Below are 54311 nucleotides of genomic sequence, written 5' to 3' on the forward strand. Positions count from 1 at the left end.
CGTTCGTCGAATAGTCTCAGACCTAACCGTCGAAACAAAAAAGCCCGCCCCAAACGGGGGCGGGCTTTTTCTGTTTGAATTTGGTAATTCAAGACGGGGAATTCCTAAAGAAGCAGCATGCTTTAGTCGTATGCGGCGTCCACTATGAATTCCACCTTCAGTTCGGGCCGCGCTAGTTTTGCTTCGCCACACGCCCTCGCAGGTGCGTATCCTGCAGGAACCCAAGCATTCCAGACCTCGTTCAAACCAGCAAAGTCCTTCATATCGGCCAGCCAGATGGTCACACGCAGCATTTTTTCCCGTGATGAACCTGCGCGCTCTAGAAGGTCGTCAATTTTCCCAAGGCAAATACGCACCTGTTCCTGAATGGTATCACCTTCGGCGACTTGCCCGGTCAAATAGGCCACACCATTATGTTTAACGATTTTGGACGATCTCTCGCCGGTTTCGATGCGTTCTATCATTGGAGTGATCTCGCTGTTTCCTGTTTGATGCACGCGTTCATGGTCATAAGATGCCCCGCATGGCAAACGGAAACCGCTTGAGTAACTTTCAGAAAAGTTGAACTGGTCGGAGACGCCGCGGGTCGATTGCATTTCGCCGCGCCTAGGCTAGCTTGCCAGCGACACAGTATACCAGATTGCGCTTTTGCCGTTGAAGTGCTCTCTAGTTGGTTTCAGTGGATTGCATCGGGCGAAACCGCAAGAAGGATACTTCGACATGGACGAAACCGTAGAACGACTGTCCAAACGCCTGAAGCGGCGAGGATATCAGGTTTCGCCAATGAAGGAGACGGGTGCCTATATCGGTAATCTGGGTTTTGAGGTCGAGACAGTATTCGATGTCGGGGTGGCCTCGGGAACCGAGCATTTGTACGAGGCTTTCCCCGCAGCCAAGTTTGTGCTGGTCGAGCCCATTTCGGATTACGAAACCAAAGTACGGAAAAACTGGGGCGACAAGATCGATTTTGATTTCCATGCTTGCGGAGTTGGTGCCGAAAGCGGACAGACGACTCTTCGAATTCCAACAGTTGGCGATCGTTGGCTCGGCACACGGGCAACGATGCAGGAGTTTGACGAAGCGGCAATCCAGCACACCTCGCAAGTTGAAGAGCGACAAGTCCCGGTAAAAACACTGGATGAGATTGCGTCTTCCTACAAGGAACCTTTCGGATTGAAAATCGACACGGAAGGTTTTGAAATCGAGGTTATTAAAGGTGCATCGGAGATGCTAAAAAAATGCACCTTTGTATTGGCTGAAGTCTCTGTACGGCGTCGGTATCACGGCGGTTATAGGTTCAGCGATTTTGTCGCCGCGATGGCAGATCACGGGTTTGAGCTACACGAATTCGTCAGGCCACCGTCTGCAGAAGCGACCGATTGCGATGCCATTTTTGCCCCATTCGAAAGCTCAGTGTTCGACTATCAGGATACCAGACTGTCTCGTATGGCGGCACGGGTAGCCAAGACATAGTCTAAGGGCATCTTTCCGCATGCAACGCGAGTTGTGTTGTCCGCGAAGGCGTTGAGTCTATCGCGCTGGGAGACGCCCCGCTTTTCGCTATCCGTGAAAGTGGCCGCTCCTCAAAGGACGGCCTTTCCAGAGGTTCGGATCGAGATGAGGTTACTCTGCGCCCACAAATCTGAAAGAGGTCGTGCAAGCCTCAACCAATTTGAAGTTAGAAACATGTATCGCCTCAGTTGCACTGATGACATATCGAACGTTACGAACAAGGGCAGAGTGAAGACACACGATGGAAGCAATATTCATCCTCTTGTTTCTGGCCTTTTTGCTCTGGGCGATCTGGCAACTGTTTGCGCTAGTGGGGGATATGGCAGAGCGGCGCGGACAAGATCAATTACTTTGGCAGGTGGCAGCACTGTTTATCAACCCGTTTGGGGCAATTATCTTGCTTTGGCTTTTTGTGTCTGTCCAAGAAAATCCCTAAGCATTCAGTACAGGAATCTGGTGGACCATTTTAGATTGAGTTGATCTTGTCACGACACCCAAATTCAGAAAATCTACGCATAGGGTATGAGCCAGGTGAGCGCATTCGACTTGTTTGAACTTCCCCCCTTGCCAAACCCCTCACACCCCTGTAGATCGCGCGAGTTCTCTATAAGAACATCAAGGCGGGGTGATTCCCGCCTTTTGGGTTCGATGAGGGTTGGCGATGCGCGCTTGTCCTCCTCTCAACCTCAACGCCTGATAAAAGGCTGTTATTATGCAAAGCCAAAATATCCGTATTCGGCTGAAGGCATTTGACTATCGCGTTCTGGATGCCAGCACGCAAGAGATCGTCAACACTGCCAAGCGGACCGGCGCGAACGTGCGCGGCCCGATCCCGCTGCCGAACAAGATCGAGAAGTTCACGGTTCTCCGTGGTCCTCACGTTGACAAGAAATCCCGCGACCAGTTCGAGATCCGTACGCACAAGCGTCTGCTCGACATCGTTGATCCGACCCCCCAGACCGTTGACGCGCTGATGAAGCTCGACCTCGCTGCTGGTGTGGACGTCGAGATCAAGCTGCAGTCGTAAGATCGGAGGGTATAGATTATGCGCTCTGGTATTATCGCAAAAAAAGTCGGCATGACCCGCCTGTTCATGGAAGACGGCAAGCAGATCCCTGTGACCGTTCTTCACCTGGACAACCTGCAGGTTGTTGCACAGCGCACGGACGAGAAGGACGGCTATACTGCTGTTCAGCTGGGTGCCGGTGCTGCCAAGGCAAAACGCACCTCGAAAGCCATGCGCGGTCACTATGCCGCTGCCAAGGTTGAACCCAAGCGTAAGCTGGTCGAGTTCCGTGTCTCTGAAGATGGCCTGATCGAAGTGGGTGCCGAGATTTCGGCAGAACATTTCCTGGAAGGTCAGAAAGTTGACGTTTCGGGTACTTCGATCGGTAAAGGCTTTGCCGGTGCAATGAAGCGCTGGAACTTCGGTGGTCTTCGCGCCTCACACGGTGTTTCGATCAGCCACCGTTCGCACGGTTCAACTGGCCAGTGTCAGGATCCGGGCAAGGTTTTCAAAGGCAAAAAGATGGCCGGTCACATGGGTGCTGCCCGTGTAACCACCCAGAACCTGGAAGTCGTCAAAACCGACGCCGACCGTGGTCTGGTCTTCATCAAAGGCGCCGTTCCCGGACCGAAATCCGGTTGGGTTACCGTCAAGGACGCCGTCAAGAAGAAAGCACCGGAAGGCCTGCCTTTCCCGGCTGCTGTGAAATCGGCTGCAACCGAAGCACCTGCGGAAGAAGCTCCCGCGGAAGGTGGTGAAGCATGAAACTTGATGTAATCAAACTGGACGGCGGCAAAGCCGGCAACATCGAGCTGGATGCGGACCTGTTCGGCCTGGAGCCGCGCGCGGACATCCTGCACCGTGTGGTCCGTTGGCAGCGTAACAACGCGCAGGCTGGCACCCACAAGGTCAAGACCCGCTCGGAAGTGTCCTACTCGACCAAGAAGATCTATCGCCAAAAAGGCACCGGTGGCGCACGCCACGGCGCCCGTTCGGCACCGATCTTCCGGGGTGGTGGCGTTTACAAAGGTCCGGTCGTGCGTTCGCATGGTCATGACCTGCCGAAAAAGTTCCGTAAACTTGGTCTGCGCCACGCGCTGTCTGCCAAAATGGCAGCTGGTGAACTGGTCGTGATCGAGAACGCCGAAGCCGAAGGCAAGACCGCCGCTCTGGCCAAGCAGGTTGCAAACCTGGGTTGGAAACGCGCTCTGGTCATCGACGGGGCGACCGTGAACGAAGGGTTCCTGAAGGCGTCGCGCAACATCGAAGGTCTGGATATCCTGCCGTCGATGGGTGCAAACGTTTATGACATCCTCAAGCGTGACACTCTGGTGCTCACCAAAGCGGCTGTCGAAGCACTGGAGGCTCGACTGAAATGAGCGCGAAGGCAGAACACTACGACGTGATCCGCAAGCCGATCATCACCGAAAAGTCGACCATGGCGTCCGAAAACGGCGCGGTTGTCTTTGAGGTTGCGATTGACAGCAACAAGCCACAGATCAAAGAGGCCGTTGAGGCACTGTTTGGTGTGAAGGTCAAAGCGGTGAACACCTCTGTGACCAAAGGCAAGGTCAAGCGGTTCCGCGGCCAGTTGGGCAAGCGGAAAGACGTCAAAAAAGCATATGTGACCCTTGAAGAGGGTAACACCATCGACATTTCCACCGGTCTTTGATCGGGCCTGTCTTTGGACAAACCATTAAGACCCCCGCGAAAGCGGGGGTTTTTCTTTAGGTAGTGACACCAAAAGTTGAGCGCCATTCCCAGCGTCTCGAACAGAAAATGATTGCTATGCCGGTGGGGTCGTCTATCCGGTATGCAACAAACAAACGATATGGCAGGCGCATGACCCAATCCACTCTCTCGACCCGGGACAACCCGGATGTGACTGTCGCGCGGGACTGGGTGTCGACGCTGGCCAAATATCGGGAGCCAAGCCAACCGCGTAGCTGGTTCGAGCTGGGGGTTACCTGTGTTCCCTTCATAGCGCTTTGGGCCTTGGCCTGGATGTCTTTGTCGGTGAGCTATTGGCTGGCGCTTGCGATCTCGGTTCTGAACGCGGCCTTTCTGCTGCGCCTGTTTGCCATTCAGCATGATTGCGGTCACGGGGCATTTTTTACGAACCGGACGGTCAGTGACTGGGTCGGTCGGGGGCTCGGGGTGCTGACGTTGACGCCTTACGATGTTTGGCGGCGCACACATTCCTCCCATCACAACTCATCTGGCAATCTGGATAAGCGCGGGATGGGGGACATCCATACGCTGACGGTGGCCGAATACCGGGCGCTGACGCCCTTGAACCGGTTATTTTACCGGCTCTATCGCCACCCGATCACCCTGTTTGGCTTTGGGCCCGGCTATCTGTTCCTGTTTCAAAACCGCCTCCCGCTTGGCTTGACCGGTATTCCGAAATTCTGGGTCAGCGCGATGGCGACGAACCTGGCCATTCTGGCCGCACTGGGGGCCATCTACTATTTTGGTGGCCTGATGCCGGTGCTGCTGATTTTCCTGCCCTCGACGCTTATCGCCGCGACCGCTGGCGTCTGGTTGTTCTATGTCCAACACCAATTCGAAGAGACGCAATGGGACCCTGATCAGGACTGGCAACTGCACGAGGCCGCCCTGCACGGCAGCTCGCATTACATCCTGCCATCCGTATTGCAGTGGTTCACGGCCAATATCGGCATCCACCACGTACACCATCTGTACAGCCGCATCCCGTTCTATCGCCTGACCGAAGTGCTGCGGGATCATGACGAATTGGCCAACAGCAACCGGATGACCATCCGCGAGAGCCTCGCCAACGCGCGGCTGCACCTGTGGGATGAAAAGAACCGCCGCCTGCTGTCCTTTGCCGAAGCGCGCGCGCTGTATGGGTGACGGGATCGGTCAGATGGTGTGAACGATTGCCGGAAATCCGGTCGTTGCCCCCGGCGTGTGATGCGGATACGGTCGCTGTTATGAAACATGTCCCCAAAGAAACAACAGATGAAGCCCTTATTCAGGAGTTCCTGGATAAAGGAGGCAAAGTCAGCATCGGCAAAACCAAACCCGCGCCCGCTGAGCTGGGTTTGAGCAAGAATGTTTGGAACGCCAAGCTGACCAAAGAAGAGAAGGCCGCGCGCGACAAGAAGTGATCGTGCGAGGCTATGGGTAAGCGGAAAGACGTCAAGAAAGCATGTGTGACCTTGGAGGAGGGCAGCTCGATTTACGTGTCTACCGGTCTCTGATCGGGCCTGTCTTTGAAATGAGATGAAGGTCCCGCGAAAGCGGATTTCTTCTACTCATTTACTTTTTCCTACTGCGATTTCAATTCGTTCTTTTACTTGGTCGCCGTCGTGGACATCATACCAGGCTCCATCGACATCAGTTGCGTTCACCAAGACGACTTGGTTGGATTGTCTGATGATGAAGCCATTAATTCGGAGGGTGTCTTCGAGCGATAGTTGTCCGACAAAATCACGTTCGGCATCAGGAAATACACCGATCAATATTCTGGGATGAACAACCATCCCAAATCGCATGTCGTGCTCCAAAGCGTGTGGGTTCAATATGAAAGGCTGAGAGCCGAGAGCGAGGTTCTTTCCATCTTCTGAAACAACGAGTATGCCAATAGAATGTCGACTAAGTTGTTCCAAGATCTTCTTTAGGTTAGCTGTGGCAGCTAAATGCCGCATTTCGCCTGCCAGCACTTTATCGCGACCATGCTTTTTGTAGGCTTCATCTTGATCGCCCTTTTTCCCAAACCATCTGCTGAGGCGTAAAAGCACAAACACGATTCTTGCTCGGAGCGAGTGGCTTAGCGTTCCCAATACGCTCGGGTGCCTCAACACAGAGCGCGCCAAGTGTCTGAGCAGTAGGCTGCGGTCGACACTGTTCAAGGGAAGAGGGTTCGGAAAGGTGGCAATTAGCCTTTCAATCAACTGTGGTACATGGTCATCGATTTCGAGCTTCAATGCAATCTCGGCCGTCATGTCTCGTTTCCCGTCCGTGTCCCATCGTGCGTAAAGGAATTCGCGATAGTGAACCGATTTCGGATTTCTCAGTTCGACTTCAGAACCTTTGTCCTTGTCCCAAAGTACAACTTTTCCACTATTTTGAGCCCAAAACCGTATTGTCCCTTGCCCAATGAAATGGTTGCGCTTTTGCTTCGGCATATCAGTAGTTATCTTTCGTTCGACGCTGCTGGCAAAATTTCTGAACAAAAGAAAAAAAGCTATTGCGAGCTAGATGCTTTGATTTCACTTTCTTGCCCTGAATAATGGCCCCATTCAAATCAACTAGAAGAAGGCACGAAAACAAGTCTAAAGATTCACTACAGCGTTCATAGAGTGTTCTTGCGAAGAAGCGGAAAGAAAGCGCTCCACCCTATAGACACCCACCCCCAACACGGCTATATGCACCCAATCTCGCGGCCTCGGATTCGTTCCGGGGCTTCTGATATTTGTAACCGGGGACCTTCGGGGCCCTATACCCTTGGCACCTACGGGGGCCTATCACATAGCGGGGAAACTCCCTGCACTTGCTAAACGGAAGACAGAAAGCATGGCACTCAAGTCGTACAAGCCGACGACGCCGGGCCAGCGCGGGCTGGTGCTGATCGACCGTTCGGAGCTTTGGAAAGGACGTCCGGTCAAGTCTCTCACTGAGGGATTGACCAAATCGGGCGGCCGGAACAACACCGGACGGATCACTTCACGCCGCCGCGGCGGTGGCGCAAAGCGTCTCTACCGGATCGTTGACTTCAAACGGAATAAATTTGATGTCGCGGCAACCGTTGAACGGATCGAATATGACCCGAACCGGACCGCATTCATCGCACTGGTAAAATACGAAGACGGCGAGCAGGCATATATCCTGGCTCCGCAGCGTCTGGCTGTTGGTGACAAAGTCGTGGCATCCGCCAAGGCTGACATCAAGCCGGGCAACGCAATGCCGTTCTCGGGCATGCCCATTGGTACCATCGTCCACAACATCGAGATGAAGCCTGGTAAGGGCGGTCAGATCGCACGTGCGGCCGGTACTTACGCTCAGTTCGTTGGTCGCGATGGCGGCTACGCTCAGATCCGTCTGAGCTCGGGCGAGCTGCGCATGGTCCGTCAGGAATGCATGGCCACCGTCGGTGCCGTGTCCAACCCCGACAACAGCAACCAAAACCTCGGTAAAGCCGGTCGTATGCGCCACAAAGGCGTGCGTCCGTCGGTTCGTGGTGTTGCAATGAACCCGATCGATCACCCGCACGGTGGTGGTGAAGGTCGTACCTCGGGTGGCCGTACACCGGTTACACCGTGGGGTAAGGACACCAAGGGTAAGCGTACCCGCAACAAGAACAAAGCGTCCCAGAAGCTGATCATCCGCTCGCGGCACGCCAAGAAGAAGGGACGTTAATCTATGTCTCGCTCTGTTTGGAAGGGTCCTTTCGTCGATGCTTACGTGCTGAAAAAAGCCGAAGCAGCGCGCGAGTCGGGCCGCAACGAAGTTATCAAAATCTGGTCGCGTCGTTCCACCATTCTGCCCCAGTTCGTGGGTCTGACCTTTGGTGTGTACAACGGCCAGAAGCATATCCCCGTCAACGTCTCGGAAGACATGATCGGTCAGAAGTTCGGTGAGTATTCGCCGACTCGCACCTATTACGGTCACGCCGCTGACAAAAAAGCGAAGCGGAAGTAAGTCATGGGCAAGGAAAAGAACCCCCGCCGCGTGGCTGAAAACGAAGCAATGGCAAAAACGCGCATGCTCCGTACCAGCCCGCAGAAACTGAACCTGGTTGCGCAGATGATCCGCGGCAAGAAAGTTGAGAAGGCTCTGACCGACCTGACTTTCTCGAACAAGCGTGTCGCGCAGGACGTCAAAAAGTGCCTGCAGTCCGCAATCGCCAACGCTGAGAACAACCACAACCTGGACGTCGACGAGCTGATCGTTGCCGAAGCATGGGTTGGTAAGAACCTGGTCATGAAACGCGGTCGCCCTCGGGCCCGTGGCCGTTTCGGCAAGATCATGAAGCCGTTCTCGGAGATCACCATCAAGGTGCGTCAAGTTGAGGAGCAAGCCTAATGGGTCATAAAGTAAATCCGATCGGCATGCGCCTGCAGGTGAACCGCACCTGGGACAGCCGCTGGTACGCCGATACCAAGGACTACGGTGATCTTCTGCTGGAAGATCTGAAGATCCGTGAGTTCATCAACAAAGAGTGCAAGCAAGCCGGCATTGCCCGTGTGATCATCGAACGTCCGCACAAGAAGTGCCGCGTTACGATCCACACTGCACGTCCGGGTGTCATCATCGGCAAGAAAGGCGCGGACATTGAAGTTCTGCGCAAGAAAATCGCCCTGATGACAGACAGCGAATTGCACCTGAACATTGTCGAAGTGCGCAAGCCCGAGCTTGACGCACAGCTGGTTGCCGAGTCTATCGCTCAGCAGCTGGAGCGCCGGGTTTCGTTCCGTCGCGCGATGAAGCGGTCTGTTCAGAACGCCATGCGTATGGGCTCTCTGGGTATCCGGGTGAACGTCGCTGGCCGTCTGGGTGGCGCCGAAATCGCACGGACCGAGTGGTACCGCGAAGGCCGTGTGCCTCTGCACACGCTGCGCGCCGACATCGATTACGCACAAGCCGAAGCGATGACTCCTTATGGGATCATCGGGATCAAGGTCTGGATCTTCAAAGGTGAGATCATGGAGCACGATCCGCAGGCACGTGACCGTAAAGCACAGGAACTCCAGGACGGCCCTGCACCTCGTGGTGCTGGTGGCGGTCGTCGCTAAGGAGGGAAAGATATGCTTCAACCAAAGCGTACTAAATTCCGCAAGATGCACAAAGGCCGGATCAAGGGTGAAGCCAAGGGCGGCTCTGATCTGAACTTTGGCACCTATGGACTGAAAGCTCTTGAGCCTGAGCGTGTAACTGCACGCCAGATCGAAGCTGCACGTCGTGCCATGACGCGTCACATGAAGCGTCAGGGTCGTGTCTGGATCCGCATCTTCCCCGACACTCCGGTTACGGCTAAGCCGATCGAAGTTCGTATGGGTAAAGGTAAAGGTTCGGTCGACCGCTGGGCATGCAAAGTCAAGCCTGGCCGCGTGATGTTCGAAATCGACGGCGTCAATGACGACATCGCCCGCGAGGCCCTGCGCCTGGCTGCGATGAAGCTGCCGATCAAGACTCGCGTCGTGGTTCGCGAAGACTGGTAAGCGACCCGGGGGCGACCCCGCTCGCGACAAGATTGACCCCCGTCGGGAAACCGGCGGGGGTTTTTGGTTTGATGGCGCTGCCCCCGCGACAGCCTCGCAAAACACCCATCGCCTTCATCGAGAGGCTGGTTTAAGACAGGCCCATGGCACAGATTGAATCACTTTTTGTCACCCGCCTCTATCGCGCAGCTTTGTCCGAGTTCGATCCCAAGATCGACCCGGAGGAACTGGAAAGCTCCTGTCTTGTCATTGCCGAGGATGATGAGGCCGGGCAGGAATGGTGCGAAGAAAACGGCTATCCCGGCTACACCAGCTATGCCTCGCTGACCGATCTGCCCTGGCGGTTCCCGATCTTTGCCGATCTGGTTAAGTTGCTGGACCAGCACGTTGCAGCTTTTGCTAAGGATCTGGAGTTTGATCTGGGTGAGGGTGAACTAAAGCTTGAAGACCTTTGGATCAACATTTTGCCCGAGGGCGGAATGCACTCCAGCCACCTGCACCCACATAGCGTGATCTCGGGCACGACTTATGTTTCGATGCCCGAAGGTGCTAGCGCGCTGAAGCTTGAAGACCCGCGCTCGGGCCGCATGATGGCAGCGCCCACGCGTATGAAAGGGGGCCGTCGGGACCTGCAGCCATTTATCTATGTGAAGCCTCAGGTTGGCGATGTTTTGCTATGGGAGAGCTGGTTGCGCCACGAGGTGCCGATGAACATGGCCGAGGATGAGCGGATTTCCGTCAGCTTTAACTATAAATGGGACTAGCACGGTCGTTTAAGGGACTCTGATTCAAAGGAATGTGTGAAAAGTTCTTGCATTGTGTCGTCAGATAAACGATGTGGGGGGCGCTTACGTTTTTCTTTTTCGACCACTGTCTCCCGAATATCGGCGTTCAGTCTTTCGATCCAGACCGACAACGCCGCGCTGTCGCAATTCCGCGGACAGCAATTTACTAGGAGACTACGGATATGGCCAACGGCACCGTAAAATGGTTCAACACAACTAAAGGTTTTGGCTTCATCGCACCGGAGACCGGTGGCAAAGACGTGTTTGTACACATCTCTGCTGTCGAGCGCTCGGGTCTGACCGGCCTGGCCGACGACCAGAAAGTAACGTTCGACATCGAACCCGGCCGTGACGGTCGTGAGTCGGCTGTGAACATCGCTCTGGCGTAAGTCACTCAGACTTAGACAGTTGAAGACGCGGTCTCGTGCAAACGAGGCCGCGTTTTTCGTTTCAATTTAGACCTAGCTAGATTTTTGACTGAGTTGCCACACACCTTCGATTGGAATGGTCAGTAACACAATCTGAGAAAATCTGGAGTCAGCTCATATAGAATCTTGTATGCTCCTTGGATCATGGGGGGTGTTTGCTGTGAAAGAAGCTGAACGAGTGGTTCGCCAATTCCACGAGAGTTGGGGTATGCGCGATCCTGATCGCGGAGCCGAGGTAATTGCCGAAGATTGCCAGTTTGAGGATGTTGCTCGTGAAGAAAAACAACTTGGCAAGTTAGCATACAAAGAGGACTACGAGCGCTGGCGACTGGCATTCCCAGATGGAGAATGCATCGTTGACAATGTGATCGTCAGCGATTGCGGTGAATGGGCTATCGTCGAGTTCCACAACACCGGCACTCATACAGGTGTGCTGCATTCAAGCCTTGGTGAATTCGAACCGACCGGAAAGCGATACGAAGTGCGTTATTGCTCGGTGATGCGGGTGAAAGGTGGCATGGTTGTTGAGGGAAGAGACTATTACGACAGCGCCACCATCGCACGACATTTGGGCTTAGTTACGTAAGCAAGGAATAGCGTGCTTAGAGTAGCTGCTTGTGTCTTCCCAAAGTTTCCCTTGCCACCTACCAGCGACTCCCCTATAGAGCGGCATCTTGCGTTCCCCCGGCCGAGTCGGGGGATTCGTATGTCTATCATTCATCCACCAGGTCAAAGGTGACCCTGCATAGGGGCCTTCTGGTGTTTTGAGCAAAGGAAAAGGCGATGAACGCCCAAGAACTGCGTGACAAGACCCCTGACCAGCTCCGCGAGGAACTGGCCAACCTGAAGAAAGAAAGCTTTAACCTGCGCTTTCAACAGGCAACCGGTCAGATGGAAAGCACCGCTGGCATCAAAGCGGCCCGCCGCAACGCCGCCCGCGTTAAAACCATCCTGAACGAAAAGGCCGCTGCTGCGGCATCGGAGGAGTAATCCTATGCCTAAGCGTATCCTGTCCGGCACCGTAACCAGCGATGCCAACGCACAGACTGTAACCGTATCCGTCGAGCGCCGCTTTACGCATCCGGTTCTGAAGAAAACCATCCGTAAGTCCAAGAAATACCGGGCTCACGATGAAAAGAACGCCTTCAAGGTCGGCGATACAGTTCGCATCATCGAATGCGCGCCGAAATCGAAGACGAAACGTTGGGAAGTTCTGGAAGCGTAAGCCTCCGGGATTTTCCCATTTGTCGAAACCCTGGGGGATCTAACAAGACCAGCCCCCACAGGTCGGGAGAAACCACATGATCCAGATGCAGACCAATCTGGATGTCGCTGACAACTCCGGCGCACGCCGAGTTCAGTGCATCAAGGTCCTGGGTGGTTCCAAGCGTAAATACGCCTCTGTAGGCGACATCATTGTCGTCTCGGTGAAGGAAGCCATCCCACGCGGCCGCGTAAAGAAAGGTGACGTCCGTAAGGCCGTCGTCGTACGCACCGCCAAAGAAGTCCGTCGCGAAGACGGCACCGCGATCCGTTTCGATCGCAACGCCGCCGTCATTCTGAACAACAACAACGAGCCCGTAGGTACCCGTATCTTTGGCCCTGTTGTTCGTGAACTGCGCGCGAAAAACTTCATGAAAATCATCTCGCTTGCTCCGGAGGTGCTGTAATCATGGCTGCTAAACTCCGCAAAGGCGACAAGGTCGTCGTGCTGGCTGGCAAGGACAAGGGCAAAGAGGGAACTATCACCTCGGTCGACCCGAAAGCCGGTAAAGCCGTTGTTGATGGCGTGAACATCGCCATTCGCCACACCCGCCAGTCGCAGACCTCGCAAGGTGGTCGCCTGCCTCAGGCAAACCCGATTGAGCTGTCGAACCTGGCTCTGCTGGACAAAAACGGTAAAGCAACCCGCGTTGGCTTCCGCATGGAAGGTGACAAGAAAGTTCGTTTTGCCAAGACCACGGGGGACGTGATCGATGCTTGATACCGCAACCTACACCCCGCGTCTGAAAGCTCAGTACGCTGAAACCATCCGTGCCGCTCTGAAAGAAGAGTTCGGTTACAAGAGCGATATGCAGCTGCCCAAGCTGGAAAAGATCGTTCTGAACATCGGTTGTGGTGCAGAGGCCGTCAGAGACTCGAAGAAGGCGAAAGCCGCTGTTGAAGATCTGACCGCGATTGCAGGCCAAAAGGCTGTTGCAACACTGGCGAAGAAGTCGATCGCGGGTTTCCGCGTCCGTGAAGACATGCCGCTGGGTGCGAAAGTTACCCTGCGCGGTGACCGGATGTATGAATTCCTGGATCGTCTGATCACCATCGCGCTGCCGCGCGTTCGTGACTTCCGCGGTGTTAAGCCTTCTTTCGATGGTCGTGGCAACTTTGCCATGGGCATGAAAGAGCACATCGTGTTCCCGGAAATCGACTTCGACAAGGTCGACGAGGTCTGGGGCCTGGATATCGTAATTGCCACCACAGCGAAAACCGACGCTGAAGCGAAAAGCCTGTTGAAAGCGTTCAACATGCCGTTCAACGCTTAAGCGCCGGGAGGATTGAGACATGGCTAAAAAAGCAATGATCGAACGCGAGAAGAAGCGCGAACGCCTGGTGGCCAAATATGCCGCAAAGCGTGCCGAGCTGAAAGAAATCGCGAATGACGAGAGCAAGCCGATGGAAGAGCGTTTCAAAGCGCGTCTGAAACTGGCGAAACTGCCGCGCAACAGCTCGGCAACTCGTCTTCACAACCGCTGTCAGCTGACAGGTCGTCCTCATGCTTACTATCGTAAGCTGAAGGTCAGCCGTATCATGCTGCGCGAGCTGGGTTCTGCAGGTCAGATCCCCGGCATGGTGAAATCGAGCTGGTAAGGGAGACATAGATATGAACGATCCTATCGGCGATATGCTCACCCGTATCCGCAACGCGCAAATGCGCGGCAAGTCCACTGTAAACACTCCGGCGTCGAAACTGCGCGCCTGGGTTCTGGACGTGCTGGCGGACGAAGGTTACATCCGTGGCTACGAAAAGATGACCGGTGAAAACGGTCATCCGGCCATCGAAATCAGCCTGAAATACTACGAAGGCACCCCTGTCATTCGCGAGTTGAAGCGGGTCTCCAAGCCCGGTCGTCGCGTATACATGGGCGTCAATGACATCCCGCAGGTCCGTCAGGGTCTGGGTGTGTCGATTGTCAGCACTCCGAAAGGTGTGATGTCGGACCAGAATGCACGCTCCAACAATGTTGGCGGCGAAGTGCTCTGCACCGTCTTCTAAGGAGGTCTGTCAATGTCTCGTATTGGTAAACGTCCGGTCGAACTGCCTAGCGGTGTAACCGCCTCGGTTTCCGGCCAGACCATCGAAGTCAAAGGCCCGAAAGGTGCCCGTAGCTTCACTGCGACTGATGACGTTACGCTGTCGGTCGAAGACAATGTGGTTCAAATCAACCCGCGTGGCATGTCCAAACGTGCCCGCCAGCAATGGGGCATGAGCCGCACCATGGTTGCCAATCTGGTAACCGGTGTGACCGAAGGCTTCAAAAAAGAGCTGGAGATCCAGGGTGTTGGTTACCGGGCTCAGATGCAGGGGAACACCCTGAAGCTGAACCTGGGCTACAGCCACGACGTTGATTTCGTTGCTCCGGAAGGTGTCACCATCACCGCACCGAAGCAGACCGTGATCATTGTGGAAGGTAACGACCAGCAGCAGGTGGGCGAAGTCGCGGCGAAAATCCGCGAATGGCGCCGTCCCGAGCCGTATAAAGGCAAGGGTATCCGCTATAAGGGCGAATTCATCTTCCGCAAAGAAGGCAAGAAGAAGTAAGGACGCAAACAATGGCAAACAGCAAAAGAACCCTGTTTCTGAAGCGCCGCCTGCGCGTTCGGAACAAACTTCGCAAGGTCAATGCAGGTCGTGTGCGCCTGTCGGTTCACCGTTCGAACAAGAACATCAGCGCTCAGCTGATCGACGACGTTCGTGGTGTGACCCTGGCCTCGGCCTCGACCCTGGAAAAAGATCTGGGTGTAGTTGGCACAAACAACGTCGAAGCGGCTACGAAAGTGGGCGCAGCCATCGCCGAGCGTGCCAAGAAGGCAGGCGTCGAAGAGGCTTATTTCGATCGTGGCGGCTTCCTGTTCCACGGCAAAGTGAAGGCTGTCGCCGACGCTGCGCGTGAAGGTGGTCTGAAGATCTAAGACTTGCGGGCAGCGCCTCAGCTGCCCCGATGATCCGGGGGCCTCGGCAATAGTCGAGGCTCACTTGGATTGAAACAACGGCGCCGTAATGCGCCACATGAGAAAAGGGATGCCAAATGGCAGAACGTGAAAACCGTCGGGGCCGTGGCCGCGACCGCGACGAAACTCCGGAATTCGCAGACCGTCTGGTCGCGATCAACCGCGTGTCGAAAACCGTAAAAGGTGGTAAGCGCTTTGGCTTCGCCGCTCTGGTGGTTGTCGGCGATCAGAAGGGCCGCGTCGGCTTTGGCAAGGGTAAAGCAAAAGAAGTACCCGAGGCCATCCGTAAGGCGACTGAACAAGCCAAGCGTCAGATGATCCGCGTGCAGCTGCGCGAAGGTCGGACCCTGCACCACGATATCGAAGGCCGTCACGGCGCCGGTAAAGTGGTTATGCGCTCGGCACCTGAAGGTACTGGTATCATCGCCGGTGGTCCGATGCGTGCTGTGTTCGAAATGCTGGGCGTCAAGGACGTTGTGTCCAAGTCGTTGGGCTCGCAGAACCCATACAACATGATCCGCGCCACCATCAACGGCCTGCAAAAAGAGCAGAGCCCGCGTTCGGTTGCACAGCGTCGCGGCAAGAAAGTTGCTGACATCCTGCCCAAGCGGGACGAAGCGCCTGTTGCTGCTGAAGCAGAAGCATAAGGAGAGCGACCCATGGCAAAAACCATCGTCGTCAAGCAGATCGGTTCCCCGATCCGCCGCCCCGCCGAACAGCGCGCGACCCTGATCGGTCTGGGCTTGAACAAGATGCACAAAACCCGTGAGCTGGAGGATACTCCTTCGGTCCGCGGCATGGTCAACAAGATCCCGCATCTGGTAGAGATCATCGAAGAACGCGGCTAATCGCGAGTTCTTTGAAGACTTAAGAACGCCTCCGATCTGATCGGGGGCGTTTTCTTGTTTGGCCGGTCTTTTTTTTCCGGCTCGTCTTATGGTGCTGTTCAGTGCCTCGGCGCAAACTTGGCTATGACCCGAGCGCCTTTTTTTCTGCAAACTCAATGTCGACTTCATGGCGCAACGAAGGTTCTCTGCCTGGTTTTTCGTACAGCCTGGGGCATCCATCGCAAAAACTTGCTGCTGCTTCGCGTTTGGAATGAGCACGCGGGTTCCAGACCTGCCGGCGCAGAGCTTTGTATTTTTCGTTGTTCCAGATGGTTTCAAGTGGTTCGTCGAAAACATTTCCCAACACATGCGGGTCACGGTTCTTGTCGGAAACATATTGGCGGCCGGATCGCCAGAGACAGCAGGGAATCACATCGCCATCAAAGCGAATGACCGTGCTGCTGTGGGGCCAATGGCACCTTGGGGTGAGGGATGATGACAGGGGCGGGCCATTTTCAATCCGATCGGGATCGTCGTCTACGACGTTGTACAGATCTCCATTTGCATCGAACCGTAGCCCTTCAAACGTGGTAAAGGCGTCGATACCAATCTCGTCTACGATGGCCTTCACCTGATCCAGTTCATCCTCGGCGTGATGGGGGAAAGAGATATGCTGTATTTCTATGAACGGAGATTTCAGACCCTTCCTCTTTTTATAGCCAGCCAGTAGTCGCAGGTTGTTCAGAACGAAATCCAGGCGTCCGCGAACACGGGTAACCTGAAAGCTTTCCTGCGTCGCGCCATCAACTGAGATTGTGATATGGCTAAGCCCGGCATCGACCAGGTCATGAATCCTCTCGGCTTTTAGCCGATAGCTGAAATGGGTGGTGATATGGCTTTCCAAACCGGCTGCGGTCGTGGCCCGGATCATGTCGGTGAGGTCCGGGTGCACCAGGGGATCGCCATAGTAGAACAGGCTGACGCCAAGCGCGCGATCTTTGATCTGGTCGATGATATGCTGGTATTGCTGAAGGCTAAGCTTGTCCTGTTTCCCGAACTTCTGATCGCTGAGCAAGGGTCGGTCACGACCTGCCGGATTCCCATGGACGCAATGTGGACAGGCTAGTGAGCACAGCGGCGAAATATCAATTTTCACCAAAGACGGCAGCGGGGCGGCTTGTTGAGAGTGAAGAAGATAGCCCCGAATGTTGCGCAACAGGTTTGCCGATTGCTTCAAGGAAGGACGGCGCTGAATCCAGCGCAACCTTCTAATAACGCTTGAAACCAAAGGCATGGAGTATCCTCATTCATGAAGTCGAGGACGCCCTAAACGTGCGAGGCGAAAATGGTAAAACAGGCCGAAATAGCCCGATAGTTCACGGATACGTGATAGAATAGTGAAAATATGGGTCCGTAAAAGAAAAAAGATATTAAAATATATAAATTTGATAAATCTTATCTTTAGCCGAGAAATCCAAAGGACTATTTCAACGAAAGCCTGTAGTGGGATGTCTAAACAGTGTTTTCACTGCCATTCCCCCAATGCATACCGGCCAGACCGAATCTTCTGTTGTTAGCGTTATCTGGCGTTCTTATTTGAGCTTTGTCCCAAATAGGAACGCAAACGAAATCTGGAGAATACGCTCCGGTTTAGAAAGGAATATAGAAATGGCAAACACAGCAACTTTTTCCCGCGAAGGCTTTGGTCTGACCGCCCGCATCACAACTCTGATCGCACGCGTGAAAGAGGCCTATGCCCTGCGCGCCGAATTCGGCCGCACCTATTCAGAGCTTCAGAACCTGACTGATCGTGAACTGAACGACATTGGTATCCGCCGGTGCGATATAAGTGATATTGCGCATAAGCACGTCTACTGCTGAGAAACTGGCAGGATGAACAACACCGAGGCGCCATTTGGCGCCTCTTTTGATTCTGCGTGCTTGAAAGGCACAGGCACGGTGAAATTGCTCACTCTGCATTGTGGATCGTTTGGAAATTTTCCATGAGAATTATTAGAGGGGGCTATGTCCCAACAACGCGATGACGAGGCTGACACAGTGCGAGACTACCAGATCGGCATGTTGTGGGTGGATGGCCCGCTGAGCTTTCTCGAGCAGCTCTGCATCAAATCCTATCTGGATGCCGGTCAATCCGTTCGCCTCTACACCTATGGGAATGTCTCCGGGATACCTGAAGGTGTGGATACCCGCGATGCGCGCGATGTGATGCCTGGCACAGAATTCATTGCGCATAGCCGTACTGGTAGCCCGGCGCCGCATTCGGACAAGTTCCGATACCGCATGTTGGCGCAGGAGCCCGATTTGATATGGGCGGATACGGACGCCTATTGCATGCGTCCATTCACAACGGAGACCGGGCATTTTTACGGAATGCTCGAAGGAGAGATTGCGATCGGCGTATTGGGCATTCCGTCAGACAGCCCGGCGCTGGATCTGCTCATCGAATATACAACGGACCCATATCGGATTCCGCCATGGCTGCCCAAACGATATCAGGAACCCCTTCGTGCGGCACAGGATGCAGGTGATCCGATCAATGTGCCCGCGCAATATTGGGGCGCATGGGGTCCGTCAGCCTTTGCCTGGGCTTTACGGCAAACCGGCGAACACCAATTTGTTCTGCCTGAGCATGTGTTCTATCCGGTGAACTTTACCAGACGGCGCGCTTTGGCAGGCCCAAACGCCGATTTATCCAGGTTCTTCCACGAGGACACAGTTTCAATTCACTTTTATGGTCGCCGGATGCGTTCGATCCTGAGGAACAGGTATAATGGCCTGCCAGATCCAGACAGCCTGGTGGGTAAGCTTCTGGCCAAACACCGGATTAATCCACTGGACGCGCCAATCCAAAATGCTGAAGGCTAGACAGTTTGGGTGTTGTTCACTTCAAAACTTGCATCCTCAGCCACAAAGCTGTATCGGGCTCCGGTGGCGTACTGCGCCGCAAGAATCAAAACCAAGAAATGCCGTGTTTGACCCATCACGCTTCGGGGTCATTTCCGGCGAAGGAGAAGCGAAATGAAACTGAATGAATTGCGCGACAACCCAGGCGCCACACCGAAACGGACCCGCGTCGGCCGTGGTCCCGGTTCCGGTAAAGGTAAAATGGGTGGCCGTGGTATCAAAGGTCAGAAATCCCGTTCGGGTGTGGCCATCAATGGCTACGAAGGTGGCCAGATGCCGCTGTACCAACGCCTGCCCAAGCGTGGCTTTAACAAGCCGAACCGCAAGGCGTTTGCCGTTATCAACCTGGGCCTGATCCAGAAATTCGTCGACGCCGGTAAGCTGGACGCCAAAGCCGCGATCACCGAGGACGCACTGGTTGCATCCGGTCTGGTTCGCCGTAAACTGGACGGTATCCGCGTTCTGGCCAAAGGCGAAATCAGCGCCAAGGTGACCCTGGAAGTAACTGGTGCTTCGAAAGCTGCCGTTGAGGCAGTCGAAAAAGCGGGCGGTTCACTGACGGTCACAAAAGCCGCTGCGGCAGAGTAAGCGCTTGTGAGCGGGCCAAGACCCGCTTACATAGACCTCAGAGTTTTCCAAGACGCCGCCCGAGCCGGAAAACGGTTCCGGGCGGTGTTTTCATAAGAGAGACCGATTTATGGTATCAGCAGCAGAACAAATGGCAGCCAACACTAGCTGGGCTGCTTTGGGCAAAGCCACCGATCTGCGCAACCGCATCCTGTTCACACTGGGTTTGTTGATCGTCTATCGCCTGGGCACTTTTATACCGGTGCCGGGGATCGACGGACAGGCCCTGCGTGAGTTCATGGAGCAAGCGGGGCAGGGCATCGGCGGTATGGTTTCGATGTTCACCGGCGGGGCGCTTGGGCGGATGGGTATCTTTGCCCTCGGCATCATGCCTTACATCTCGGCCTCGATCATCATTCAGCTGCTGACCTCGATGGTTCCCGCGCTCGAACAGCTCAAGAAAGAGGGCGAGCAGGGTCGTAAGAAGATCAACCAATATACCCGTTTCGGCACCGTGGCGCTGGCCACCGTTCAGGCCTATGGCTTGGCCGTTTCGCTGGAGTCGGGCGATCTGGCGACTGATCCGGGCCTCTATTTCCGTCTGTCGACTATGATTACACTGGTTGGCGGCACCATGTTCCTGATGTGGCTGGGTGAGCAGATCACCGCGCGCGGCATCGGCAACGGTATCTCTCTGATTATTTTCGTTGGCATCATCGCCGAGGTTCCGGCAGCGTTGGCTCAGTTCTTCGCAAGTGGCCGCAGCGGCGCAATCAGCCCCGCAGTAATCATCGGGGTGATCGTCATGGTCATCGCCGTGATCACCTTTGTGGTGTTCATGGAGCGCGCTTTGCGCAAGATCCATATTCAATACCCGCGCCGTCAGGCCGGTATGAAGATCTATGAAGGCGGCTCGAGCCACTTGCCGGTCAAAGTGAACCCGGCTGGCGTTATCCCGGCGATCTTTGCCAGCTCTTTGCTATTGCTGCCGGTGACGATCTCAACCTTCTCATCGGGTGCGACCAACGGGCCGATCATGTCCTGGCTGCTGGCCAATTTTGGACCTGGTCAGCCTCTGTACCTGCTGTTCTTTGCCTCGATGATCGTATTCTTTGCTTATTTCTACACGTTCAACGTGTCGTTCAAACCGGATGACGTGGCGGATAACCTGAAAAAGCAGAACGGTTTTGTGCCGGGTATCCGTCCGGGTAAGAAAACAGCCGAGTATCTGGAATACGTGGTCAACCGCGTACTGGTTCTGGGTTCGGCTTATCTGGCGGCGGTTTGTCTGTTGCCTGAAATCCTGCGGGGCCAGTTTGCCATTCCGTTCTATTTCGGTGGTACTTCGGTTCTGATTATCGTCTCTGTGACCATGGATACGATCCAACAGGTTCAGAGCCACCTGCTGGCGCATCAATACGAAGGGCTTATCGAAAAGTCCCAACTGCGCGGGAAGGGTAAGAAACGCGGCAGGAAGGGACCCGCTCGTCGATGAACATCATTCTTCTGGGCCCCCCGGGGGCGGGTAAAGGAACGCAAGCGCGTCATCTTGTTGAAACACGCGGCATGGTGCAGCTGAGCACCGGAGACATGCTGCGCGAAGCCAAAACCTCGGGCACCGAGATGGGCCTGAAGGTCGCAGCCATCATGGATGCCGGCAAGCTGGTCACCGATGAGATTGTCATCGGCCTGATCGAAGAGAAGCTGACCACCGAAACCGGTGCCGGTTTCATCTTTGACGGTTTTCCCCGCACATTGGCACAAGCCGACGCATTGGCGGCTTTGCTGACCAAGCTGGGCCAGTCACTACACACTGTGATCGAGATGCGGGTGGATGACGATGCCCTGGTGGATCGGATCACCGCACGTTCGACCTGTTCGGGCTGTGGCGAAGTTTATAATGACAAGACCAAGCCGATCCCGGCAGATGGTCGCTGCACCAACTGTGGTGAGCAAAAAGAGTTCACGCGTCGCGCCGACGACAACGAAGACAGCCTGCGCACGCGGTTGATGGAGTACTACAAAAAGACGTCGCCGCTGATTGGTTATTACTACGCCAAAGGCGATCTTCGCCCGGTCAATGGGTTGGCCGATATCAAGGAAGTGACTGCGTCGATCGAGGCCGTACTCGGCTAGCTCCAATATGGCCTTGACGCCAAGCGCAAAAGCCCATATCGACCCCCATCCCTAAAGGGAATCAAGATCGCAGGCAGGATTCGTCCTAACTGCCCCGACCACCTCGAATAATACTGGGCCCTCTGGCGTCACTGCCACGGTCAAGTGTTGTGAAAAAAGGTTCCGGAGCTACGGAACCGCAACAAAAAGGAAAGTGACACGTGGCACGTATTGCCGGCGTAAACATCCCGACTGCAAAGCGGGTACCTATCGCCCTCACATATATCACCGGTATCGGCAACACCTCGGCGCAGGCCATCTGCGAAGCCGTAGGCATTGAAGCGCACCGTCGCGTCAATGAGCTGTCGGATTCCGAAGTTCTGGCCATCCGTGAACATATCGACGCTAACTTCACCGTTGAAGGTGACCTGCGTCGTGAAGTTCAGATGAACGTCAAGCGCCTGATGGATCTGGGCTGCTATCGCGGTCTGCGCCATCGTCGTAACCTGCCCGTTCGCGGTCAGCGTACCCATACCAACGCTCGTACCCGCAAAGGCCCCGCAAAGGCCATTGCTGGCAAGAAGAAATAAGGGGGGTCTGACTGATGGCACGCGAAAAGACTCGTACCAAGAAAAAAGAGCGCAAGAATATCGCATCGGGCGTGGCCCATGTGAATTCGACCTTCAACAATACCAAGATCCTGATCTCAGACGTGCAAGGCAACGCCATTGCATGGTCGTCGGCCGGGACCATGGGGTTCAAAGGGTCGCGTAAATCTACACCGTATGCTGCTCAGATGGCTGCGGAAGACGCAGGTAAAAAGGCGCAGGATCACGGCGTCAAGACGCTGGAAGTCGAAGTTCAGGGCCCCGGTTCGGGTCGTGAATCGGCTCTGCGCGCACTGGCTGCAGTGGGCTTCAACATCACGTCGATCCGCGACGTGACGCCGATCGCTCACAATGGCTGTCGCCCGCCGAAACGCCGCCGCGTCTAAGCGAATTAGAATTGAGCTGGGGCCCGCGTTTTTGCACGGCCCCAGCACGTCATTTTGAACCTCGGGCGTCTGCACCTTGTTGGTCATGGGGCGCGGACAGGAATGGAGGGATTACATGATCCACAAGAATTGGGCAGAATTGATCAAGCCAACCCAGCTGGAAAGCAAGCCGGGCAACGACCCTGCGCGCCAGGCAACGCTGGTTGCAGAACCGCTGGAGCGTGGCTTTGGTCTGACACTGGGCAACGCCCTGCGCCGCGTTCTGATGAGCTCGCTGCAAGGTGCGGCCATCACCAGCGTTCAGATCGACAACGTCCTGCACGAATTCAGTTCGGTTGCAGGCGTGCGTGAAGACGTCACCGACATCATTTTGAACCTAAAGCAGGTCGCCCTGCGCATGGAGGTCGAAGGCCCCAAGCGTCTGTCGATCAATGCAAAAGGACCGGCAATCGTCACCGCAGGCGACATCAGCGAAAGCGCTGGCATCGAGGTTCTGAACCGCGATCACGTCATCTGTCACTTGGATGATGGTGCCGACCTGTTCATGGAACTGACCGTCAACACCGGTAAGGGCTATGTCTCGGCTGAAAAGAACAAACCAGAAGACGCACCTATCGGCCTGATCCCGATCGACGCGATCTATTCGCCGGTTAAAAAGGTCGCCTATGATGTTCAGCCGACGCGTGAAGGTCAGGTTCTGGACTATGACAAGCTGACCCTGAAGATTGAGACTGACGGTTCGATCACCCCCGAGGACGCGTTGGCCTATGCCGCACGCATCCTGCAGGATCAGCTGTCGATCTTCGTCAACTTCGATGAGCCGGAAGCGGCTGGTCGTCAGGACGAGGATGATGGTCTGGAATTCAACCCGCTGCTGCTGAAGAAGGTAGATGAGTTGGAACTGTCGGTCCGTTCGGCAAACTGTCTGAAGAACGACAACATCGTCTACATTGGCGACCTGATCCAGAAGACCGAAGCCGAGATGCTGCGCACCCCGAACTTTGGCCGCAAGTCGCTGAACGAGATCAAAGAAGTGCTGTCCGGCATGGGTCTGCACCTTGGCATGGATGTCGAGGATTGGCCGCCCGACAACATCGAAGATCTGGCGAAGAAATTCGAAGACGCGTTTTAAGCGCGTCTTCCCCAATGCCCGGGCTGCCGGGGAATCAAGGGCGATCTTGCCCCAAGGAGAGTCGGTGACACGCATCGCCGGCCAGACAAAGCAAAACGCTAAAGAAGGAACTAGAAAATGCGTCACGCACGTGGTTACCGCCGCCTGAACCGTACTCATGAGCACCGCAAGGCTCTGTTTGCGAACATGGCTGGCTCGCTCATCGAACATGAGCAGATCAAAACAACTCTGCCCAAGGCAAAAGAACTGCGCCCGATCGTTGAAAAACTGATCACTCTGGGCAAGCGCGGCGACCTGCACGCCCGTCGTCAGGCCGCATCGCAGCTGAAAGAAGACAAAGACGTCGCAAAGCTGTTTGAAATCCTGGGCCCCCGTTACGCCGAGCGTCAGGGCGGTTATGTCCGGATCCTGAAAGCAGGCTTCCGCTATGGCGACATGGCCCCGATGGCGATAATCGAATTCGTTGACCGCGATCTGGACGCCAAAGGCGCTGCAGACAAAGCGCGTACCGCCGCCGAAGAGGCCGCAGACGAAGAATAAGAAAGCCTGGCTTTCATGTGAAAACCCCCGTGTCTCGGACGCGGGGGTTTTTCTTATGGAGCCAGTCGCAAGTCCGCTCTGCTCTTGGTATGTGTCAGCTTTAGTCAGGGCCCGAGAAGCGTTTGCAAATGTCTGGTTGCTGCTTCGGCGCGCCTTGCCAATGTTCCCGGATCGGGCTTTTCTGTGCGCCCGATCGCGCGCTGGATCTGAAGATCACCAATCAACAATCCCAAATACAAATCAACCACGTCCGAAATATCGTCGCTGCTGATTAGCTCTCCATTGGTTCTGGCAGCTTCAAACAGCTGTGCCAGGAGAGGGGAAATCGTTTCCCGACCCGCCTCTGACAAGGCTTTACCTAGTTGGCCGGTTGCGTCAGCTGCGGCCGCGCGATTCAGAGAAACTGCCTTCTCGCCCAATATGATATCCAGCAATACCGGCCCAAAGGCGTCGAGTGTTTCGATCGAGACTTCACGCTGTGCAAGCGCGTTTTCAAGCAACGTTTTTGCTTCCGCAGCGTTTCGTGACACCATGGTGCGGAACAAGCCAAGCTTATCGCCATACCAGTTGTAGAGCGTTTCGTTTGAGCAGCGGGCACGTTTGGCGATGCTCAGCATCGAAGTTCCCGCGAAACCTTTTTCTGCGAGCAGTTCATAAGCCGCTGTTTCGATCTGTTCCTGCCTGGCAGTGCGTAGGTGATCTTTCAATCTGGCCTCCTGAATGGTGTTGACACTAAGCCGTACATTGGGTTACGGCTTAATGCAACCGTACACTTTGTTACGGAAAAAGGAGGCGAATTTGATTTATGAGAAAGATCGGGCGGCCAATGCTGCTTTGTTGACACTTATCGTTTTGCAGATCGTTATGCTGAGCGCTCTCTATGCCGGAGTACCGCCACATCCGCCCACAGCTACACCACTGTTTGGGATCGCGCCTTTTATTGGAGCCGCACTCAGCGCAGCCTGCGCTGCGATCCTCCTTGGCGCCACGGAAACAAAGGCCGGTATATGCCTGACACTTTTAGCAGCACTTCTTGCTTCGGTTTCCTTCGGACCGCAAAAGTACGCAGACGCGCAGTTTCCCCTGATCTGGCCCGCAGTACTCGTAGGGCAGGGGGCCATACTTACGCTTGTCGTTTTGGCATACAGATCGGTTCGCTTGAAACCGAGACAGCTCAGCTAATACCTAACCGTCTGACTATGAACGTCGTAGTCAGGCGGTCGGACAGGTCAAATGTGGCTGGACTGGCTTTATCTTGTCAGGGTGGTGATGACTGAAGTCTGGCAGAAACTCCAATACCGCGCTTGCAAACCCAGACATCGCGCCGCATATCCAAAACAGTCCAAAAATTTTCGGGAACTATGATGCTTCGCGCCACGGCCTTCGCTTTATCGCTTTTGTCTGCCTCTGCCGCGGCGGAAACCAGGGTGCCACGTTCTCAGGCCGAAATCAGCCTAGGGTTTGCGCCGGTGGTGAAACAGGCCGCGCCGGCTGTGGTGAATATCTACGCCAAGATCGTGCGCGAAGGGCGCTCGAATTCACTGTTCTCTGACCCGTTCTTTCAGGATTTCTTTGGCGGCGGCTTTGGCGAACCGCGACCACGCCTTCAGAACTCACTGGGGTCCGGCGTGATTCTGACGGATGACGGCTATGTGGTCTCAAACTACCATGTCGTGGGTTCGGCGACCGAAATACGGGTCGTCACGACGGACCGGCGCGAGTTTTCGGCTGAGGTGGTTCTGGGCGATCAGGAAAGCGACATCGCCATTCTACGTCTGAAAGATGCCGAGGCGTTGCCTTCGATCGACATGCGGGATTCCGATTTGGTTGAGGTGGGTGAACTGGCTCTGGCCATCGGCAACCCGTTCGGCGTCGGGCAGACGGTATCATCGGGCATTATCTCGGGGTTGGCGCGGACCGGTACGGCCACGGGCAATGCGCGGGGCTATTTCATTCAGACGGATGCGGCGATCAATCCCGGCAATTCGGGCGGGGCGCTGATCGATGTGAACGGTGATCTGATTGGCATCAACACCTCGATCCTGACACGTTCTGGCGGATCGAACGGGATCGGTTTTGCCATCCCTGCCAATCTGGTTGCCGAATTCCTGCGACAAGCGCAGGCCGGCAATGACAGTTTTGTCAGCCCCTGGGCCGGAATGGCCGGGCAGCACATGAGTGCGGATATCGCTGAGTCTCTGGGCTTGGTCATCCCGCAGGGTGTGGTGATTTCGGATCTCCATGCGCTCAGCCCGTTGGCCGAGGCAGGGTTGCAGGTTGGGGACGTCGTGACCCATGTCGACGGGGATGAGGTGAACTCGCCGGCAGAGATGAAATTCCGCATGTCAGTGGCCGGTGTGGGCGGCACGTCGGTGGTGACGCGACTGCGCGGCGAGGACCGAGCTGAACTTGAGGTCGCTTTGGTCAAAGCGCCCGAGGTTCCGGCAGCGGAAGTGACGACGCTGAACGATGAAACCGTGATGCCAGGCCTGACCGTGTCGCGGATCAACCCTGCTGTTATCGCGCGGCTGGGGCTTTTGCTGTCGCAGACGGGGGTGGTTGTGGTCGACGCGGGCCGCTATGGCGGTCGGTCCGGGCTGCGTCCGGGCGATGTGGTCGATGGGATAAACGGCGCGCGGGTCGAGCGACCTGCTGATGTCGTGAAGGCGCTGACCGATCCGGGGCGTCGGATCAATCTGGATATCCTCAGGGGCGGGCGGCCGGTTTCCCTGCGGTTCAGGCTGTGACCGGATGAGTGACCTTTTCGATACCGGGTCATCTGACCCTGCGCCGCCTGTACATCGCCCGCTGGCCGACAGATTGCGCCCGCAAACGCTGGCCGAGGTGATCGGGCAGGAACAGGTGTTGGGCCCGGATGCGCCTTTGGGCGTGATGCTGGCCTCGGGCAGTCTGTCGAGCCTGATATTCTGGGGGCCGCCCGGCGTCGGCAAGACCACGATCGCGCGGCTTTTGGCGCAAGAGACGGACCTGCATTTTGTGCAGATCAGTGCCATCTTTACTGGTGTACCCGACCTGAAGAAAGTGTTCGAAGCTGCGAAGATCCGGCGTCAGAACGGGCAGGGGACGTTGCTGTTTGTTGACGAAATCCATCGCTTCAACAAGGCGCAGCAGGACGGGTTTCTGCCGCATATGGAGGATGGTACGATCCTCCTGGTCGGGGCGACCACGGAAAATCCATCGTTCGAGCTGAACGCCGCTGTGCTCAGCCGGGCGCAGGTGTTGGTGTTGGAAAGGCTCAGCCCTGCCGATCTAGAACGCCTGACGCAACGCGCTGAGCAGGAATTGGACCGTGGGTTGCCACTGGACTCTGCGGCCCGAGGTGCGCTGCAGGAAATGGCCGATGGCGACGGGCGCGCGCTGTTAAACCTGATCGAACAGGTGGCCGCGTGGAAAGTGGATGGCCCGCTAGACACTGACGCTTTGTCAACCCGGCTCATGCGCCGTGCTACGAAATACGACAAGTCGGGGGATGAGCATTACAACCTGATCTCGGCCCTGCATAAATCGGTGCGGGGGTCCGACCCCGATGCCGCGCTGTACTGGTTCGCGCGAATGCTGACGGGAGGCGAGGACCCAAGGTATTTGGCGCGCCGGATCACGCGAATGGCGGTCGAGGACATTGGTCTGGCTGATCCGCAGGCTCAGGCGATCTGTCTGCAGTCCTGGGAAACCTATGAGCGGCTGGGCAGTCCCGAAGGCGAGTTGGCTTTGGCGCAGGCGCTGGTCTATCTGGCTCTGGCGCCGAAATCGAATGGAGCCTATGTGGGCTACAAGGCAGCGATGCGTCTGGCCAAGCAATCAGGTAGTGAGCCGCCGCCCAAACATATTCTGAATGCACCGACCTCTTTGATGAAAGATCAGGGCTATGGTGCGGGCTATGCTTATGATCACGATGCCGAGGATGGGTTTTCTGGGCAGAACTACTTTCCCGAGTCCATATCGCGCCCTGTTCTGTATCAACCTGTCGAGCGTGGGTTTGAACGTGAGCTGAAGAAACGGCTGGACTACTTTGCCAAGCTGCGTTCGCAACGGAAACCAGACTAGCACCGTCTTGACTCTTTGGCCGATGCGCGCGACAGACGCGCATGTTTTCTGGGACAATGTTTACAGCGTGGTCCGGGCGGGTCTGCCGCGCGGCGCAAGGGGCAATGGCATGAGTGGCGTGCAGATGATAACGGTTGCGGATGGGGATGGCGATCAGCGGGTGGACCGCTGGCTGCGGCGTCTGTTTCCGCATGTCAGCCAGGGGCGCATCGAGAAAATGTGCCGCAAGGGCGAACTGCGTGTGGATGGCGGACGGGCCAAGGCCTCGACCCGGCTTGAGGTCGGCCAGGTTGTACGCGTGCCACCTCTGCCGGATGCGGACCACAAACCGGTCGAGGTGAAACCGCGGATCACAGATGCGGATGCCAAGATGATGCAGGCTTGCGTGATTTATCGTGATGATCACGTGATCGCGCTGAACAAACCGCAAGGCTTGCCGGTGCAAGGCGGCAGCGGCCAGACCCGGCATGTGGACGGCCTGTCCGAGGCGCTGCGCTTTGGATATGACGAAAACCCCCGATTGGTGCACCGACTGGACAAGGATACCTCGGGCGTGCTGTTGCTGGCCCGCACACGCGAGGCCGCCAAAGCACTGACCGCCGCTTTCCGTCACCGGGACACGCGCAAGATATATTGGGCCCTGGTCGCTGGGGTGCCGACCCCTTATCTGGGCGAGATCAAGACCGGTTTGGTCAAGGCCCCGGGCCATGGCAGCCAGGGCGAGGGCGAAAAGATGATCCCCGTTCATCTGAACGAAATCAACGACACGCCAGGCGCGAAGCGGGCCCATACACTTTACGCTACGCTATACCGCGTGGCCGGACGCGCCGCCTGGGTCGCGATGGAGCCGATCACCGGCCGCACCCATCAGTTGCGTGCGCATATGGCAGCGATTGGGCACCCAATCATCGGGGATGGAAAATACGGCGGTTCGGGTCAAGAGAACCTTGGCGATGGCTGGGGTGCGCAGTTGGGCGGTGTGATCAGCAAAAAGCTGCACCTGCATGCACGGCAGGCTTCGTTTCAGCACCCGGTGACGCGTAAGAAGATCACTGTTACCGCACCCTTGCCTGATCATATGAAACACAGCTGGGACACATTCGGATGGGCCGAAGACCTGGCTGCGGATGATCCGTTCGAGTCTTTGCAATGAGCAGACCCTTGCGTCTGGTACTATTTGATGTGGACGGTACCCTGGTCGATAGCCAGGGCAGCATTATCGCGGCCATGACCGCCAGCTTTGATGCCTTGTCTCTTCCGGTACCGGATAGGGCGGGGATCTTGTCCATAGTCGGATTATCTCTGCCACAAGCCATGGCACAGTTGGTGCCCGAGTGTTCTGCTGTGGATCAGGCGCGGTTGGTAGAGGGCTATAAACAGGCCTATCACGCACATCGGCTGGAACAGGGAATGGGCAGTTCGCCGCTCTACCCCGGAGCCCGTGAGGTTATCGAGGCACTGCATGCAATCCCCGAGATGTTGCTGGGCGTGGCGACAGGCAAATCGCAACGTGGTCTGGATGCTTTGATCGAAGGTCACGGTCTGCAAGGCTATTTCGTGACCCGGCAGGTCGCAGATCACCACCCGTCAAAACCGCATCCTTCGATGATCGACGCGGCTAGGGCCGAAACCTGCGTCGATGCGGTTGATACTGTCATGATCGGGGATACCCGATTCGACATGGATATGGCCGCCGCCGCCGGTGTCACGGGAATTGGCGTCACCTGGGGGTATCACGAACGGCCTGCCCTGGCCGCTGCCTCTCGTATTATCGAAACGTTTGACCAGTTGCCGGGCGCACTGGACGATATCTGGACCTGAAGACATGAGTGACTGGAAACCGAAACGATTTTGGACTGCATGTCAGGTGGTCGAGGCCGATGGCGGATTTACGGTCGAACTGGACGGTCGTCGGGTCAAAACACCTGCGCGGGCCGGACTGATCCTGCCGACCTTGCCGATGGCTCAGGCCGTTGCGGCCGAATGGGACGCGCAGGAAGAACAGGTTGACCCAGGGACGATGCCCTACACGCGTTCGGCCAATGCAGCCATCGACAAGGTACTGATTCAGCACGCCGAAGTTGCAGACATGCTGGCCGATTATGGCGATTCGGATTTGCTGTGCTATCGCGCCGCTCACCCGCAAGAGTTGCAGCAGCGGCAAGCTGAGCAGTGGGACCCGGTGTTGGACTGGGCCGCGGAAGCCATGTCGGTTCGCCTGCAGCCCGTCACAGGTATCCTGCATCAGCCGCAAGACGTGGCGGCGCTGGATCAGTTGCGCCGGCGAGTGCATGATTTCAACAACTTCCAACTGGCTGCCTTCCACGATCTGGTCAGCCTTTCGGGCTCGTTGATCCTTGGGTTTGCGGCCACTTCCGATTGGTGTGATGCGCAAGAGATCTGGCGGATTTCGCGGTTGGACGAGCAGTGGCAAATCGAACAATGGGGCCATGACGACGAGGCGCATGAAGCAGCCGAAGTCAAACGTTCTGCCTTTTTACACGCTAAACGCTTCTACGACGTCTCTGATTGATCTTAGATTTCTGAATTTTTACCGCTCTGATGGACATCTGTGAGTTGATCCATCGTTTTCCCTGATCCGACCCTTGACGTTTGTTTATGAATGCGACCAAACTCGTGCGCACTAAAGGGGAGACACCTTTGGGGAAACCTTTCTGGTACCTGAGGTGCCGGATAGAACCGTCCCTGAACGGGATGGACAATCAGGAAGAGGTAAAAATGAAAAAATCCGTAATCTTGGGCGCGGCCACAGTTGCCGGTCTGGCCGCAGGCGCAGCCATGGCGGGAACCGTGGACGACGTCAAGGCGCGCGGTAAGCTGAACTGCGGTGTGACCACCGGTCTGGTCGGCTTTGCCGCGCCCGACGCAAATGGTGAATGGCAGGGCTTTGACGTTTCGTTGTGCCGCGCCGTTGCCGCTGCGGTTCTGGGTGACGCAAGCGCCGTTGAATTCGTTCCGACCACAGGTAAGACACGCTTTACCGCGCTGGCTTCGGGCGAAATCGACATGCTGGCCCGGAACACCACCTGGACCTTCAGCCGCGACGTAGACCTGAAGTTCGAATTCGTCGGTGTAAACTATTACGACGGTCAGGGCTTTATGGTTCCCAAAGCGCTGGGCGTAAGCTCGGCCAAGGAACTGGACGGCGCGACTGTCTGCATCCAGACCGGCACCACCACCGAGCTGAACCTGGCGGATTTCTTCCGCTCGAACAACATCAGCTACGAGCCGGTTCCGATCGAAACCAACGCAGAAGCGCAGCAGCAGTATCTGGCTGGCGCATGTGACGTCTACACCACCGACGCATCGGGCCTGGCCGCAACTCGCGCCACGTTCGAAAACCCCGGTGATCACATCCTGCTGCCCGAAATCATCTCGAAAGAGCCGCTGGGCCCGCTGGTCCGTCATGGCGACCACGAGTGGGGCGACGTTGTTCGCTGGACACTGAACGCACTGGTTTCGGCTGAAGAGCTGGGTGTGACCTCGGCGAACATCGACGAGATGTCTGCTGGCACCGACAACCCCGAAGTGAACCGTCTGCTGGGCAGCGAAGGCACTCTGGGTGAGATGCTGGGTCTGGACGCACAGTGGGCAATGCGCGCTATCAAGGCGGGTGGTAACTATGGTGAGGTCTTTGCCAAGAACATCGGTGAAGAAACGCCAATCGGTCTGGCACGCGGCCTGAACGGTCAGTGGACCGATGGCGGCCTGCTGTACTCGCCGCCGTTCCGCTAATATCCATTGAAGAGGGCGCAGTTCATCCTGCGCCCTTTTTCAATCCATAAGAAACAGTCCCGGTTAGATTGAACAGAGATCAACTCTGTCTGCGCATAACGGGATGACACGGGGATATACATAGGTCATGTCGACTCTCACTGACCCGCCAAAGGAGCAGTTCCGGCTGTCCATGCTCCTTTACGATACGCGGTACCGATCTGCGACCATCCAGGTCATTGCAATGATCGGTTTCATGCTTTTGGCAGCCTGGATCATTTCCAACACCATTCAGAACCTCGAAGCACTTGGTAAACCCGTAGAATTCGGGTTCTTCGGCGAACCTGCAAGTTACGATATCAACCAACGCCTGCTGGAATACGATTCTCGAGACAGCCACTTGCGTGCTGGGTTTATCGGATTGCTTAACACACTTGTTGTTGCAGTTCTCGGCTGTATCACGGCGACAATTATCGGTGTTTTCGTTGGTGTATTACGACTTTCCAACAACTGGTTGATCGCGCGGATCATGACTGTTTATGTCGAGATGTTCCGTAACGTGCCTGTGCTGCTTTGGATCGTTCTGGCTATGGCCATTCTGATCGAAGGTTTACCGGCACCCAATGCATTCCGAGGCGAAACCCCGACGGCCACGATGGATTTTTTCAACTCTGTCGCCGTCACCAATCGCGGTGTCTATATCCCAGAGCTCCTGTTTTCACGCAGTCTTGGCGATATCCACTTGTTTGGTGCGTCCAGCTTACGCTTCGACATTTCATTGGATCTGGTCGCCTTTCTGGTCGTTTTGGCGGGCAGCATTTTTGTGATGCGCAAAGTATCCGCTAATGCCGCTGCAAAACAGGAAGCAACTGGTGATCGCCCAACCATCTGGCACATTCAGTTGGGTATACTGTTTGTGCCGATGTTGATCCTGCTGACTGCGTTGGGATTCCATTTGGGATACCCGGAACTGAAAGGGTTCAACTTCAAAGGCGGCACCCATTTGCGGAACTCGCTTATCGCATTGTGGTTGGCCCTGTCCCTTTACACTGCAGCTTTCATCGCTGAGATCGTGCGGGCCGGAATTCTCGCCATTTCCAAGGGGCAGACCGAGGCCGCCGCCGCGCTGGGTATACGCCCGAGCCGGATTATGCGTCTGGTGATCCTGCCGCAAGCGTTGCGCGTGATCATCCCGCCAATGATCTCGAACTACCTGAACCTGACCAAGAACTCGTCTCTGGCGATTGCGGTGGGATATATGGATATCACAGGTACCCTGGGTGGCATCACCATGAACCAAACCGGCCGCGAGCTGGAATGCGTTCTACTGCTGATGCTGGTCTATCTGTGCATCTCGCTGAGCATCTCGGCAGTGATGAACTGGTACAACAATAGTGTCAAATTGGTGGAGCGGTAATATGAGTGATGTTTCATTTGTCCGCGCGGAAATGTTGCCGGAGAAAGCGCCACCAGCGTCCGAAGTGGGAATAGTAGGTTGGGTTAAGCACAATCTGTTTTCTGGTTGGTTCAATTCGATCCTGACTTTGGTTTCGCTCTATGCGATCTACTATGTGTTGTCGGGCGTTCTGCCATGGACGTTCCAATCCGTCTGGAATGCCAATTCACTGACTGAGTGCCGTGAGATCATGATGGCAACCTGGGGAGACACCCATGGTCATGCTTGCTGGGCTGTCATCAATGATCGCTGGCTGCAGCTGTTGTTCGGATTCTACCCGAGCCATCTGTACTGGCGGCCGATTCTGGCGCTTGTTCTGTTGCTGGTTGCGCTGGCACCAGTGCTGTATTCGGACCGTGTTCCGAGCAAGTTGCTGATCTTTAGCGCGATCTACCCCTTCCTGATGCCTTGGTTGATGTGGGGTGGTACCATCTGGGGGCCATTGTCGGCGGCACTTGGATTTGTTGCCGGCTGGGCCGTCTACACCGTCGTCAGCAAGCAACAAAGCGAATTGCTCGGGATGATCGGTGGTGCAGTGGCTGCATTGATCTGGTGGCTGTTTCTATCGAGCTACTTCGTTGGTGCCATGGATTCGATCCTGCCGATCGGTATCGAAGCCGTGCAAAGTCGTCAGTTCGGTGGTTTCATGCTGGCGATCCTGCTGGGTGTTGTGGCCATCGGTGTCTCGCTGCCGATTGGTATCGTGTTGGCGCTGGGCCGTCAGTCGGACCTTCTTATCGTCAAATACATGTGTGTGGGCTTTATCGAGTTCATTCGCGGCGTACCGCTGATCACGCTACTGTTCGTGGCCTCGCTGCTGTTGAACCTGTTCCTGCCACCAGGCACCAATTTTGACATCATCCTGCGGGTGATGATCATGATGACCCTGTTCTCAGCCGCCTATATGGCCGAAGTGATCCGGGGTGGCCTGGCTGCATTGCCACGCGGTCAGTACGAGGGCGCCGACAGTTTGGGCCTGAACTACTGGCAGGCACAGCGTTTGATCATCATGCCGCAAGCCCTGAAAATCTCAATTCCGGGCATCGTGAGCACATTCATCGGGATCTTCAAGGATACGGTTCTGGTGTCGATCATCGGACTGTTCGACGTGCTTGGCCTTGCCAACGCGATCCGCGCTGATACCGCTTGGAACGGCATCTACTGGGAACTGTTCGCTTTTATCGGCGCGCTGTTCTTCGTCGTCTGCTTCTCCATGTCCCGTTATTCCATGTATCTGGAGCGCAAGCTTCAGACTGGCCATCGTTAAGGAGTTCAACACATGTCTGAACTTGCAATAGACCGCGAAATCGACCGATCCAAGATGCAGGTGAGCGACGAGGTCGCCATCGAAATCAACAACATGAACAAGTGGTATGGGTCTTTCCATGTGCTGCGCGACATCAATTTGACCGTCAATCAGGGCGAGAGGATTGTTATCGCGGGGCCGTCAGGGTCGGGTAAGTCCACCCTGATCCGCTGTCTGAACGCGCTGGAGGAACACCAGCAAGGCACGATCATGGTGGATGGGACGGAACTGTCGAATGACCTGAAAAACATCGACAAGATCCGGTCCGAGGTCGGGATGGTGTTCCAGCACTTCAACCTCTTCCCGCATCTGACCATTCTGGAAAACTGTACGCTGGCCCCGATCTGGGTGCGCAAGACGCCCAGGAAAGAGGCTGAAGAGCGTGCGATGCACTTCCTAGAGAAGGTGAAAATCCCAGAACAGGCCGACAAGTATCCTGGTCAGCTTTCGGGTGGTCAGCAGCAGCGTGTGGCGATTGCCCGTTCGCTCTGCATGATGCCGCGGATCATGTTGTTCGATGAACCTACATCGGCGCTGGACCCTGAGATGATCAAAGAGGTGCTCGACACTATGATCGAGCTGGCCGAAGAAGGCATGACCATGCTTTGTGTGACCCACGAGATGGGTTTTGCCCGTCAGGTCGCCAACCGCGTGATCTTTATGGATGCCGGTCAGATTGTGGAACAGAACGAACCAGAAGAGTTCTTCAACAACCCACAAAGCGAGCGGACCAAGCTGTTCCTGAGCCAGATTTTGGGTCACTGATCCCGATCGGAAGAACCATGAAAGGCGGGGTTTTTGCCCCGCCTTTTTTACTCCGGCAACTCGCGTGGAATGACGAACCCCAAGACATCCCCACTGTGCCACCGAAGCGCGGCCCAGGAGTTGATCTCGAACTGTATGACTGTTGTTGCGCAGGTCGGGTAGTCATCGAAACGGCCGTGATCTGGCGCCTGCCGCACAAGCTGTCTGGCGAATTCAGCGATCCCGGGGTTGTGGCCCAGCATCAGCACGGTTTGGCCAGAAGCCTGCGACAGGGCCCGCATCATGAGATCGGGACCGGCCAGATACAGCGAGCGTTCGAACTGGATCAGATCGGCCTGCAGCCCCATTCGATCCCACGTCTCGCGGGTTCTGAGGGCGGTAGAGCTGAGCACCTCATTCGGTAGCCAGCCATTCCTGAGTAGCCAGCCGGACACAGCAGGTGCCGAGCAGCGTCCACGTTTGTTCAGTGGCCGATCATGATCGCTGAGCGTCGGCTCATCCCAACTGGATTTGGCATGGCGGGTCAGGATCAGAGTGCGAGTCATGACGTGTGAAAAGACCTCATGTGGTGGGCGGACTGTTCTGGGTCCCGCCTGGCCCCGGGGCTGAGAGGGCAGGCCAGGCGCGCAAGGCAGCCACCGGTCATGCAGGTTTGGCCCTGCTCTGTGTTCAGATGCCCGTGGCAGGCCTCAACGTCATAGAAGCTGTGGGTGTTCAGGGCCCCGACTGGGCAGGTCTGAGCGCAAGGGGCATCGCATGTAACACAGGGCGATGAATTATGGGCACCGGGAATCTCGAATTCCTGATCAAAATGCAGCGCGCCGCGATACGAGATCATCATACCGACCGTGTCATGCACCAAGGCGCCAACCGGGCTGCTGAATGTACGCCCCGATTTCAGCGCCCAGTCGATAAACGGCACATAGGGTGGGCCACCGAATGGGAAATAGGCTTGACCCCCCAAATCCTGCGCCATCTGATTGACGACGCGGTACGACCACCGGTCAACAGGGTCGGGACCTTGCCATTCAGGGGCTGATTTCAAAACAGGCCAGAACGTGGGCCCTGCACCTAGCAGGATCAGGGTGCCGCTGTCCAATTGCTTGGCATTAGCGCGCCCAGGATGTAACGCACCCATCACGATAAGCCCAACCTCAGCAGCCGCGCTGTCGACACGTTGATAAATGTTCGGGGAAGGTGCGGTTTGAACTGTCATGTCACCTCCGTCGCAGTCGATCAATCGGGTCGGATCAGCGACCCAGCTCCGTGTTCGGTGAACAGTTCCAGTAGCACCGCATTGGGCGCGCGCCCATCCAGAATGACTACGGCCCGCACCCCACTATGTAGTGCGTCCAGCGCGGTTTCGGTCTTGGGGATCATTCCGCCTGCGATGGTCCCGTCCAGGGTCATCTCGCGGATCTGACCGGCTTTTAGCTCGGTCACGACCTCTCCGGCAGCGTTCTTGACGCCTGATACGTCGGTCAGCAACAGCAGACGGTCTGCCTTCAAGGCCGAGGCGATGGCACCGGCGGCGGTGTCACCGTTGACGTTGAACGTCTCACCCTCGCGCCCGGCGCCCAGAGGCGCAATTACTGGGATCACGTCATGCGTAAACAGATCGTGCAGGATTTCGGGTTTCATCTCGGAAGGAGAGCCAACAAACCCCAGCGAGGCATCGGTTTGATCACAGATCATCAGGTTGGCGTCCTTGCCCGACAGGCCAACCGCAGTCCCTCCCTGTCCGTTGATGGCCTGAACAATGCGTTTGTTCACGAGGCCCGAGAGCACCATCTCGACCACTTCGACAGTTGCCTTGTCCGTCACACGCTTACCGTTCACGAAATCGGATTGGATATCGAGCTTGTCCAGCATCGCGTTGATCATGGGACCGCCGCCATGTACTACAACCGGGTTGATGCCCACCTGGCGCATCAGAACCACGTCACGGGCAAAGCTCTCCATCGCTTCATCGCTGCCCATGGCGTGTCCGCCCAGCTTGATGACGACAATGGCCCCGTCATAGCGCTGCAGATAGGGCAGTGCGCTGTTCAATGTGGCGGCGGTGGCGATCCAATCCCGGTTCATATCTCTTGTCTTCATGGCTAAAGGTCCCTCTGGCCCACCGTGTTAGGGCCTTTGAAAGGTGCTGCCAAGGGCCAAGCTATTCCAGATGCGTGATGATCGAGCGCAACGTTGGGATACCATCCCCTTTTTCGGACGACGTCAGCACGATTTCGGGGAAAGCGGCGGGGTGTTTTGACAGGGCCGAGCGGACCTGGTTCAGAACCTTTTCGCGTTCATTGGCCTTGACCTTGTCTGCCTTGGTCAGCACGCATTGAAAGGTTACGGCACTGGTGTCCAGCAGCTTCATGATCTCGGCATCAACAGGCTTTACCCCATGGCGCGCGTCAACCAGGACAAAGGCCCGGCGCAGGGTCTGTCGGCCACTGAGATATTGTTTCAGCAACCGCTGCCACTTTTCCACTACCTTAACCGGCGCATTGGCATAGCCATAGCCGGGAAGGTCGACCAGATACAGCTCTGGGCCCTGAGTGAAAAAGTTGATTTCCTGCGTGCGGCCCGGCGTGTTCGATGCACGCGCCAGCCCCTTGGTTCCGGTCAGCGCATTGATCAAACTGGACTTGCCAACATTGGAGCGGCCCGCAAAGCAGACCTCAAGGCGGTCAGGGTCGGGCAGCCCACTCATGGCGACGACACCTTTGACAAACTCGGACGGGCCAGCAAACAGCTTGCGCCCGCGCTCCAACGAGAATTCATCGGGATCTTGGGCCAGAGGGAAGGGTAGGGTGCTCATAACGGTATCACCTTGTCACCGACCGAGATTACCCCGCCGCGAACCACTTCGGTATAGATGCCGAAATCCTGATGGCCCCAGCTGTTCAGCGCGCCCAAAGTGTCGGCATCGCGGTCGCCGGTATCCGGGTTCGCAGTGGTCGCCAAACAGCGCACAATCCGCTCGCGGACGCGGAACACGGCCTCACCGATTTGCAACTCGCGGTCGAGCCAGTCGAATTCTTCCCATAGGGGCAGGCCATCGAACCAGATGTTACCGCGCCAGCGTTTGATTGACAGGTCTTGCCCCAGTTTTTGCTCAACCGCCCGGTGAGAGGCCATGTTGCACAGGCTGATTGACGGGAAATCGCTGTCTGTCATCCCACGCCCTGGTATCCGAACGATCCGGGCAGATGCCGCCCTGTCCGCGGGCATCAGCGGGCGCACCCAATCCAGAAACACGTCCTGTTCCCGATCTGGGTCAAAGGTTAGATCGGGGCGATTGGGATGGGTCAGGGTCAGCATATCCCCGTCCAGCTTGGCGGAAATGGCCATCAGGTCTGGGGCTTTTGATCCGCGACTGAAATTGACGCAGGGCACCCATTTCGTGCCATCCGCCTTGGACGCTTCGTGCGCAACCGCCCAAACGCGATCCCCGGGCATGGTCTGCCCGGGGGTCACTGTCACGGTCTGCACGGCTTCGCGGCCATGGCTTTTCATAGGATGCCGCCAAATATGGGTGACTTCAGCCGTCATTTCTCATCCGTCTTAGTGGCGCGCTTGAAGCCGGATTTGATGTTGCCAAATACATCCGGTTTATAACCCTGGCTGCGCATGATCAGATATTGCTGAGTGAAGGTGATCGTGTTGTTCGCGATCCAGTAGACCACCAGGCCGCTGGCAAAACTGCCCAGCATGAACATGAAAACCCAAGGCATCCAGGCAAAGATCATTGCCTGTGTCGCGTCTGTTGGTGCCGGGTTCAGCTTTTGCTGCAGCCACATCGAAATCCCCAGCAACAGTGGCAGGATGCCGATGAAGATCAGCGCCATAAGGGTGTCAGGTTGCGGTCCGGCCCAAGGCAGCCAGCCGAAGAAGTTCATGATTGACGTTGGATCCGGTGCGCTGAGATCCTGAAACGGGCCAAACCACGGTGCTTGACGCAGTTCGATGGTGACGAAGATCACCTTATACAGTGAGAAGAAGATCGGGATCTGCATCAGGATCGGCAAACAGCCCGCGGCGGGGTTAACCTTTTCCTTCTTGTACAGTTCCATCATACCTTGCTGCATTTTCTGACGATCGTCACCAGCGGCCTCTTTCAGGGCCTCCATCTGCGGCTGCAGTTCTTTCATCTTCGCCATCGAGACATAGGACTTGAACGCCAGCGGGAACAAGATCGCCTTGATGATCAGGGTCAGGCCGATAATCGACCAGCCCATGTTGCCGATCTGGGCGTTAATGTTGTGCAGCAGCCAGAAGATCGGCTTGGTCAGGAAATAGAACCAGCCCCAGTCGATGCTGTCGATGAACTTTTGAACGCCTTCGGCCTGATATTCACGAATGGTTTCCCATTCCTTGGCACCGGCAAACAGCTGGGTTGTGACCTCTTCAGTAGCCCCAGGTGCGATAAGCAATGTCGGCAGTACAGTTTCCGTCTGATAGATTTTGCGACGGGCATCGTATTTGGCTGCTGCCTTGAAGGTCGTGCCCTCAGCCGGGATCAGGGTGGTCATCCAATAGTGATCAGTAAAGCCGACCCAGCCACCGTCTTTGACCTGAAAGACCTCGGCTTGCGCCCGTTCGTTCGGATCAATGTCAAAGTCGCGCACATCGCCGTAGTCGATTTCATCCAGAACACCGTCGGCCATGACCATCACGCCTTCATGCAGGATGAAGAAATTCTTAAGTCCGGGCAGGTCGCCATCTTCGCCGATGCCATGGCGGGCGAGGATGCCATATGGCGCCATGCCGACCTCGGCTTGTGTGTTGTTTTCCACCGCTTGTGTGACTTCGAACATATAGTTCTCGTCTACCGAGATGGTACGGCGGAAGGTCAGGCCATTGCCATTCTCCCACTTCAACGTAACTGGAGCGTTCACCCCAAGTGTTTCACCATTTTCGACGATCCAGACCGTGTTCGGCCCGGGTACGTCCGTGCCGGTGACACCAGCGCCAGGCGCCCATCCGTAGAGCGCATAATATGCAGATTCAGATCCGACCGGAGAGAACAGTTCGACAATCGGTGCGTCGTCCTGGATCGAGACTTTATAATCCTTCAGGTACAATTCATCGATGCGGCCACCGGACAACGACAGGCTGCCCTCAAGGCGGGGCGTGTCGATCTTGATCCGCGCGGCCTCGGACCCGGGCAGCGTTTCTTCTGCGCTCGCCGTGGCTTCGCCTACGGTGCCCGCGCTAGAGGCGCTGGGGGTCTGAACCTCATCGCTTTCGATGGCGCTGATTTCAGCCTGATCAGTAATGGTGGTTTGCTCGGGCGGTGGAAACAGCACGAACCAAACCAGGATCACGACAAAGCTGAGCGCGGTTGCGAGGATGAGATTCTTGTTCTGATCGTCCATCTGGGACAGCCACCTTAAGCAGTGAAACACACCCGGTGGGTTCAACAGAGTGCAGCCCCAAAGGTCAAGCGGATTCGCCCGCCTTATGGTTCCAGATTGGGCTTTTGTGGTGAAAACCTGCGATCAGGAACCCGCTTGCCGTCCAATTTTGGGAATGCCTTTGACTTTGTTCTGATGGGCCGAGATCCAATCCATGGTCTTTTCGAACGGCATGGGCTTGCCAATGCCAAAGCCTTGAACGTGGTCACAACCAAGCTGTGCCATCAACGCGTGCTCACCGGTGGTTTCAACACCCTCGGCGAGTGTTTCTACATTCAACCTTTCGGCCATAGTCAGAATTGCACTGACCAATTGTTGTTGCGATGCATCACTGTCCGCCTTGGCCACAAAAGTTCGGTCTATCTTGATCCGCGTCACATCAAACCGTTTGATCGAGGCGATCGAGGCATGTCCAGTGCCGAAATCATCCAGATCAATACAACAGCCAAGTGCTGCAAGGCTGGTCACGTTGCGGGTAATCACATTGTCCGGACGTCGCGAAAACACGGTTTCCAGAATTTCGACAGCCAGTCGGTCGGGCGTCAGGTCGTTTTGGTCCAGTTCCCATTTCAATCGGTCCAGCAGAGCGGGGTCTCGTAGCTCATCCGAAGAAAAATTGATTCCGATTCGTGGGACGTGAATCCCGTTCCGGTCCCAGCAGCACATCGCGGAAAATGCATGATGCCGCATCGTTTGGCCAAGCCTCTCCATCAGCTCGGCCTGTTCGGCAAAAGGCAGAAATATCTGTGGGTTCAAGATGCCTTTTTCCGGGTGCTCCCAGCGGGCCAGGGCTTCAAACCCCGTAACCCGCCCTGTATCTGTGGAAACCTGAGGCTGAAACCAGGGGCGGATTTGTCCGTTGTCCAGCGCAGCCTCGAACTCTTTGCGAAGGTTGGCCCTGATATTGGATCTACGGCGGGTTTCGTTTGAAAAGGCGCGGATCGTTGAGGGCCCATTACGCTGAGCTTCGCATAGCGCAGCAGATGCGGCATCAATCCAATTTTCAAACCCGGATCCGCGAACTGCGGATTGCAGGCAAAAACCGATTGAACACGAGACATAGGCAGTGGTGCCGTTTAGGGTGATCGGCTCTTCAACGGCGGATTGGATGCGGCCCGACATCTGAATACAGGCTTCGAGATTGAGATGCTGTGACGGGCGCAGGCCGATGGCTATTTTGCACTCGTCTAATCGTGTTGCAATATCGCCGGTTCGAATGACCGAGAAGATGCGGTCACAAAATTGGCTGGACAGATGGGTCGCGGCCGCATTTCCGTGCAGGTCAACAAATTCAGTGAACCCGTCTAAGGCTATAATCATACAAGCCGATCCCATGTTATTGTGATCGGTACGGTCAAAGAAGTTTTCAAGTTCGGCGGCAAACTTATCCGTTGGCGCGAGTCTTCCGTGATGGTGCAGTGGAGAGATGCGTGCAGTTTGTGTGCGTCTGACTGAGGCGAAGGCGAAGATCAGCAACGGAAGGCTTAGTGCCACAACGACAAGCGCACGTTCTCCACCGATCCAGAAAGCCGCAAGCGAAATGGCGGGAGCAAAGGCCAGCACCGGCGGGCCACTCAGATACGTGGTGAGAGTATCGAGAAATTGATAAACGGAAACAGATTTCCTCATCGGTTCGTCTTCGCCTTTACCCTGAGCATCTTGTGCTCCGGTCAAACCGTAGAAAATTAGTCTGAGTCACTCGTTAACGCAGCTGTGGAATATCATCCGTTTTTTCAGTTTTTTCGCTCGAATTGATGGAAAGATTAACAAAATCAAACAATTTCGGGTCCAAAAGGTGCGAAGGGCGCGCATTGGTTAAGGCGCGGAACATCACTTGCCGCCGTCCGGGACTGTTTTTTTCCCACTGATCGAGAATCTGTTTGACCTGCTGGCGTTGTAACCCGTCCTGGCTGCCGCACAGGTCACAAGGGATGATCGGGTAGTTCATCGCATTGGCGAATTTCTCGCAATCCGCCTCGGCGACATGGGCAAGGGGGCGAAAGACGAACAGGTCGCCTTCTTCGTTCACCAGCTTTGGCGGCATCGTTGCTAGACGGCCGCCGTGGAACACGTTCATGAAAAACGTCTCAAGGATGTCGTCACGGTGATGACCCAGCACCACGGCCGAGCAGCCCTCTTCCCGCGCGATGCGGTACAGGTTGCCCCGGCGCAGGCGCGAACATAGCGCGCAAAAGGTGCGGCCTTGGGGAACCTTGTCCATGACGACCGAGTAAGTGTCCTGATATTCGATGCGGTGGGGAACACCCATGCCTTCCAGAAACTCGGGTAGGACGGTAGCGGGAAAACCTGGCTGGCCCTGATCCAGATTGCAAGCCAGCAGATCGACCGGTAGTAGGCCGCGCCATTTCAGCTCGTACAGAACCGCTAGCAAGGTATAGCTGTCCTTACCGCCTGACAGGCAGACCAACCAACGGGGTGGCTTGCCGTTTTTCTCGTGCGCGGATGGGTCCACCATGCCATAGTGTTCGATGGCTTCGCGGGTGTGGCGCACGATGCGTTTGCGCAGCTTCTTGAACTCGGTGGTCGAAGGCGCGCCGGCAAACAGCGGATGGATATCGTCAGCTTCATCAAACATGCGCTGCCCCTACAGCAGATGGCGTATCCGGGCAAGTGTGCGGGTCAGCCCAACCGCGCAAGCAGGGCACCAGTGTCCAGCCCGGACACCGAACCGGGGATGCGGCCATTGTTACCTGTCAGCCGAGACGCCACAAATCCATCAGCGACCGGCCCGGGCGCTTGGCGTATTAGTTGAGAGGCCGTCAGCAGCAAAGCAGTGCGCTCCGCAAACCAGCGCGCCTCGGCTTCGGGTGGGATATTGGTCCAGCGGGCGCGGTGGTCCCTCAGCGCCGCATCATAGTGGCGGTTCACTCCGGTTGCCGCCTCAAGCTCGACCTGCAGGACTTGGGCGGCCAAGGGGTCGCGGGTCAGGGTGCGCAGGATATCCAGACAGATCACATTGCCCGAACCTTCCCAGATGCCGTTCAAAGGGGCTTCACGGTAGAGCAGGGGCAGGGGGGTGTCCTCGACATAGCCCATGCCGCCCAACACCTCCATGGCTTCGACCACGACGACTAGACAGCGTTTGTTGTTGAGGAACTTGGCGAGTGCAACAGCGATGCGGGCAAAGGCTTTATCCTCGGGTGTATGACCGTCATAAGCCTGCGCCACACGCATTCCCAGTGTCAGCGCCCCCTCCCAGTCCAGCACGAGATCGGCCAGAACGATGCGCATCAGGGGTTGGTCAATCAACCGGCGCTGAAAGGCGCTGCGATGGCTGACCCAGTGATGCGCTTCGCTGAGGGCCGCCCGCATCAAACCTGCCGGGGCCATCGCAGTGTCGAGCCGTGTGTGATGCACCATCTCCAGGATTGTGCGCACACCCGCGCCCTCATCGCCAAGCTGATAGGCCAGCGCATCATGGTATTCAATCTCGGCCGAGGCGTTGGACCGATTGCCCAGCTTGTTCTTCAGCCGCATCAGGTGGATTGCGTTGCGTTCGTCGTCCAGCCAGCGGGGCACAAGGAAACAGGTCAGACCGCCGGGGGTCTGGGCAAGTGTCAGGAAACCGTCGGACATCGGGGCCGAGCAGAACCATTTATGCCCACGCAGCCGCCAGTGATCTCCGTCGCGTGTGGCCGTCGTTGTAGTGGCGCGAATGTCCGAGCCGCCCTGTTTCTCAGTCATCGCCATGCCCAGCGTGGCGCTTTTTTTGGAGGCGATAGGAGCGATAGAGGAATCGTGGTTCCATTCCGTCAATCTGGGAACCCAGATCGAGGCAATCTCTTCATTCGCCGCAAGTGCTGGAACGGCTGCGTAAGTCATGGTCAGCGGGCAGCAATGTCCGGGTTCGACCTGACTGGCAAGGTAGACCATGGCGGCGTGGGTCGCGTGACCATTCGGTAGGTCAGACCAGGCAACGGCTGCGTATCCGGATGATTGGCTGAGTTGCATCAGGTGATGGTATGAATGAGTGAAACGCACTTCATCCAGGCGGCGTCCACCTTGGTCAAACAGAACAAGTTCTGGGGAGTGGAAATTGGCCTCGCGCGCCATGTCTCTGACTGCAGCACGCCCAAGGTCTGCACCATAGTTGCGAAGAATAGAGCTTCGCGCGCCTGCCACATTTTGCAGTACTGGGTCAGAGGCCCAAAGGTCTAAATCTCCGCGCACAGGCGGCTGGTTCAGAACGTCATGCATGGGTAGGGAATGGCGCGCGTCAGATGTCATCTGGCCCTCGAATTGAACAGCACAACTGTTCAGCGAAGGTGCGCTCCGGTCAAGTCCGACGACGGGTCAGGAGGGATCTTCACGGTCCGGAACCGGATCATACCCGTCACCACCCAAAGGGTGGCAGCGCCCAATCCGTCGTGCGGCCAGCCATGTGCCTTTGATGGCACCGTGTTTTTCCAGTGCCTCCAACGCATAGGCCGAGCATGTAGGCTGATAGCGGCAGTTGAACCCGACCCAAGGGCTGAACAGCAACCGGTACGCCCGAATGGGTAAGGCAAGGATATGCGAGAGCAATGTCATTTCCGCGCAGCATGGACTTTACGCAGAGCATAGCGCAAATCATCCAGCAGCGCTGCATAGGGGCGTCCGGCTGTGACATCGGCGCGACCGATTAGCACGTAATCCCAGCCGTCCTGCCCCTTCTCAGGCAGTACCGCGCGCGCAGCTTCGCGCAGGCGTCGCTTGGCCCGGTTGCGAGCCACGGCATTGCCGACCTTTTTGGAACAGGTGAAACCGACGCGAATCCCGTCCGCCTCGCCCTCGGCGCGTTTGCGCGCCTGCACCATCATTGATGATGTGCCCTGCCGACGCGCGCGCGCGGCGTTCAGGAAATCGGATCGTTTCCTGAGGATGATCAATGTTTTGGATGCGCAAACGGACGCCGCCGGGGGCGTATCCCCGGGTTGGCAGTTACCATCCTCAGGGGCCTCCGGCGGCGTCATGTTCATAACCTGATCGGTGAGCGGTTTATGCGCTCAGCGACTTGCGGCCACGTGCGCGGCGCGAGTTCAGGATCTTGCGGCCGGCCTTGGTGGCCATGCGCGCGCGGAAACCGTGGCGGCGTTTGCGAACCAGGTTCGAAGGCTGATAGGTGCGTTTCATCGCTCCGTCTCCAATCTATTCGGTCGGGTGCAGCGCGGATTCGCCTGCCCGTGGTGTTCGAAGCCCGTCCTCTACTGCCAAGCGGGGGGTAAGTCAAACCCCTTGGTGGGGGTTTTGCAGCCTTTTGCAACAATTCTATAATCCCGCGCGGTAAAAGATTTCAAAAATACGGATTTTAGGCACAAAACCCTCACATTCACTGTCGAAAAGATCAAGGCAGCGTGAGGCCCCTGTTGCCCGGGCGCGTGACGTCGCATGTTGAGGCCAGAATGAGACGCACAAAACCGGACACCATTATGAGCGATACAACTCAGGCCCCGCGCAGCGGGCTTGCGCGACATATTCCTTTGCTGGTGATTCTTTCCGTTGCCGCCGTGGGGTTCTTTACCTTGGGTGATTACCTGACTTTTGAGACCCTGCGCGACAACCGAGAGGCCCTGTTGGGCTGGCGTGACGCCAATTACTGGGCAATGGCAGGCGCATTCATCGCGATCTACATTGCCATCGTTGCCTTTTCGCTGCCTGGCGCCGCGGTGGCCTCGATGACCGGCGGGTTCCTGTTCGGACTGTTCGCAGGCACGGTCTTCAACATCTTTTCGGCAACCATCGGCGCCTCGGCGATTTTTCTGGCGGCGCGCTGGGGCTTAGGTGCGTCGTTGACAGCACGGCTTGAAGCCTCGGAAGGCACCATCAAAAAGCTGAAGGACGGCCTGCGCGAGAATGAGATCTCGGTCCTGTTCCTGCTGCGCCTTGTCCCGGTGGTTCCGTTCTTTGTGGCCAATCTAGTGCCGGCGCTGGTGGGGGTGAAGTTCCGCAACTTTCTGTTCACCACGGCGCTGGGCATCATTCCCGGTGGCATCGTTTATACTTGGATCGGCGTCGGACTGGGCGGTGTATTCGACCGAGGTGAAACGCCGGATGTCTCACTGCTGTGGGAGCCTTTTGTCATCGGCCCCATCATCGGCTTGTGTGTGCTGGCGGCTCTGCCCATTCTGATCAAAACGCTGCGCGGCCAAAAGGACAGCTGATCATGCAAGAACTGAAATCCGATATCCTGGTGATCGGGGCCGGGTCAGGTGGGCTGTCGGTCGCCGCGGGGGCGAGCCAGATGGGTGCGGATGTGATCCTGCTGGAAGGTCACAAGATGGGCGGCGATTGTCTGAATTTCGGCTGCGTCCCGTCCAAGGCCCTGATTGCCAGCGGCAAGGCCGCCTATGGGCAGGCGCATGCCTCGGCGCTGGGTGTGGCGGATGTGGTGCCACAGGTGGATTACGCCGCCGCCAAAGACCACGTGCATGGTGTGATTGCGCAGATTGAGCCGATGGACAGCCAAGAGCGGTTCGAAAGCTTTGGTGTCAAGGTGATCCGGGAATATGGCCGCTTTGTCTCTCCGACACAGGTTCAGGCGGGGGATCATCTGATCACCGCGAGGCGGGTTGTGATTGCAACAGGCTCTTCACCACTGATTCCGTCGATCCCCGGTTTGGACAAGGTGCCGTATTATACCAACGAGACTATCTTTGATCTGCGCGACAAGCCCGATCATCTGCTGATCATCGGCGGTGGCCCCATCGGGATGGAGATGGCGCAGGCGCATATTCGGCTCGGTTGCAAGGTCACAGTCATCGAAGGGCAAAAGGCGCTGGGCAAGGATGACCCCGAGGCGGCAGAGGTCGTGCTGGACAGTTTGCGCGCCGAGGGCGTTGCGATCCATGAACAGGCGATGGTGGCACAGATTCGCGGCTCCGATGGCGCGGTTGAAGTGGTGCCCGAGAACGGCGAGGTCTTCTCGGGCACGCATCTGCTGCTCGCTGCGGGGCGAAAGGCCAATACCGACCGCCTCAACCTTGCCGCTGCCGGGATCGAGCCCATCCGAACCGGCATCAAGGTCGACGACACCCTGCGCACCACGAACCGCAGGGTCTATGCGATCGGAGATGTCGCGGGTGGGCTGCAATTCACTCATGTGGCGGGCTATCACGCGGGGATTATCATTCGTTCGGCGCTGTTTGGGCTGCCCTCCAAGGCGAAAACCGCACATATCCCCTGGGCGACCTACACCGACCCCGAGCTGGCGCAGGTTGGCCTGACCGAGGTGCAGGCGCGCGCCGAGCATGGCGATAAGATGGAAATTGCGCGGTTTGACTATCACCACAACGACCGCGCCATTTCCGAGCGTAAAACGAATGGTTTCATCAAGGTCATGGTCGTCAAAGGCCGACCTGTGGGTGCCACAATTGTTGGCCATCAGGCGGGTGAGCTGATCAGCTTGTGGTCGCTGGCGCTGGCCAATAATCTGAAGATGGGGCAGGTTGCCGCCATGGTTTCGCCCTATCCGACGATTGGAGAGCTTAACAAACGGGTGGCGGGCGCCTATTTCTCACCAAGGCTGTTTGAGAATCAAACGGTTAAACGTGTGGTCAGCTTCGTCCAGCGCTGGATGCCCTGACCTGGAAGGGAGAGCAATGTGAACTCGCTGTCAGGCCGATTTCTGATCCTGACGACGGTCTTCGTGATGTTGGCCGAGGTTCTGATTTTTGTCCCTTCGATTGCGCGATTCCGCGAAGATTTCCTGCTGAACCGGCTGGAGCGCGCTCAGATCGCCTCGCTCGCTTTGTTGGCCGATGATATGCTGGCCGAGGACCTTGAGGCTGAACTGCTGGCCAATGCGGGCGTCTATAACGTGGTTCTACGGCGAGACGAGATGCGCCAGTTGATGCTGTCCTCTCCTATTCCAGGGCAGATCAGCAAGACCTATGACCTGCGTGACGCGCGACCATGGGTTTTGATCCGGGATGCTGTCGTGCGGTTGTTCACGCCGGAAAATGAAGTCATCCGTGTAATTGGCGAGCCTGTGAAAGGCGCAGGTCTGCTGATTGAGGTGACGACTGACAGCATGCCTTTGCGTATGGCGATGACGGATTATGGGTTACGCATTCTGGGCCTGTCATTTGTGATTTCGATCATCACGGCTTTTTTCCTGTTTCTTGCGGTTCGGGTGGTTCTGGTAAAGCCCATCAAAAGCGTTGTCGGATATATGCAGCGCTATGCCAGCGCCCCCGAAGATGCCCGTGGAATCATCTCACCGGATTCCAAAGTGACCGAGCTGCGCGAGGCCGAAGAGGCGCTGAAACAGTTGCAAACCGAACTGACCCAGGCCCTGAAACAGCGCGAGCGTCTGGCGCAGTTGGGCGGGGCTGTGGCCAAGGTGAGCCACGATCTGCGCAACATCCTGACCTCGGCCCAGCTGTTTACCGACCGGATCGAATCCAGCGAAGACCCGTTGGTGCGTCGCATGGCCCCTAAGCTGGTGAACTCGATCACCCGAGCGGTAACCCTGTGCGAAAGCACATTGGCATTTGGCCGCGCTGAAGAACCTGCACCGTCGCTTACACTGGTTCCGCTCCGCATTGTGGCCGAGGATGTGGTTGCGAGCGAGAAACTTGCCGTTGCCGATGCCTGTATCGAGATCATCAATGATGTGCCGGAAGAGTTGGTCGTAAGAGCTGATCCTGAACAGATTTTCCGTGTCATGATGAACCTCGTTCGAAATGCCCGTCAGGCGCTGGTTGCATCAGGAAAGCCCGGTCGGATCACCTTGTCCGGGCAAGAGCAGGACGCCAACTGGTGTATTCAGATCAGCGACACAGGGCCGGGCCTGCCGGCCAAAGCGCGTGAAAATCTGTTCACACCCTTTCAGGGTGGCGTCCGCAAAGGCGGGTCGGGTCTGGGCTTGGCGATCTCACAGGAACTGTTGCGGGGCCATGGGGGTGACCTTGTTCTGACCGAGACAGGGTCAACAGGTACCACCTTTGAAATTCGCCTCCCGCGGGGCGATGGGGCTTTTTGAATTATTTTTACAGAATCGACTTGCACGTCCCGAATACCGGGTCTACATAGCGCCTCACCAACGCGGACCGATAGCTCAGCTGGATAGAGTACTTGACTACGAATCAAGGGGTCGGGGGTTCGAATCCTCCTCGGTCCGCCACTGGTTTCCTGTTGAACGTCACACGAACCTGACCCAACCGTCATAGTTGGACCAGACAATCAGCGAACGTTCGACATCAGAAGGCGCCCCCAACGTTGGACATCAGTTGAATTTGACCTTTGCGCCTTCAACTAACACACCGCCCCCATTTTATGCTCCCGCACGCAGTTTGATTTGTTCTGACTTCCCTTTCGGAAAATCAGAGCTGATTTGTAGGTCAGACAGCGAAGCTGCCTGTTCCTGCTAATCTGCCACGTGGCGAACGCGGGAGGGGGCGAGGCAACGTTATTCGACAGGGGTGGTGCGGCCCGCAGGCAAAGCCGAGGACACGGCCCTGTCTAAAAGGGTTGCCCGAGGGGGAGGGCAGCGCCCTCACCCTGACGGCCAGGGGCGTTTGGCATGTCCAATTGCCGCTGGCCCACGAAGGGAAAGTAAGGGGAAAGAGGGCCCGTCGCCATTTGCGATTGTACCATTCTGTCAAACTACAAAAAGCAATAGGGGCCACCAAGCGGACTTTTGCTGCACACGCGAAAAACCTGCTGCCTGTGCACAGTAACCTGCTGGGAGGGCGGAGAGCCGCCGTTCGCCGCAGATGCAAGTGACTCTTTCGCGATCTACCAAAGCAGACGTTCAACGAAATTGCAGAAGCGCATCGTGCGCCTTTGAAGGCAACAGAAAGCTAAGGTGCATCGAAATCGCGCTGCGGAGACGAAGGGATCGCTAGAATTCACATTAACATTTGTTTAATAACAATAAAAAATTGTACAAATACATGTATACCACATACTACACCACAGTACGCGCTAAAGCTGGCGGACTGCTCACCCTTTAAGAACATCGAGAACTTCGGTAACACTCGAAGCCTTGTCGCCCCAATGTTTGGCATCTCTTAGTTCAGCCAACAGCGAAAGCGGCGACAAGTGAAAGTTGAAGTCGCCCTTGTCTTCAACCAGTGTTTTCAGCCCCTGTAAGTTCTCAGTAAAACCCTCCTGATCTTGGCAAGCTATGAGGATGGTTTTGAGCGCGCGAATGTTGATTTCCATCGGTGTGCCCGGGTTGATTTTTAGTTCACCAAGTAAAATCTCCGCACCCTTAAAATCTCCTGCGACCGCCCCCGCCAGTGCCATTTTAAACGTTGTAAAGGGCCATGACGCGCCAGCGGACTGGGCGTCGGAGTAGAGCGAAAAGGCTGCTTCGGCATCTCCGGCAGCTAGAGCATCGTCCCCTCTCTTTATGTCGGCATTCGGATTTGTCCGTTCGATCGCTAAAGTTTGCGGGGCGCGGCCACCAACGATCTTTGATCTCAACGAAGCTGCATGTGGGTTATCTGCTTGCAACTCATCGACCTTGTCCAGGTCCTCCAACGCCTTTGCTGTTTCTCCCACCAAAAACAGCGCTCGGGCTCTACCTATGAAAAGGGTATAGCTGGTCGGCTCGCTTTCTATCTTTTTATTATACAAATCAATTGCTTCCGCGTACCTCCCCTCAGAGAGCAAATCTCGAACTTGTACTCCAGAGGTACTTTCTTCAACGTTGACAGTTGGGCCACCGTCAGTCGTCTGTTGCCCTGGGGAGGTTATGGCATCTTTTGTTAGGTCTTTCTGCAAATCGGTAAGTATGCCCCTCTTGAGCTCTCGATCTGCCTTCTGAATTGACGCAAACTCGCGGTCGGCAATTTCAAGCAGACCCGCTAGGGACAGAAACTTGCGCCTCACCGTTTTGGGAATGTTCTTGCTACCTTTGTACTGGATATCATGTTCCATTTCGGCCCAAGCGTGCTGCAAAACTGTTCTGATTTGAATTTCACACACATAGTCTCGATAGGCTGCAAAGTCTGGGAGAGCCAACCGCTCTTCGGTTAATCGAACCAAATAGTGGATGCTCTGATACCCAAACTGACCCTTTTCGACACGTTCCTCTCCAACATCTCTTTTCTCAATAATTTCAAAGTTCTCATCAACAAACTCTGTTACCGTTGCGATGTCATCGATGGTGAAAACAATCACCCTAACACCCGCTAAATCTGTAATCTCCTTCAGCGGGTTTTGGTACTTCGCTGCACCTGCGTCGTCAGTTTTGCACGCCTTCCGTTCAAAGCTCTCAACTTCTTTCGCCCGTGGATCAATCGAGTGGAACCTTACATTGGCCTGCCCGAACGAAGCCTCGATGACTTGCGCCACAACTGAACACAATGATTCATAGATTGGGCGTTTGTTGCGATACTCGCTGACGTAGTCTTTCATCCATCCAACTTTCAATGGGTCGCCAACGGAACTGCTAGTGCCTTGAGATCCGTTACAAATTCCGAAACCGGATCCACACCGGATAGCCATAAGTGGTCTCTCGCTCGAGTAGCCGCCACATATAGCAAGTGCCGCTCCGTAGACATTACCTCGTCCAGCTGGCTCTCGTCTTTAGCGGAAAGCAGTCTCTCTTCATCGGGCAATACGGACTGATCCAGCGATATCACTGCCACTGCTTGAAACTCAGAGCCTTTGGCAGCGTGCATGCTCAGCCAGTTCAACTCTGGGAAATCTGTTAGCCAGGAACCTGACAACTCATCCAGCAAAGCCTCAGTTCGGACAAGCACCGCTATCTCGTCTTCGGCCAAACCGCTCGCGACCAATTCTGCAATCCAGCTGGAGACCCCTTGCATCTCGTCAGACCGGTCTTTGAACGACCGAACCGTGGGCCACGGGCCTTCAAAGACTGAGGTCACTCCCAGCCTGCTTTCCTCTGCGCCATCCGCCTCGACGAGCGTCTCAGGAAGTAGAGTTTCACTTCCCATGCGGATCTGGTGCGAAGTGCGATAGTTCACTTTCAAGCTGCGCGACCGACCTCTGACATCAACCCGCGTCGCGCTCCATGGGAACGGGGCCCGAAAAATCCGCTGTCCAATATCCCCTGCAAAAAACAAACCGTCTTGTGCGTCGCCGAGCTTTTCACCGAGCAACAGAAGCTCCGGCACGGAAATGTCCTGCGCCTCATCGACGAGGACATGTGTGTACGGCCAGGTTCCGTTCCGCCTTAGCTCATGTGCAAGCTGAGCCGAGGTTTTTTTGCTAAGCGCTGCCAAACCTGAACGGACAGCCTCGAAGACCTTCCACAGTTCATCCTTTCGTGATGCCGCCATGCGCACCTTGCGACCAAGCCTTGGCAGATCGCGATATTCATCAGCTGACTGCACGTTCCAAGCGTCAACGATTAAAGACCACTCATCAAAGAGGAAATCTCGGTCGACTGGATTGCCATGTTCGTCAGCCGCTGCTTGCAACAACTGCTTCAACTCGTGATCGGTCGCGATCTCAAAACCACCAAATTGTGCCCGGTATTGCTCGGCTATCGCCGCTTGAAGGGCAACAACTTCTATCCGCTCGGCAACCGTCGGATTTGCGATCAAAGGCACCTTTTCGGCGAGCCTGCGTGCGAGATTTTCGTTGAAGGTTGCCAGCATAACGCGCGCATTCTCAGACTTCGCCAGCCGCACGGCCCTATGAAGGGCGACCACAGTTTTTCCAGTCCCTGCCGAACCGATGACACGGGCTGGGCCGTTGAAATCTCGATCCACAAATTCGCGCTGTGCCGGATGCAGAAAGACCGACCATTTCTCCCATGGGGAGTCGAGCGCGGCTTTGAGCTCTTCTACATTGTCCATAACCCGGAACCGACGCACTGCATCGGGATGGCTCCAAGGGTCGGCACTGGCAGCAACGGGTTCGGCTGGCGTGGGGCGAACACCGGTGGCGGCCTGAACAATCGCTTCCGCAGCCTCTGCTGGCAAGTATCCAGCGATGTCCAAGATCGTGTCCTCGGTGACAGAACGAACCGTATCAAGCCAATCCGTCGGAATGCCCCAGGACAACAAAGTGTCGTCGCTCTCATCCGCAAAAAGCCGCGGCATGGGAACGTCTTCTTGGACATAGTTCGGGATTACAATATCTTCGACAGTTTCGCGCGCCTCAACGATCTGAATTGCACCAGTCTTTGGGTGGCTCTCGATCCGCCGGGTTTCCGCCCAACGGTAGGCATCATCATGGTGCCCAACCCATGCAAGCAGCGTATCCTGATCGCGCTTGTGAATGACCATCCTGATGTCACGGTTCACGCGCGCTGTCCAAAAATTCGGATCACGTGCCCTGTCAACACGATGCATGGAAAGTCCAGGCAAGCTCGGATCCATCTGGAAATCAAAGACCGTCGTTTT

Annotated in this window: 66 protein-coding genes, 1 tRNA gene and 1 pseudogene (1 of these 68 running past the window's edge); 50 read left to right on the forward strand and 18 right to left on the reverse strand. The window is 56.3% G+C overall.

The genetic code is table 11. The features are described 5' to 3' along the window. Positions 1-122: 122 nt before the first annotated feature. The gene (locus tag AC2FJV_RS12050; RefSeq protein WP_142639802.1) at positions 123-464 is read right to left on the reverse strand and encodes a RidA family protein; all 342 of its coding nucleotides are present in this window, start codon (positions 462-464) and stop codon (positions 123-125) included. A gap of 256 nt (positions 465-720) precedes the next feature. Between AC2FJV_RS12050 and AC2FJV_RS12055 the strand changes: the two genes are divergently transcribed. The 9 genes and pseudogenes from AC2FJV_RS12055 to AC2FJV_RS12095 form a co-directional block, all read left to right on the forward strand. Beyond that, on the forward strand, positions 721-1473 hold the full coding sequence (locus AC2FJV_RS12055; protein ID WP_271951961.1) for an FkbM family methyltransferase: 753 nt from the start codon (positions 721-723) through the stop codon (positions 1471-1473). Between the two features lie 280 nt (positions 1474-1753). Further along, on the forward strand, positions 1754-1948 hold the full coding sequence (locus tag AC2FJV_RS12060) for a hypothetical protein (RefSeq protein WP_496694388.1): 195 nt from the start codon (positions 1754-1756) through the stop codon (positions 1946-1948). A gap of 276 nt (positions 1949-2224) precedes the next feature. Continuing rightward, complete coding sequence (gene rpsJ / locus AC2FJV_RS12065) at positions 2225-2539, forward strand: 30S ribosomal protein S10 (protein ID WP_008756422.1); 315 nt, start codon at positions 2225-2227, stop codon at positions 2537-2539. Between the two features lie 18 nt (positions 2540-2557). Then, positions 2558-3283, forward strand: a complete 726-nt coding sequence (rplC, locus tag AC2FJV_RS12070) for a 50S ribosomal protein L3 (RefSeq protein WP_142639796.1) — start codon at positions 2558-2560, stop codon at positions 3281-3283. Beyond that, complete coding sequence (gene rplD, locus AC2FJV_RS12075) at positions 3280-3897, forward strand: 50S ribosomal protein L4 (protein WP_050605826.1); 618 nt, start codon at positions 3280-3282, stop codon at positions 3895-3897. The genes rplC and rplD overlap by 4 nt, the downstream gene beginning before the upstream one ends. Further along, positions 3894-4190 carry a 50S ribosomal protein L23 gene (locus tag AC2FJV_RS12080; RefSeq protein ID WP_142639794.1) on the forward strand — a complete coding sequence of 99 codons (297 nt, stop codon included), beginning with the start codon at positions 3894-3896 and terminating at the stop codon, positions 4188-4190. The genes rplD and AC2FJV_RS12080 overlap by 4 nt, the downstream gene beginning before the upstream one ends. Before the next feature lie 170 nt (positions 4191-4360). Then, complete coding sequence (locus AC2FJV_RS12085) at positions 4361-5395, forward strand: fatty acid desaturase (RefSeq protein WP_496691897.1); 1035 nt, start codon at positions 4361-4363, stop codon at positions 5393-5395. Positions 5396-5475: 80 nt separating this feature from the next. After that, entirely contained in the window at positions 5476-5652 is a 177-nt protein-coding gene (locus AC2FJV_RS12090; protein WP_176797675.1) for a hypothetical protein, read from the forward strand. Between the two features lie 12 nt (positions 5653-5664). After that, positions 5665-5745, forward strand: a pseudogene (locus tag AC2FJV_RS12095) (50S ribosomal protein L23); the annotation flags it as partial. 54 nt (positions 5746-5799) lie between these two features. Here AC2FJV_RS12095 and AC2FJV_RS12100 read toward each other — a convergent pair. Next, entirely contained in the window at positions 5800-6672 is an 873-nt protein-coding gene (locus AC2FJV_RS12100) for a DUF4238 domain-containing protein (protein WP_496713822.1), read from the reverse strand. A 388-nt stretch (positions 6673-7060) separates the two neighbouring features. Here AC2FJV_RS12100 and rplB point away from each other — a divergent pair, with 388 nt between their 5' ends. The 19 genes from rplB (at position 7061) to rpmD (ending at position 15990) form a co-directional block, all read left to right on the forward strand. Then, positions 7061-7903 carry a 50S ribosomal protein L2 gene (gene rplB / locus AC2FJV_RS12105; protein WP_008757664.1) on the forward strand — a complete coding sequence of 281 codons (843 nt, stop codon included), beginning with the start codon at positions 7061-7063 and terminating at the stop codon, positions 7901-7903. A gap of 3 nt (positions 7904-7906) precedes the next feature. Further along, positions 7907-8185 carry a 30S ribosomal protein S19 gene (gene rpsS / locus AC2FJV_RS12110; RefSeq protein ID WP_005980699.1) on the forward strand — a complete coding sequence of 93 codons (279 nt, stop codon included), beginning with the start codon at positions 7907-7909 and terminating at the stop codon, positions 8183-8185. 3 nt (positions 8186-8188) lie between these two features. After that, entirely contained in the window at positions 8189-8569 is a 381-nt protein-coding gene (rplV, locus tag AC2FJV_RS12115; protein WP_039538267.1) for a 50S ribosomal protein L22, read from the forward strand. Beyond that, positions 8569-9279, forward strand: a complete 711-nt coding sequence (gene rpsC / locus AC2FJV_RS12120) for a 30S ribosomal protein S3 (RefSeq protein WP_037311761.1) — start codon at positions 8569-8571, stop codon at positions 9277-9279. Before rplV ends, rpsC begins: the two co-directional genes overlap by 1 nt. A gap of 12 nt (positions 9280-9291) precedes the next feature. After that, a complete protein-coding gene (gene rplP / locus AC2FJV_RS12125; RefSeq protein ID WP_085823145.1) occupies positions 9292-9705 on the forward strand; it encodes a 50S ribosomal protein L16 in 414 nt (137 codons plus the stop codon). Between the two features lie 143 nt (positions 9706-9848). Next, positions 9849-10469, forward strand: a complete 621-nt coding sequence (locus AC2FJV_RS12130) for a 2OG-Fe(II) oxygenase family protein (protein ID WP_496690421.1) — start codon at positions 9849-9851, stop codon at positions 10467-10469. Positions 10470-10672: 203 nt separating this feature from the next. Then, positions 10673-10879 carry a cold-shock protein gene (locus tag AC2FJV_RS12135; RefSeq protein ID WP_010437077.1) on the forward strand — a complete coding sequence of 69 codons (207 nt, stop codon included), beginning with the start codon at positions 10673-10675 and terminating at the stop codon, positions 10877-10879. A 199-nt stretch (positions 10880-11078) separates the two neighbouring features. After that, positions 11079-11504: an ester cyclase gene (locus tag AC2FJV_RS12140; protein WP_496694389.1), complete on the forward strand. Its 426-nt coding sequence runs from the start codon at positions 11079-11081 to the stop codon at positions 11502-11504. Positions 11505-11701: 197 nt separating this feature from the next. Beyond that, on the forward strand, positions 11702-11908 hold the full coding sequence (rpmC, locus tag AC2FJV_RS12145) for a 50S ribosomal protein L29 (protein WP_074736205.1): 207 nt from the start codon (positions 11702-11704) through the stop codon (positions 11906-11908). A 4-nt stretch (positions 11909-11912) separates the two neighbouring features. Further along, the gene (gene rpsQ / locus AC2FJV_RS12150) at positions 11913-12143 is read left to right on the forward strand and encodes a 30S ribosomal protein S17 (protein ID WP_037311742.1); all 231 of its coding nucleotides are present in this window, start codon (positions 11913-11915) and stop codon (positions 12141-12143) included. Positions 12144-12219: 76 nt separating this feature from the next. Next, positions 12220-12588 carry a 50S ribosomal protein L14 gene (rplN, locus tag AC2FJV_RS12155; protein WP_005621870.1) on the forward strand — a complete coding sequence of 123 codons (369 nt, stop codon included), beginning with the start codon at positions 12220-12222 and terminating at the stop codon, positions 12586-12588. Between the two features lie 2 nt (positions 12589-12590). Then, the gene (rplX, locus tag AC2FJV_RS12160) at positions 12591-12902 is read left to right on the forward strand and encodes a 50S ribosomal protein L24 (protein WP_142639787.1); all 312 of its coding nucleotides are present in this window, start codon (positions 12591-12593) and stop codon (positions 12900-12902) included. Then, entirely contained in the window at positions 12895-13455 is a 561-nt protein-coding gene (gene rplE, locus AC2FJV_RS12165; protein WP_142639786.1) for a 50S ribosomal protein L5, read from the forward strand. Before rplX ends, rplE begins: the two co-directional genes overlap by 8 nt. Before the next feature lie 19 nt (positions 13456-13474). Further along, complete coding sequence (gene rpsN, locus AC2FJV_RS12170; protein WP_142639784.1) at positions 13475-13780, forward strand: 30S ribosomal protein S14; 306 nt, start codon at positions 13475-13477, stop codon at positions 13778-13780. Positions 13781-13793: 13 nt separating this feature from the next. Beyond that, positions 13794-14186: a 30S ribosomal protein S8 gene (gene rpsH, locus AC2FJV_RS12175; RefSeq protein WP_142639782.1), complete on the forward strand. Its 393-nt coding sequence runs from the start codon at positions 13794-13796 to the stop codon at positions 14184-14186. 12 nt (positions 14187-14198) lie between these two features. Continuing rightward, positions 14199-14732: a 50S ribosomal protein L6 gene (gene rplF, locus AC2FJV_RS12180; protein WP_058272374.1), complete on the forward strand. Its 534-nt coding sequence runs from the start codon at positions 14199-14201 to the stop codon at positions 14730-14732. Between the two features lie 11 nt (positions 14733-14743). Next, positions 14744-15103 (forward strand): 50S ribosomal protein L18, encoded by a 360-nt coding sequence (gene rplR / locus AC2FJV_RS12185; RefSeq protein WP_142639780.1) that lies wholly within the window; start codon positions 14744-14746, stop codon positions 15101-15103. Between the two features lie 116 nt (positions 15104-15219). Beyond that, on the forward strand, positions 15220-15789 hold the full coding sequence (rpsE, locus tag AC2FJV_RS12190) for a 30S ribosomal protein S5 (RefSeq protein ID WP_142639778.1): 570 nt from the start codon (positions 15220-15222) through the stop codon (positions 15787-15789). A 12-nt stretch (positions 15790-15801) separates the two neighbouring features. Continuing rightward, positions 15802-15990: a 50S ribosomal protein L30 gene (rpmD, locus tag AC2FJV_RS12195; RefSeq protein WP_008757946.1), complete on the forward strand. Its 189-nt coding sequence runs from the start codon at positions 15802-15804 to the stop codon at positions 15988-15990. 121 nt (positions 15991-16111) lie between these two features. On the opposite strand, the gene AC2FJV_RS12200 is transcribed toward rpmD, so the two are convergent. Beyond that, positions 16112-17125: a radical SAM/SPASM domain-containing protein gene (locus tag AC2FJV_RS12200; RefSeq protein ID WP_496713823.1), complete on the reverse strand. Its 1014-nt coding sequence runs from the start codon at positions 17123-17125 to the stop codon at positions 16112-16114. A gap of 512 nt (positions 17126-17637) precedes the next feature. Between AC2FJV_RS12200 and AC2FJV_RS12205 the strand changes: the two genes are divergently transcribed. The 9 genes from AC2FJV_RS12205 to rplQ all read left to right on the forward strand — a co-directional run bounded on the left by AC2FJV_RS12205 (position 17638) and on the right by rplQ (position 24242). Continuing rightward, positions 17638-17850, forward strand: a complete 213-nt coding sequence (locus tag AC2FJV_RS12205; RefSeq protein ID WP_142639774.1) for a DUF1127 domain-containing protein — start codon at positions 17638-17640, stop codon at positions 17848-17850. A 144-nt stretch (positions 17851-17994) separates the two neighbouring features. After that, the gene (locus AC2FJV_RS12210) at positions 17995-18855 is read left to right on the forward strand and encodes a hypothetical protein (protein ID WP_496713824.1); all 861 of its coding nucleotides are present in this window, start codon (positions 17995-17997) and stop codon (positions 18853-18855) included. Positions 18856-19008: 153 nt separating this feature from the next. After that, positions 19009-19482: a 50S ribosomal protein L15 gene (gene rplO, locus AC2FJV_RS12215; RefSeq protein ID WP_142639772.1), complete on the forward strand. Its 474-nt coding sequence runs from the start codon at positions 19009-19011 to the stop codon at positions 19480-19482. Between the two features lie 109 nt (positions 19483-19591). Then, positions 19592-20956, forward strand: coding sequence for a preprotein translocase subunit SecY (secY, locus tag AC2FJV_RS12220; RefSeq protein WP_271951986.1), 1365 nt, complete (start codon positions 19592-19594; stop codon positions 20954-20956). Continuing rightward, the gene (locus AC2FJV_RS12225; protein WP_142639768.1) at positions 20953-21597 is read left to right on the forward strand and encodes an adenylate kinase; all 645 of its coding nucleotides are present in this window, start codon (positions 20953-20955) and stop codon (positions 21595-21597) included. Before secY ends, AC2FJV_RS12225 begins: the two co-directional genes overlap by 4 nt. Positions 21598-21797: 200 nt before the next feature. Further along, the gene (gene rpsM / locus AC2FJV_RS12230; RefSeq protein WP_142639766.1) at positions 21798-22166 is read left to right on the forward strand and encodes a 30S ribosomal protein S13; all 369 of its coding nucleotides are present in this window, start codon (positions 21798-21800) and stop codon (positions 22164-22166) included. Between the two features lie 14 nt (positions 22167-22180). Continuing rightward, complete coding sequence (rpsK, locus tag AC2FJV_RS12235) at positions 22181-22570, forward strand: 30S ribosomal protein S11 (protein ID WP_037311698.1); 390 nt, start codon at positions 22181-22183, stop codon at positions 22568-22570. Positions 22571-22685: 115 nt separating this feature from the next. Continuing rightward, a complete protein-coding gene (locus tag AC2FJV_RS12240; protein ID WP_281995981.1) occupies positions 22686-23702 on the forward strand; it encodes a DNA-directed RNA polymerase subunit alpha in 1017 nt (338 codons plus the stop codon). Between the two features lie 117 nt (positions 23703-23819). Then, on the forward strand, positions 23820-24242 hold the full coding sequence (gene rplQ, locus AC2FJV_RS12245) for a 50S ribosomal protein L17 (protein ID WP_142639761.1): 423 nt from the start codon (positions 23820-23822) through the stop codon (positions 24240-24242). Positions 24243-24346: 104 nt separating this feature from the next. Here the strand turns inward: rplQ and AC2FJV_RS12250 are convergent, their stop codons facing one another. After that, positions 24347-24949 (reverse strand): TetR/AcrR family transcriptional regulator, encoded by a 603-nt coding sequence (locus AC2FJV_RS12250; protein WP_496713825.1) that lies wholly within the window; start codon positions 24947-24949, stop codon positions 24347-24349. Between the two features lie 657 nt (positions 24950-25606). Between AC2FJV_RS12250 and AC2FJV_RS12255 the strand changes: the two genes are divergently transcribed. The 9 genes from AC2FJV_RS12255 to AC2FJV_RS12295 all read left to right on the forward strand — a co-directional run bounded on the left by AC2FJV_RS12255 (position 25607) and on the right by AC2FJV_RS12295 (position 35569). Then, a complete protein-coding gene (locus AC2FJV_RS12255) occupies positions 25607-26989 on the forward strand; it encodes a trypsin-like peptidase domain-containing protein (protein ID WP_496713826.1) in 1383 nt (460 codons plus the stop codon). A gap of 4 nt (positions 26990-26993) precedes the next feature. Then, the gene (locus AC2FJV_RS12260; RefSeq protein WP_496713827.1) at positions 26994-28307 is read left to right on the forward strand and encodes a replication-associated recombination protein A; all 1314 of its coding nucleotides are present in this window, start codon (positions 26994-26996) and stop codon (positions 28305-28307) included. A 109-nt stretch (positions 28308-28416) separates the two neighbouring features. Next, on the forward strand, positions 28417-29460 hold the full coding sequence (locus AC2FJV_RS12265) for an RluA family pseudouridine synthase (protein WP_142639807.1): 1044 nt from the start codon (positions 28417-28419) through the stop codon (positions 29458-29460). Continuing rightward, on the forward strand, positions 29457-30128 hold the full coding sequence (locus tag AC2FJV_RS12270; RefSeq protein ID WP_496713828.1) for an HAD-IA family hydrolase: 672 nt from the start codon (positions 29457-29459) through the stop codon (positions 30126-30128). Before AC2FJV_RS12265 ends, AC2FJV_RS12270 begins: the two co-directional genes overlap by 4 nt. Before the next feature lie 4 nt (positions 30129-30132). Then, entirely contained in the window at positions 30133-30840 is a 708-nt protein-coding gene (locus tag AC2FJV_RS12275) for an ATP12 family chaperone protein (protein WP_281973748.1), read from the forward strand. A 206-nt stretch (positions 30841-31046) separates the two neighbouring features. Continuing rightward, positions 31047-32063: an amino acid ABC transporter substrate-binding protein gene (locus tag AC2FJV_RS12280; protein ID WP_142639749.1), complete on the forward strand. Its 1017-nt coding sequence runs from the start codon at positions 31047-31049 to the stop codon at positions 32061-32063. Positions 32064-32190: 127 nt separating this feature from the next. Continuing rightward, positions 32191-33459, forward strand: a complete 1269-nt coding sequence (locus AC2FJV_RS12285; RefSeq protein WP_142639747.1) for an amino acid ABC transporter permease — start codon at positions 32191-32193, stop codon at positions 33457-33459. 1 nt (position 33460) lies between these two features. Beyond that, positions 33461-34765, forward strand: a complete 1305-nt coding sequence (locus AC2FJV_RS12290) for an amino acid ABC transporter permease (RefSeq protein WP_142639745.1) — start codon at positions 33461-33463, stop codon at positions 34763-34765. Positions 34766-34777: 12 nt separating this feature from the next. Then, a complete protein-coding gene (locus AC2FJV_RS12295) occupies positions 34778-35569 on the forward strand; it encodes an amino acid ABC transporter ATP-binding protein (RefSeq protein WP_142639743.1) in 792 nt (263 codons plus the stop codon). A 47-nt stretch (positions 35570-35616) separates the two neighbouring features. On the opposite strand, the gene AC2FJV_RS12300 is transcribed toward AC2FJV_RS12295, so the two are convergent. The 12 genes from AC2FJV_RS12300 to rpmH all read right to left on the reverse strand — a co-directional run bounded on the left by AC2FJV_RS12300 (position 35617) and on the right by rpmH (position 46116). After that, positions 35617-36114, reverse strand: a complete 498-nt coding sequence (locus tag AC2FJV_RS12300) for a SixA phosphatase family protein (protein WP_271951999.1) — start codon at positions 36112-36114, stop codon at positions 35617-35619. Next, positions 36111-36785, reverse strand: coding sequence for a ferredoxin (locus AC2FJV_RS12305; protein WP_496713829.1), 675 nt, complete (start codon positions 36783-36785; stop codon positions 36111-36113). Before AC2FJV_RS12305 ends, AC2FJV_RS12300 begins: the two co-directional genes overlap by 4 nt. 20 nt (positions 36786-36805) lie before the next feature. Then, on the reverse strand, positions 36806-37669 hold the full coding sequence (gene argB, locus AC2FJV_RS12310) for an acetylglutamate kinase (protein WP_142639737.1): 864 nt from the start codon (positions 37667-37669) through the stop codon (positions 36806-36808). A gap of 61 nt (positions 37670-37730) precedes the next feature. After that, positions 37731-38384, reverse strand: a complete 654-nt coding sequence (yihA, locus tag AC2FJV_RS12315; RefSeq protein WP_142639735.1) for a ribosome biogenesis GTP-binding protein YihA/YsxC — start codon at positions 38382-38384, stop codon at positions 37731-37733. Next, on the reverse strand, positions 38381-39118 hold the full coding sequence (locus tag AC2FJV_RS12320) for an MOSC domain-containing protein (RefSeq protein WP_496690413.1): 738 nt from the start codon (positions 39116-39118) through the stop codon (positions 38381-38383). Before AC2FJV_RS12320 ends, yihA begins: the two co-directional genes overlap by 4 nt. Continuing rightward, positions 39115-40944, reverse strand: a complete 1830-nt coding sequence (yidC, locus tag AC2FJV_RS12325; RefSeq protein ID WP_496690412.1) for a membrane protein insertase YidC — start codon at positions 40942-40944, stop codon at positions 39115-39117. The genes AC2FJV_RS12320 and yidC overlap by 4 nt, the downstream gene beginning before the upstream one ends. A 123-nt stretch (positions 40945-41067) precedes the next feature. Further along, on the reverse strand, positions 41068-42612 hold the full coding sequence (locus tag AC2FJV_RS12330) for a putative bifunctional diguanylate cyclase/phosphodiesterase (protein WP_496713830.1): 1545 nt from the start codon (positions 42610-42612) through the stop codon (positions 41068-41070). A gap of 73 nt (positions 42613-42685) precedes the next feature. Continuing rightward, entirely contained in the window at positions 42686-43579 is an 894-nt protein-coding gene (gene ttcA, locus AC2FJV_RS12335; protein ID WP_496713831.1) for a tRNA 2-thiocytidine(32) synthetase TtcA, read from the reverse strand. A gap of 44 nt (positions 43580-43623) precedes the next feature. Further along, a complete protein-coding gene (locus tag AC2FJV_RS12340; RefSeq protein ID WP_496713832.1) occupies positions 43624-45231 on the reverse strand; it encodes an acyl-CoA dehydrogenase family protein in 1608 nt (535 codons plus the stop codon). A 66-nt stretch (positions 45232-45297) separates the two neighbouring features. Next, positions 45298-45534 carry a membrane protein insertion efficiency factor YidD gene (gene yidD / locus AC2FJV_RS12345; protein ID WP_281973741.1) on the reverse strand — a complete coding sequence of 79 codons (237 nt, stop codon included), beginning with the start codon at positions 45532-45534 and terminating at the stop codon, positions 45298-45300. After that, positions 45531-45956, reverse strand: a complete 426-nt coding sequence (rnpA, locus tag AC2FJV_RS12350; protein WP_496694399.1) for a ribonuclease P protein component — start codon at positions 45954-45956, stop codon at positions 45531-45533. Before rnpA ends, yidD begins: the two co-directional genes overlap by 4 nt. A 25-nt stretch (positions 45957-45981) precedes the next feature. After that, complete coding sequence (gene rpmH / locus AC2FJV_RS12355) at positions 45982-46116, reverse strand: 50S ribosomal protein L34 (RefSeq protein ID WP_005632162.1); 135 nt, start codon at positions 46114-46116, stop codon at positions 45982-45984. A 296-nt stretch (positions 46117-46412) separates the two neighbouring features. On the opposite strand from rpmH, the gene AC2FJV_RS12360 reads away from it, so the two are divergent. The 4 genes from AC2FJV_RS12360 to AC2FJV_RS12375 all read left to right on the forward strand — a co-directional run bounded on the left by AC2FJV_RS12360 (position 46413) and on the right by AC2FJV_RS12375 (position 50107). Then, a complete protein-coding gene (locus tag AC2FJV_RS12360) occupies positions 46413-47144 on the forward strand; it encodes a TVP38/TMEM64 family protein (RefSeq protein WP_496708988.1) in 732 nt (243 codons plus the stop codon). 2 nt (positions 47145-47146) lie between these two features. Then, positions 47147-48565 (forward strand): dihydrolipoyl dehydrogenase family protein, encoded by a 1419-nt coding sequence (locus AC2FJV_RS12365; RefSeq protein ID WP_496713833.1) that lies wholly within the window; start codon positions 47147-47149, stop codon positions 48563-48565. Between the two features lie 18 nt (positions 48566-48583). Further along, positions 48584-49966, forward strand: coding sequence for an ATP-binding protein (locus AC2FJV_RS12370; RefSeq protein ID WP_496713834.1), 1383 nt, complete (start codon positions 48584-48586; stop codon positions 49964-49966). 64 nt (positions 49967-50030) lie between these two features. Beyond that, a tRNA-Arg gene (locus AC2FJV_RS12375) sits at positions 50031-50107 on the forward strand. 821 nt (positions 50108-50928) lie between these two features. On the opposite strand, the gene AC2FJV_RS12380 is transcribed toward AC2FJV_RS12375, so the two are convergent. Together AC2FJV_RS12380 and AC2FJV_RS12385 are read right to left on the reverse strand one after the other, a co-directional pair. Beyond that, positions 50929-52350 carry a RelA/SpoT-related domain-containing protein gene (locus AC2FJV_RS12380; RefSeq protein ID WP_496713835.1) on the reverse strand — a complete coding sequence of 474 codons (1422 nt, stop codon included), beginning with the start codon at positions 52348-52350 and terminating at the stop codon, positions 50929-50931. Between the two features lie 11 nt (positions 52351-52361). Next, positions 52362-54311, reverse strand: the 3' portion of a protein-coding gene (locus AC2FJV_RS12385) for a 3'-5' exonuclease (RefSeq protein WP_496713836.1). It continues 36 nt past the right edge of the window; 1950 of the gene's 1986 nt are visible here — the last part of the coding sequence; its start codon lies off the right edge, out of view; its stop codon occupies positions 52362-52364.

Source organism: Ruegeria sp. CDSA241 (assembly GCF_059611265.1).

Excerpts from the sequence above, each read along its gene's own strand:
- AC2FJV_RS12050 (WP_142639802.1), bottom strand. The coding sequence starts at position 464 with ATGATAGAACGCATCGAAACCGGCGAGAGATCGTCCAAAATCGTTAAA.
- AC2FJV_RS12055 (WP_271951961.1), top strand. The coding sequence starts at position 721 with ATGGACGAAACCGTAGAACGACTGTCCAAACGCCTGAAGCGGCGAGGA.
- AC2FJV_RS12060 (WP_496694388.1), top strand. The coding sequence starts at position 1,754 with ATGGAAGCAATATTCATCCTCTTGTTTCTGGCCTTTTTGCTCTGGGCG.
- rpsJ (WP_008756422.1), top strand. The coding sequence starts at position 2,225 with ATGCAAAGCCAAAATATCCGTATTCGGCTGAAGGCATTTGACTATCGC.
- rplC (WP_142639796.1), top strand. The coding sequence starts at position 2,558 with ATGCGCTCTGGTATTATCGCAAAAAAAGTCGGCATGACCCGCCTGTTC.
- rplD (WP_050605826.1), top strand. The coding sequence starts at position 3,280 with ATGAAACTTGATGTAATCAAACTGGACGGCGGCAAAGCCGGCAACATC.
- AC2FJV_RS12080 (WP_142639794.1), top strand. The coding sequence starts at position 3,894 with ATGAGCGCGAAGGCAGAACACTACGACGTGATCCGCAAGCCGATCATC.
- AC2FJV_RS12085 (WP_496691897.1), top strand. The coding sequence starts at position 4,361 with ATGACCCAATCCACTCTCTCGACCCGGGACAACCCGGATGTGACTGTC.
- AC2FJV_RS12090 (WP_176797675.1), top strand. The coding sequence starts at position 5,476 with ATGAAACATGTCCCCAAAGAAACAACAGATGAAGCCCTTATTCAGGAG.
- AC2FJV_RS12100 (WP_496713822.1), bottom strand. The coding sequence starts at position 6,672 with ATGCCGAAGCAAAAGCGCAACCATTTCATTGGGCAAGGGACAATACGG.
- rplB (WP_008757664.1), top strand. The coding sequence starts at position 7,061 with ATGGCACTCAAGTCGTACAAGCCGACGACGCCGGGCCAGCGCGGGCTG.
- rpsS (WP_005980699.1), top strand. The coding sequence starts at position 7,907 with ATGTCTCGCTCTGTTTGGAAGGGTCCTTTCGTCGATGCTTACGTGCTG.
- rplV (WP_039538267.1), top strand. The coding sequence starts at position 8,189 with ATGGGCAAGGAAAAGAACCCCCGCCGCGTGGCTGAAAACGAAGCAATG.
- rpsC (WP_037311761.1), top strand. The coding sequence starts at position 8,569 with ATGGGTCATAAAGTAAATCCGATCGGCATGCGCCTGCAGGTGAACCGC.
- rplP (WP_085823145.1), top strand. The coding sequence starts at position 9,292 with ATGCTTCAACCAAAGCGTACTAAATTCCGCAAGATGCACAAAGGCCGG.
- AC2FJV_RS12130 (WP_496690421.1), top strand. The coding sequence starts at position 9,849 with ATGGCACAGATTGAATCACTTTTTGTCACCCGCCTCTATCGCGCAGCT.
- AC2FJV_RS12135 (WP_010437077.1), top strand. The coding sequence starts at position 10,673 with ATGGCCAACGGCACCGTAAAATGGTTCAACACAACTAAAGGTTTTGGC.
- rpmC (WP_074736205.1), top strand. The coding sequence starts at position 11,702 with ATGAACGCCCAAGAACTGCGTGACAAGACCCCTGACCAGCTCCGCGAG.
- rpsQ (WP_037311742.1), top strand. The coding sequence starts at position 11,913 with ATGCCTAAGCGTATCCTGTCCGGCACCGTAACCAGCGATGCCAACGCA.
- rplN (WP_005621870.1), top strand. The coding sequence starts at position 12,220 with ATGATCCAGATGCAGACCAATCTGGATGTCGCTGACAACTCCGGCGCA.
- rplX (WP_142639787.1), top strand. The coding sequence starts at position 12,591 with ATGGCTGCTAAACTCCGCAAAGGCGACAAGGTCGTCGTGCTGGCTGGC.
- rplE (WP_142639786.1), top strand. The coding sequence starts at position 12,895 with ATGCTTGATACCGCAACCTACACCCCGCGTCTGAAAGCTCAGTACGCT.
- rpsN (WP_142639784.1), top strand. The coding sequence starts at position 13,475 with ATGGCTAAAAAAGCAATGATCGAACGCGAGAAGAAGCGCGAACGCCTG.
- rpsH (WP_142639782.1), top strand. The coding sequence starts at position 13,794 with ATGAACGATCCTATCGGCGATATGCTCACCCGTATCCGCAACGCGCAA.
- rplF (WP_058272374.1), top strand. The coding sequence starts at position 14,199 with ATGTCTCGTATTGGTAAACGTCCGGTCGAACTGCCTAGCGGTGTAACC.
- rplR (WP_142639780.1), top strand. The coding sequence starts at position 14,744 with ATGGCAAACAGCAAAAGAACCCTGTTTCTGAAGCGCCGCCTGCGCGTT.
- rpsE (WP_142639778.1), top strand. The coding sequence starts at position 15,220 with ATGGCAGAACGTGAAAACCGTCGGGGCCGTGGCCGCGACCGCGACGAA.
- rpmD (WP_008757946.1), top strand. The coding sequence starts at position 15,802 with ATGGCAAAAACCATCGTCGTCAAGCAGATCGGTTCCCCGATCCGCCGC.
- AC2FJV_RS12205 (WP_142639774.1), top strand. The coding sequence starts at position 17,638 with ATGGCAAACACAGCAACTTTTTCCCGCGAAGGCTTTGGTCTGACCGCC.
- AC2FJV_RS12210 (WP_496713824.1), top strand. The coding sequence starts at position 17,995 with ATGTCCCAACAACGCGATGACGAGGCTGACACAGTGCGAGACTACCAG.
- rplO (WP_142639772.1), top strand. The coding sequence starts at position 19,009 with ATGAAACTGAATGAATTGCGCGACAACCCAGGCGCCACACCGAAACGG.
- secY (WP_271951986.1), top strand. The coding sequence starts at position 19,592 with ATGGTATCAGCAGCAGAACAAATGGCAGCCAACACTAGCTGGGCTGCT.
- AC2FJV_RS12225 (WP_142639768.1), top strand. The coding sequence starts at position 20,953 with ATGAACATCATTCTTCTGGGCCCCCCGGGGGCGGGTAAAGGAACGCAA.
- rpsK (WP_037311698.1), top strand. The coding sequence starts at position 22,181 with ATGGCACGCGAAAAGACTCGTACCAAGAAAAAAGAGCGCAAGAATATC.
- AC2FJV_RS12240 (WP_281995981.1), top strand. The coding sequence starts at position 22,686 with ATGATCCACAAGAATTGGGCAGAATTGATCAAGCCAACCCAGCTGGAA.
- rplQ (WP_142639761.1), top strand. The coding sequence starts at position 23,820 with ATGCGTCACGCACGTGGTTACCGCCGCCTGAACCGTACTCATGAGCAC.
- AC2FJV_RS12255 (WP_496713826.1), top strand. The coding sequence starts at position 25,607 with ATGCTTCGCGCCACGGCCTTCGCTTTATCGCTTTTGTCTGCCTCTGCC.
- AC2FJV_RS12260 (WP_496713827.1), top strand. The coding sequence starts at position 26,994 with ATGAGTGACCTTTTCGATACCGGGTCATCTGACCCTGCGCCGCCTGTA.
- AC2FJV_RS12265 (WP_142639807.1), top strand. The coding sequence starts at position 28,417 with ATGAGTGGCGTGCAGATGATAACGGTTGCGGATGGGGATGGCGATCAG.
- AC2FJV_RS12270 (WP_496713828.1), top strand. The coding sequence starts at position 29,457 with ATGAGCAGACCCTTGCGTCTGGTACTATTTGATGTGGACGGTACCCTG.
- AC2FJV_RS12275 (WP_281973748.1), top strand. The coding sequence starts at position 30,133 with ATGAGTGACTGGAAACCGAAACGATTTTGGACTGCATGTCAGGTGGTC.
- AC2FJV_RS12280 (WP_142639749.1), top strand. The coding sequence starts at position 31,047 with ATGAAAAAATCCGTAATCTTGGGCGCGGCCACAGTTGCCGGTCTGGCC.
- AC2FJV_RS12285 (WP_142639747.1), top strand. The coding sequence starts at position 32,191 with ATGTCGACTCTCACTGACCCGCCAAAGGAGCAGTTCCGGCTGTCCATG.
- AC2FJV_RS12290 (WP_142639745.1), top strand. The coding sequence starts at position 33,461 with ATGAGTGATGTTTCATTTGTCCGCGCGGAAATGTTGCCGGAGAAAGCG.
- AC2FJV_RS12295 (WP_142639743.1), top strand. The coding sequence starts at position 34,778 with ATGTCTGAACTTGCAATAGACCGCGAAATCGACCGATCCAAGATGCAG.
- AC2FJV_RS12300 (WP_271951999.1), bottom strand. The coding sequence starts at position 36,114 with ATGACTCGCACTCTGATCCTGACCCGCCATGCCAAATCCAGTTGGGAT.
- AC2FJV_RS12305 (WP_496713829.1), bottom strand. The coding sequence starts at position 36,785 with ATGACAGTTCAAACCGCACCTTCCCCGAACATTTATCAACGTGTCGAC.
- argB (WP_142639737.1), bottom strand. The coding sequence starts at position 37,669 with ATGAAGACAAGAGATATGAACCGGGATTGGATCGCCACCGCCGCCACA.
- yihA (WP_142639735.1), bottom strand. The coding sequence starts at position 38,384 with ATGAGCACCCTACCCTTCCCTCTGGCCCAAGATCCCGATGAATTCTCG.
- AC2FJV_RS12320 (WP_496690413.1), bottom strand. The coding sequence starts at position 39,118 with ATGACGGCTGAAGTCACCCATATTTGGCGGCATCCTATGAAAAGCCAT.
- yidC (WP_496690412.1), bottom strand. The coding sequence starts at position 40,944 with ATGGACGATCAGAACAAGAATCTCATCCTCGCAACCGCGCTCAGCTTT.
- AC2FJV_RS12330 (WP_496713830.1), bottom strand. The coding sequence starts at position 42,612 with ATGAGGAAATCTGTTTCCGTTTATCAATTTCTCGATACTCTCACCACG.
- ttcA (WP_496713831.1), bottom strand. The coding sequence starts at position 43,579 with ATGTTTGATGAAGCTGACGATATCCATCCGCTGTTTGCCGGCGCGCCT.
- AC2FJV_RS12340 (WP_496713832.1), bottom strand. The coding sequence starts at position 45,231 with ATGACATCTGACGCGCGCCATTCCCTACCCATGCATGACGTTCTGAAC.
- yidD (WP_281973741.1), bottom strand. The coding sequence starts at position 45,534 with ATGACATTGCTCTCGCATATCCTTGCCTTACCCATTCGGGCGTACCGG.
- rnpA (WP_496694399.1), bottom strand. The coding sequence starts at position 45,956 with ATGACGCCGCCGGAGGCCCCTGAGGATGGTAACTGCCAACCCGGGGAT.
- rpmH (WP_005632162.1), bottom strand. The coding sequence starts at position 46,116 with ATGAAACGCACCTATCAGCCTTCGAACCTGGTTCGCAAACGCCGCCAC.
- AC2FJV_RS12360 (WP_496708988.1), top strand. The coding sequence starts at position 46,413 with ATGAGCGATACAACTCAGGCCCCGCGCAGCGGGCTTGCGCGACATATT.
- AC2FJV_RS12365 (WP_496713833.1), top strand. The coding sequence starts at position 47,147 with ATGCAAGAACTGAAATCCGATATCCTGGTGATCGGGGCCGGGTCAGGT.
- AC2FJV_RS12380 (WP_496713835.1), bottom strand. The coding sequence starts at position 52,350 with ATGAAAGACTACGTCAGCGAGTATCGCAACAAACGCCCAATCTATGAA.